This window comes from Candidatus Krumholzibacteriia bacterium (assembly GCA_029865265.1).
In the GTDB taxonomy this organism is placed as follows: domain Bacteria; phylum Krumholzibacteriota; class Krumholzibacteriia; order WVZY01; family JAKEHA01; genus JAKEHA01.
This window is the reverse complement of the sequence record JAOUHG010000001.1, coordinates 57,672-115,342: the sequence shown is the minus strand read 5'-3', so window position 1 is coordinate 115,342 and position 57,671 is coordinate 57,672. Positions and strand designations below refer to the sequence as shown.

The following is a 57,671-nucleotide window of genomic DNA, read 5'->3' as shown; positions in this document are numbered from 1 at the left end:
GGTGTCCATATTGAATGCGCTTGCGCTGCGAACCCGCATCCGCCAGGAGAACGCAGCGCTGCGCGGAGACGGGCACGCGTAGCATTCGACAACGCCCCCAGGTTTCGTGTAGGATGAAGACCGACGATTATTCACCCCATCGAAGGAGAGCATTCATGGCTGTGTACGCCTGCGAGAAGTGCGGAATGAGCATCGGGACCATGACGTGCGGAAAGTGTGGCAAGGACCTGGTGCACAAGACGCTGAGCAAACCGGATGGAACCTCCGTGCACGTTTCCGAGTGCCCGGAAGGCCACGGTAAGGTCAAGTCGCCAATGTGCTGCGGTCAGGATATGTCCTGCAAGGTCGCCTGACTCAGAGATCAACGGAGAATCCCAACGACAACCTGAAGTCATCGCGGCTGGGTACGACCCCGTCGGCGTCTCGGCGCGGGTCTTCCACCCGGTCCCAGGCGAGCGACGCCGACAACTCGAAGATATCCCCCACCAGGTCAACGGTGAAAAGCGCCTCGGCGTGCTGGGTGCTCTGCTTCGCGTCCGGCACGCCGATCTGGGCGGAGTAGCTCGCCGACAGTTCGATATCGTCGGATATCTGCGTCGAAACGGGTGTCGGGCACCACCGACCCGGTCTCCTGACTGCCAGCGGCTCCCGGTTCGACTGACTCGAAACGCGTCTTGCGGTACGACCCGCCGAGTCCCACCGACCACTCCAGGTCGCCGGTGCGGTAGAAATAGTAGCCCACGCCGGCGCCAACCGTCGTACGCAACGCGATGTTCTGGAACTTGTCCGCGTACGCTTCCAGGCCAAGCAACGTAATGTAGAACTTGCGGCTCAGGAAGATGTTGAAGTCTGTGGTGCCGCGGTGGTTGTTGGTGGTCTGTGACCGGGATATTTCGCCAAAGTTGCCGGTGTATCCCAGATTGAGCTGGGACAGGGTTGCCTCGCGCCGGATCTTCACCAACGCGTTCATGTCGCTCTGGTTCGTGTTGCCGGAACGGCCGGTGAACCCGGCGCTTGCCTTCGCCGACCAGAAGTTGATCTCGCGCGGCTCCCCTTCGATGATCGAAAGCAGCTCCTGGCGCCGGAACTCCATCTCGCCGGCGGCAGTGGTTACCCGAATCACGCCGTCCCGCATGGACACAGTGCCGGTGGCAACGCGGTTGCCGGTGAAGGCCAGCGTGAGGACGCGCGGCGAGCGGAAGGCGGCGACGTCCTCCCAATCGATGACGAGATCATCCAGGTCGTCGCTGTCGAGATACAGTCTGAGGTCGCGAAACAGGTCGATGTTTCCGCCAACCCATTCCCCGGAACCGAGTTGCACCCAGTCCTTGCCGCCCGCGACCGGCTCCGGCGGGTGCCAGTCCCCGGCCAGGGCCGGCGTCGCCAGCAGCGCGGCGACCACCCACAGCCGCAACCCGATGGCGATTATGGGGTTGGCCAGAAACACGGCCACCATTCTGCCATCCCGCAAAACAAAAATTCAAGAACTCCCCCCGGATCTCAAACTTTCTGGGGTCCCGAGCGTATTTAGAACGTGACTGCGCGCCGCAGGCGCTGTCTCACAAGCAGGAGGTAAATGAAATGATTGTCACCCGGGAATACTGGGGAGACGTTGCCGTCATCAGCATTCACGGGAAACTCGTGGGTGGTCTGGAGAACTCGGAGAAGTGCCACGATTGTTTCGGCGAAACATTGCGTGCGGGCACCAAGTGTATCGTGGTTGCGCTGGGCGATGCCCCGTGGGCCAACAGCCAGGGCATCGGCATGCTGATCGGCGCCTACACGAGCGCCCGCAACGCCGGTGCTGATCTGGTCCTGGCAGAGGTGAGCACGCGCATTCGCGACGTGCTCGACGTCACAAAGCTCTCACTCATCTTCAGAACCTTCGACTCCGTAGCTGAAGCCGTGACCAGCCTAGAACGTGAATTGCCGCCGCACAACGGACAGAGTGTTGCCCGCGCGGAACTGACACCGATCGACTCCCACGATACCCGCCCGGCTAACGACAGAGACGAAAAGCTTCCCGCGCCGCATTGAGGGTTCGCGCAATTTCCACCTCACCGTGTGCGGTGGAGAGAAACGCGGCTTCGAATTGCGAAGGTGGAAGATACACGCCACGATCGAGCATCGCCGTGTGATAGGTCGCAAAGCGGGCGGTATCCGAACGGGCCGCGCTCTCCCAGTCCGTCACCGGGTTCTTGGCGAAGAACAACCCGAGCATTGCACCCACGCGGCGGCACTGCACCGGCACGCCGGCTTCCGCCGCCGCCGCACCGAGCCCTTCCACCAGCCGGTCGCCCGCGCGGTGCAGCTTCTGCCACGCCGATGGGTCACGCAGCACGTCGAGCGCGGCGATCCCGGCCGCCATCGCCAGCGGATTGCCGGATAGCGTTCCCGCCTGGTACACCGGTCCCTGCGGCGCAACGAGTTCCATGATGTCGCGGCGCCCGCCGTATACACCGACCGGCAATCCACCACCCACCACCTTGCCCAGGACGGTGAGGTCCGGACGAATGCCGTACAGCGCCTGCGCGCCACCGGGGTGAACACGAAAACCCGTCATGACCTCGTCGAAGATCAACAGAGAACCGAACTCCTCCGTCACCGCGCGCAGTTCCGCCAGGAACCCGTCGCGGGGCGGCACCAGCCCCATGTTCCCCACCACCGGTTCGACGATCACCGCGGCCACGTCTTCCGGGAACGCCTTGAACAGGGCGCGCACGGATTCGATGTCGTTGTAGGACGCGATCAGCGTGTCCGATACCGCACCGCGCGTGACGCCCGGCGAATCGGGAAGCCCGAGCGTGGCCGCCCCGGACCCGGCCTGCACCAGCAGCATGTCCGCGTGACCGTGATAGGCGCCCTGAAACTTGACCACCTTGCCGCGGCCGGTGGCGGCCCGCGCCAGGCGGATGGCGGACATGGCCGCCTCCGTTCCGGAATTGACGAAACGCAACAGCTCGACGTTGGGCATCATGGCGGTGATGCGGCGGGCGAGATCCACTTCCAGCGGGCTCGGCGCGCCGAAACTGGTGCCGCGCCCCGCCGTTTCGCGGATGGCCTCCACCACCCGCGGGTGCGCGTGGCCCAGGATGAGCGGTCCCCAGGAGAGCACGTAGTCGATGTAGCGATTGCCGTCCACGTCCACCAGGTAGGCGCCCTCGCCGCGATCGATGAACAGCGGCTTGCCGCCCACCGCCTTGAAGGCACGCACGGGCGAACTCACCCCGCCGGGCAGCAGCGTCATGGCCTCGGCGAACAGTGTCTCGGAGCGCGCCGTGTTCCGGGCGCGGTTTCCGGTCAGCGAAGCCATTCAGCCACGTCCTTTGCATGGTAGGAAATGATGACATCCGCGCCGGCACGCTTGATGGCGGTGAGTGTCTCCATGACCGCCTTCTGCTCGTCCATCCAGCCATTCGCCGCCGCGGCCTTGATCATCGAGTACTCCCCGCTCACGTTGTAGGCCGCAATCGGGTAGCCCTCGAAGCGGTCTCGCAGCATACGGATCACATCCAGGTAGGCCAGCGCAGGTTTGACCATCAGGAAGTCGGCGCCCTCTTCGATATCGCGCTCGGCTTCGCGCAACGCCTCGCGCGCGTTGCCGGGATCCATCTGGTGCGTCTTGCGATCCCCGAACTTGGGCGCGCCCTCAGCCGCGTCGCGGAAGGGGCCATAGAACGACGATGCGTACTTGACCGAGTACGACATGATGGCCACGTTGTTGAAGTCGGCCGTGTCCAGTGCGGTGCGGATGCTGTCCACCATGCCGTCGATCATCCCGCTCGGCGCCACCACGTCCGCGCCGGCCGCCGCGTGCGACAACGCCACGCGATCCAGGATCTCCAGCGTTTCGTCATTCAACAGGAACCCTTCCGGCAACGAGGCATGCGCGCGCTGCTCGCCACCCATGTTGAGGATGCCGCAGTGGCCGTGGTCGGTGTACTCGCACATGCAGACGTCGGTCACGACCACCATCTCGGGCACCGCGTGCTTGATGGCCCGCACCGCCTGTTGCACGATGCCATCCTCGGCAAAATTCTCCTCGCCGACTGGATCCTTGTGAGCGGGAATTCCGAAGAGCAGCACCGACGGCACGCCGACTCGGGCGGCGTTCTCCGCCTCGCGCACCGCCTCGTCCACGGACAACTGGAAGACCCCGGGCATGGAACCGATGGGCTTTCTCACCTCACGCCCGTGGGTAACAAAGAGCGGATACACGAAATCGTCCGCGGTCACGCTGGTTTCGCGCACCATGCGTCGCAACGATGGTGTGGCGCGCAGGCGTCGTTCGCGGCGCGTCATCACGCGCGCACTGGCTTTTCTGGTGGTCAGCATGTCGTTGATCATCGGAGAGCACCGCCTTTCAAGAACGCTTCGGTAAGAGATTCCACAAGACCTGTGGTTGTGTAAACCGAGGCCACCGCGTCCACGCGCAGTCCAAGTTCGCGCGCGGCACGTGCCGTCACCGGACCGATGCACGCGATGCACGCGCGCTCGGTGAGCGCGGAGCCGGGCAACTGTGTCCGCACTGCTTCCAGGAAGGACCTGACGGTGGATTCACTGGTAAAGAGGATTGCGTCGACGCCCTGGCGCATTTCGTCCATCACGCCGGCACTGATCGACTCGGAAACGGTTCGATAAACCGGCAGATCCGTGACCTGCGCGCCGCGGCGCTCCAGCAGTTCCGCCGTTTCCCTGCGCGCGATCTCCGCCCGCGGCAACAGCACGCGCTGCCCGGGTTGGAGGGGAAGGTCGCGGGCAAGTGCGTCACCCACGAACTGCTCCGGCATGAAGTCGGGTTCAATGCCACGCTCCCGCAGCGCGCGGGCCGTCGCGGTCCCGATGGCCGCCACCTTCGCCGCGAACTTGCTGCAGCGTTCGCAGAATACCTCGACGGCGTTGGCGCTGGTGAACACCACCCAGTCAAAGGAATCGATTCGTCGAATCGCGTCTTCCATTGGCGCGGGATCCGCCATGTGTTCGATACGGATGGCAGGTGCGCAGATGGGCACCGCGCCCAGATCCTGCAACCGCATACACAACTCCGCGGCCTGTTCACGTGGCCGCGTCACCACCACGCGGCGTCCACGCAGGGCCGGCGTGGTATCCGCCGGATATGCCGCGCGAAAGGAATCCAGGATGGCGCGGGCGCCGTCCTCCAGCGCACGTTCCGCAAGCTTCGCCGCCAGTTGGTCTGCGTCCACCCCCTCGCCCTCCACACGCACGATGCGGGCGCCGTCCGGCGATCCCACCAGGCCGAGCATTCGCACCGCTTGTCCGCTTGCCACCGCGTATGCGGCGATGGGCGCCGAACAGCCGCCACCCAGCCGCTGTAGAAACACGCGCTCGGCGGTGACGGCGGTGCGCAGCCCGGGCTCGTCAATTGCGGCCAGAAGCTGCAGGGTTTCCCCGTCGCCCGCACGACACTGCACACCCAGCGCACCCTGACCGGGTGCGGGCAGAAAGACGGCCGCGTCCAGGAACTGGGTGATGTGGCCGCCGAGGTCCAGGCGCACGAGCCCGGTGGCGGCGAGGATGGCGGCGTCGTACTGTCCCTCGAGAACCTTGCGCACCCGTGTTTCCACCTTGCCGCGAATGGGCTTCACGGTGACGTCCGGCCGCAGCGCCAGCAGTTGTGCCTGCCGCCGGATGCTGCTGGTTCCCACCACCGCGCCGCGCGGCAGCGTATCCAGGGTCCATCCGTTGCGAGCCACGACGCAATCACGCACGTCTGAGCGGCTGGCGATGGCGCCGATGGTGAAGGCGGTCCCGGACTCCACCGGCAGATCCTTGAGCGAGTGCACGGCAAGGTCGATCTCTCGCAGTTCGAGCGCGCGTTCGAGTTGCTCGGTGAAGACGCCCTTGCCTCCGATTTCGGGCAGGGCGGACTCGAGGTTGCGGTCGCCCTCGGTCACGTAGGTCCGAATCTCAATGGAGAGATCCGGCCAGCACCGCTTCAGACAATCGACGATATGATGGGTCTGCCACATCGCGAGCGCGGATTTTCGCGATCCCACGACGAGATGATTCTTGAGGCGCGGCCGCATGAAACACCCCCGTCAGTGCCCGAAGAGGTCGTGCACCACCCCGGCGTGCTGACTCCAGTCGTCCTCCTGGACGATCTGCTTCAGGCGCACCGTCGGTTCGCGCAGCAGGTTGTCGACGATGGAGCGCGAAAGCAGGTGGAGGTGTTCGCGCGTGTTCGGATCCGGGTTGCCCATGCGCTCGATGACGTTTTCGATCTCGCGGCGCCGGATCATCTCGGCGCGCCGGCGCATGTCTTCGATGATCGGCTCCACCTCGAGTTCGCGCAGATCCTTCACCATGTAGGTGAGTTCCTGTTCGATGATGGCCTCAACCTTTGGAACCTCCTGCTGGCGCGCGGCGAGCCCCTCGTCCAGACGCCCGCCGAGATCGTCGGCATCGAACAGGAACACGCCGGGGATCTTCCTGACCTCCGGATCGACATCGCGCGGCACGGCCACATCCACGAACACGAGCGGACGGCGTTCGCGCGCCTTCATTGCCCTTGCCACCGTTTCTGCGTCCACCATCACGTGCGGACATCGCGTGGTGCTGATGACCACGTCGGCCCATTCGATGGCCGCCGGCAGATCATCCATGGAGAAGGTCCGGCACCCCCAGCGCACGGCCACTTCGTCCGCACGCTCGCGCGTTCGGTTGGCAATGGCGATTTCGCGGACCTGTCGTGAGCGCAGCGCCTTGACGGCGATCGATCCCATGTCGCCCAGACCCAGCACCATGACGCGCCGGTCGCGCAACGACCCCACCACGCTCTGCGCGAGTGACACGGCAACCGAACTCGCGCTGGCCGGATTTAGCCCGATGGCGGTTTCACTGCGTGCGCGGCGTCCCGAACGAATGGCACGCCGGAACACGCGGTGCAGCGAGGGGCCGGCGGTCTTTTGGGTGTCGGCAACCTCGAGTGCGTCGGAGACCTGGCCGAGGATCTGCGGTTCACCCAGAACCAGTGAATCGAGCCCGGCAGCGACCCTGCACAGATGACGAATCGCATCCTGTCCCCACAGCACGATGGCGTGAGACGCAAGGTCGTCGGGGTTGAAACCAGTTGCAGCGGAGAGGAACTCGAAGACGCGCCGCGCATCCTCGGGTGCACCGCCGGAGAGTTTCGCGAAGAACTCAACGCGATTGCAGGTGGAAAGAACCGCCAGTTCATCCAGCGCCGCGCCGTCGCGCGCATCCGCCTTGCGGAACTGCGGCAGCAGTTGTCCGCAGCGCTCGGGGAGGTTGCCGTCAAACTTCTCGCGGTATTCGACGGGCGCCGTACGGTGCGTGATCCCGACACAGACGATTTGTTTAACCATGTTGGAATGCCACCCTGTTTAGACGTTGGATAACAATAAGGGAGTTGTTAGTCCGTAATTCAAGTATAGCAGCAAAACTATCTAAGTCTACCCGTTTGTGAAATTCGTAGCTAAGTTCGGGAAAAATTTTTTGCGCGCCCCGGGGGCCGGGAATCCGGTCAACCTGTTTCTTTATTGACAGTTACAGATACAGGCGGCCGGCCGGCAATGCGGCGGGCCAGCGCCTCGGCCAGGGTGGGGTCCTCGTTGAGGCAGGGAAGGTGGACGGCCTCCTTCCACGCCTGCCCGCGGAGGGCAATGCGGCCCTCGAGCTCGCTTTCCGCGTTGTCCGAGTAGAACCCGAAGGGGACGTAAACCACCCGTTGGTACCCGGCCGCGGCCACCCGGGCCAGCGCGTCCTCCACCGGCGGTTCGGTCCAGCGGCCACCGAACTTGTGGTTGAGCCAGGCGTTGATGACCATTCCGAAGCGCCCCGCGAGGCGCTGGGAGATCCCCGCCGCGACGCACTCGGTGGCCGCGCGGCCGGTCTCGATTCCCGGACGCGGGTCGAGCAGCGTTCCGTGCGCGGCCAGCACCAGCGCCCAGTCCGGACCGCCGATCCCCTTCTCGTCGAGCCGGCGCTCCACAAAACCCGCAGCAATGGCGGCGAAGTCCGCTTCCTCGACCGGTGGAACCACGCGCACCGGCGCCGGGCGCGCAGCGCGGCGGCGCTCCCAGTCGCGCAACGTCATGCGCGAGATGCCGTGCGTGAAGGACGAATCCGCCACGTACATCGGAACCACGTCCACCGCTTCGCCGGCCGGGATACCATCCAGCACGTCCGTAAGCAACGGATCGCGGAACTCGTATGCCACGTGCACCCGCCAGTCGCTGCCGTCGCCCTTCTCGGCCAGGGCGCGTTCCAGTGCGCCGGCCTGCGCCCGGGTAATCTCTTCCAGCGGCGAGGCGTAGCCTTCCGTACGCCACAGGCTGCGACGCGAGCGCGCACGCGCCAGCGCGATGATCGGGAGCACGGGGCGCGGAATCGGCGCGACGGTCCGGGTGAGTCCCAGCAGGATACGCCACGAGTACTTGAGCTGCGCACCGTAGTCGGGCGACGGCGGCTCGCCGTAGGTCAGCAGAATGACGTGCCGCACCGTCATGCCACACCCGCCACCGTGTCCACACCCAGCCCCGCCAGTATCCGGTGCGCGGCTGCGGCGCCGGATGCGATGGACGCGCCGAACGCGATTCCGTCGTAGGAACTGCCGCACAACTCGAGTCCGGGGTGCCGTGCCGCGCACGCGCGCGCCTCACGCAGCCGGTCCGCGTGCCCGAAATCGTACTGGGCGATGGCGTGCGGCCAGCGCCGGACCCAACTGCGCAGGGGCGGCGCGGTGATTCCCATGACGCGCGCGAGTTCCTCGCGTGCGCGTCGTTCAAGTTCCTCTGGTTCGAGCGATGCGATTTCGGGCCGCCGCGCGCCGCCTATCATGATGCGCAGCAGTGCGTGCCCCTCGGGGGCGCGTCCCGCGAACACGGACGACTCCCACAGCACCCCGATGGACTGCAGATCCTCGAACGCAGGGATGAGATAGCCGTAACCTTCGAGTGGCCCGGTGTGCGAGGCGTGGTACGCGAGCGCCACCACCGCCAGGCTGGAATACGGGAACGCGGCCAGGGTCCGCGCGAGTTCGGCGTCCAGGGCGTCCACCAGACGCGTCGCCTCCCGGGCCGGAAGCGCGAGCACCACGCGGTCCGCCGCAATCGCCGTCCCGTCCTCCAGCGCCACGTGCCACTGCCCTCCGTCGTTTGCGATTCCCCGCACGGCGACGCCCACCCGGACACTCGCACCGCAGCGATCGCGCAGCGCGCCGATGAGCACCTCCATGCCACCGTCGAAACTCACCAGCCGCGCCGGCTTCTGGCCGCGGCGCGCCATCATGGCGCGCACCAGGCTTCCGTGGTCGCGCTCCATTTCCTTCATGATCGGAAACGCCGATGCCACCGACAGCGCCCGGCTGTCACCGGCGGAAATTCCCGACACGGCGGCGTCGACCAGCACCTCGGCTGCCTCGCGGCCGATGCGCCGTTCGGCAAACTGGAAAACGCTCTCCTCGCCGGCCGGCGCCTTGCGCGCCCACGGTTCCATCATGAGTCGCAGTTTGCCCGCGGCGGAGAGGACATCGGACTTGATGAGGGTGGCGGGGCCGTCGGGGACGAGGCGCAGCTTGCCCCCACGAAGTATGAATCGGCGCCTGGCGGCGGGATTGGCTTCGATGACGCGCGACTCGAGACCGAGCATGCGCACCAGCCGCCCGGGTTCCGGTTCGCGCTCCTTGTCCAGGTATCCGTTGGGGCCACCCTCCACCAGAAAGCCGTCTTCGTACACGGTCCAGGCGTGGCCGCCGGTGCGGGTCCGTGCTTCCAGAACGTCGAGCGTGAGATCCGTACCCGCCGCGCGCGTGCCTTCCAGCAGGTGCGCCGCACACGTGAGCCCGGTAATGCCGGCCCCGATGACGACGATGCGCATGTTCCTATACCGTCCGGCTGAAGACCGGCTTGTCGCTCGAGCGTCCGCGCAGGTAGCGGTCGAATACCATGCACACGTTGCGCACGAACAAACGCCCGCGCGGCGTCACTTCGATGGCCTGCGGCGTGACGCGCACCAGGCCGTCCGCCACCGGTGAACCCGGCCCATCGAGTTCGGACAGTTCCTGAGCGAAGGTGTCGGCGAAGGACAACCCGAATTTCTGCTCCACCTCGGCAATGTCGAGGTAGAGGTTGCACATGAGATTCATGATGACGTGACGGCGCACGATGTCGGCCTCGTCCAGCCGCACCCCGCGTTCCACCGGCAGGCGGTTCTCGTCCAGGGCGCGGTAGTAGGCAGGCAGCTTCTTGACGTTCTGGACGTACGCGCCCTGCACATCGCCGATGCCGGAAATGCCCACCGCGAGCATGTCGCGCGCGCTCTGCACGGTGTAGCCCATGAAGTTGCGGTGCAGGCGGCGACCCTCGATGGCGCGGGAGAGTTCGTCGCCGGGCAGCGCGAAGTGATCCATCCCGATGGTTCGGTAGCCCGCGGCGGTGAAGGCGTCGATGGTGAGGCCCAGCAGTTCCAGCTTGAGCGTGGCGCCGGGGAGCGCGTCCTTGCTGATGTGCTTCATGTGGCCCTTGATCCAGGGCACGAACGCAAACGAATACGCCGCCACCCGCTCGGGGCGCATTTCAATGACCTCGTCCAGCGTGTGGCGGAACGCATCCACACTCTGGTACGGGAGGCCGTAGATGAGGTCGATGTTGACCGAGGCGTAGCCCTCGGTGCGCGCGTGATCCACCAGAGCCCGCGTCATCTGGTAGCTCTGCACGCGGTTGACCGCCTCCTGCACCTTGGGATCGAAGTCCTGCACACCCAGGGAGATGCGGTTGAACCCCGCCCCGCGCAGCACGCTCACATGCTCGTGCGACGTGGCGCGTGGATCCACCTCGATGCTGATCTCGGCGTCCGGCGTGAACTCGAAGCGCTCCGCGAACGCGCGGAACACATGCTCCAGTTGCTCCGGCGAAAAATACGTGGGCGTGCCGCCGCCCCAGTGCATCTGCGAAACACGGCGCCGGTTGGGCAGGTGTTCGGCCAGCAGCGCAATCTCGCGCTCCAGGTAGTCGAGGTAGCGTGCCGCGACGTCGCGGTGCCGGGTGATGACCACGTGGCAGCCGCAGTAGTAGCAACGCTCCTCGCAGAAGGGCATGTGCGCGTAGATCGACAGCGGCTGTCCGGATTGCGTATCCGCGGCGGCCAGCCGCTCGCGGTAGTCCGCTTCGGCGAACCCGGGATGAAACTCGACCGCGGTGGGATAAGACGTGTAGCGCGGTCCCGGCCTGTCGTAGCGGGCCAGCAGTTCCGCGGTGGTGGGTGCGGGTGACGCGCTCATGCGCGGTCCTTTACGGAGTCTGCGGCGCGCGCGGCTACGGTTTCCACCAGCGCCTCCACCGACGCGATGGGTGTCTCGGGCAGAATGCCGTGTCCGAGATTCATGATGTGCCCGGGCGCCGGACCCGCGGCGTCCAGTACCGCGCCGGCCTTCTCGCGCACCACATCCGGCGACGCGAACAGCACGTGCGGGTCGAGGTTGCCCTGCAGCGCCACGCTACCGCCGGTGATCGCGCGCGCCTGATCCATCGGCGTGCGCCAGCACACGCCCAGCACATCGGCGCCGGTCGCCGCGGCGTCGGCCAGCGTATGGCCGGCGGCGGGGGCAAAGTAGATCAGCGGGGCGTCGCCGCGATCGAGACGGCCGACCAGCCGCTGTACAGCCGGGAGCGCAAACGCGCGGTAGTCCGCCTGCGAAAGGATTCCCGCCCACGAATCGAAAATCTGTAACGCCTGGGCGCCGGAGCGAATCTGGAAGTTGAGATAGTCGGCCATCCCGTCCGCGAGTTTCTCGAGCAGATGGGTCAGCGTGGCGGGCTCGCGGAACATCATCTTCTTCACTTCGCCGAAGCCCTGGCGTCCCTCGCCCTCCACCATGTAGGCGGCGAGCGTGAACGGCGCGCCGCAGAAACCGATCACCGGCACCTTTCCCGCCAGCTCGCGGCGCAGCAGCGCCAGTGCCTGCCCCACATAGGGAACGACCTCTTCCATGGGCGCCGCGGACAGGGCATCCACCTGCGCGCGGCTGCGAATGGGCGTCGCGAGCCGCGGCCCGGGATCGAAGTTGAGCGGACAGCCGATGGCCTCGACCGGAATGAGTATGTCGGAGAAGAGGATGGCGGCGTCGAAACCAAAACGGCGGATGGGCTGGAGCGTGACTTCGGCGGCGAGGTCGGGGGTCTTGCACAGGGTGAGGAAATCGACCCGTTGCCGGAGTTCGCGGTATTCCGGCAGATAGCGCCCCGCCTGGCGCATAACCCACAGGGGAGGTCGGTCGACCGGCTGTCGCCGGCAAGCTTTCAGGAAACGATCATTCACGTGCAGCCACCCGCACACAGTATATGCCCTGGCGGTCACGCATGGAAGCGGACTGTGTGAAAAACTTCACTTCTTTCGCAATCACGCGGCGCGTGCCGCCGAGCGATTCCAAATCGCATGTCATTGTCGATTTGGTCGGTCGCGCGCGACATGCGGGTTGACCGGAGGGCCCCCGGCGGGTTTTCCTCCCGGTTCCGGGGACACCCGAAGGAGGACATCTGCGCGCCATCCCCATCATTGTGCTGACCGCCCTGCTCGCCGCCGCGCCGTGTCACGCCGACTCACCCTACAGTCTCAATCCGAAGTTGGAATGGACGCTCCTTGGCACCGGTGCGTTGCTCGACGCGGTGAGCGTCATCCTGGTGGGCCAGGTTGAACCGTTCACGGTCGACGAGCTGGACCGCCTGGATGTAAACGACATCAATTCCTTCGACCGCAACGGCATGCACCCGTATCACGACGGCAGCGTGGGCGATGTTCTGGTGGCGACCACGTACTTGCTGCCCCTCACCTTTCTCGCCAACGACGACATGCGCCGGGACTGGCGGACGCTGGGACTCATGTGGGTGGAAGCGAACATGATCAACCTGGGCATCGACGGGGTGGTGAAGGCCACCGTGAAGCGCCCGCGTCCCTACGCGTATGACCCGAACGCGCCACTGGACAAGCGAACCGACAGCAGCGCACGCCTTTCGTTCTACTCCGGGCACACCACCGGGGCGGCGCTGAACTGCTTCTTCGCGGCGCGGGTCTTCTCCGATTATATCTCCAGCAAACGCGCCAGGATTGCCATCTGGACCGGCGCCGCCGCCATCCCCGCCGTGGTGGGCTATATCCGCGTTGACTCCGGCCGGCATTTCCGCACCGACGTGATCACCGGCTACGTGGTCGGCGCCGCGATCGGTTACCTGGTACCCGAGTTGCACCGGCACCCGTCCGATCGACTTTCGCTCGAGCCCGCGGCGGTGCTCGGGGACGCCGGACTCGCCCTCAACGTATCCTTCTGATCCAACCCTGCTGCTGCACTGCACTTGATCCGGTCCGGGACATTTGATGCCAATGCATCATGGCGCCGCGCGATGCCAATGACTATGGGTAGAGGTGAGATAAGCTGCAGAGCAATGACACTGGGGGCGGCTCTGGCTCCCAATCAATCAGTATCCTTACAAGGAGACATTGGAAATGTACGGACGGAAGGTTTCATTCGACTTGAAGCCGAACAGCCTGAATGACTTCAATCGTCGTCAGGAGGCCGACATTGTCCCCATTCTGCGCAGGCAGAAGGGTTTCCAGGACGTGATCACCCTGGTAACGCCGGATAAGAAGCATGTCCAGGCGATCAGCCTGTGGGACAAGGCCGAGAGCGCCGAGGCGTACGATCGCGCCGGCTTCCCGGAAGTAACCAAACTTCTGGCAAGCGTGATCGATGGCAAACCGCGCGTCGAGACCATGGAGGTAGCGACGTCGACGATCCACAAGGCGACTAACAAGTAGCCATCGGTGTTGTTCGCTTCAACCTGGGGGCGGGGCTCAAGCCCGCCCCCTTGTTTTTCTGTGGGGTAGAAGTCAGCGCATGTTGCGCCGCGACGCCGTGTACTGGCGCTGCAGGCGGTGGGTGGCCTTGCGAACATCGCGATCCGAGAACGTACGTCCCGTCGCGTCCGCTGCGCGCCGCACCTCATCTTCGGTGACACCACCCCGGCTCGCGCGCCAGTCCATCTCGTCGCCGTATTCCTTCTCAAACCTGGTTACGAAGTTGGTTGCGTTCCAGGACACGTGCGGTTCGGGGGGGCGGCGCTGCAGAACCGTCTCGATCATCTTGTCCACCGGCATGCCGGTGACGAAGAGCTTCTCGTGACCATCGCGCTGGTCCAGTTCCTGTCCGGCCGGCGCGGTGGTGATGGTGAACCCGTGCCCCGCCTCGTTCATGGAAGCAATGTCCATGAAGCTCGCCGTGAGCGGGTGCGTGTAGACCACCGCGCACAGCGAGTGGCGCGTGTGCCCGAAGGCCGTCAGGAGCACGCCCTTCATGGGATCCGCGCGATAGGTACCGATGCGGGTGAAACCGTGCGCCTCCAGCGGACGCGCGAACTTCTTCACGTCCGCGGCGTGCCGGCGACTGGCCGTCACCGGAACCAGGTGCACACGCGGGGGCGGAACCATGGCCGACATGAAACGGCGGATGGTGCGGACGATGGCCAGCACCAGGCCGGCGACTAAGACGATCAGAAATAGATTGAACGTGAGATCCAAGGGGGCCTCCACGGCACATCCGGCTCCGCGGCCCGGTCCCCGGGGCGCGGCAGCAACGGCCCGGCGGACAATGCATCCCGCGTGCCAGCGACGGCGGGCAGCCGAGACGATCTTGCGGTCCTTCATGGGAAGCCGGGGTTATTCCGGTAACAGTTGCAGCGCGGTGGCAACACCCAGCACGCCATGTCCCCTCTGTACGCCCCCCCGCCGGCGATGTATCATCCCGCGATCCTGGCCCGGTGCGGCCAGGGTCACCCCAACCAGGAGGACCCGTGCAAACGGTGGAAACCAAATCGCTGCCGGAGAATGCCTACACCACGCTCGCGCCGGGCGAGGTCTACAAGCCGGTCGTGCCCGCAACGACCGTCATCCCCGAGGTGACCTTCCGCAGCGTCCTCTGGGGCACCCTCCTGTGCATCGTCTTCACCGTCGCGTCGGTCTATTCCGGCCTCAAGGTGGGCCAGGTGATGGAGGCGGCAATTCCCATCTCCATTCTCGCCATCGGCATCGCGCGCGCCTTCCCGCGCCGCTCGACCATTCTCGAGAACGTCATCATCACCGGCATCGGCGGTGTCTCGGGTTCGGTGGTGGCGGGCGCCATTTTCACCCTGCCCGCGCTGTACATCCTGAACCTGGATCCACACCCGTTGCAGTCCACTTTCATCTGCCTCGCGGGCGGCTGCCTGGGGATGCTGTTTCTCATTCCCTTGCGCCGCTACTTCGTGCGCGACATGCATGGCCAGTACCCCTACCCGGAGGCCACCGCCATCACCGAGGTGCTCGTCACCGGTGAGAAGGGCGGTTCGCAAGCGAAGCTCCTGCTGCAGGCCACGTTCCTCTCCGGCGTGTACGACTTCCTCGTGACGACATTCAGCGTGTGGAAGGAGATCCTCACCTTCCGATTCATCCCCGTCGTGGAGAAACTCGCCACCAGTGCGCGGGTGGCGGTGAGTTTCGATGCCACGGCGTTCATTCTCGGGCTCGGCTACGTAATGGGCCTGCGCTCGTCCATGATCCTGGTGGCGGGCGGTGTACTGTCCAATTTTGTCATCGTTCCGCTGGTGTGGATGATCGGTCAACACAACCCGGCGATGCTGGTGCACCCCGGCGCCGTCCCCATCGCGGAAATGGACGCGACCCAGATATTCCGTTCCTACGCGCGCTTCGCCGGTGTCGGCGCCATCGCCACCGCCGGCATCTTCGGCATCGTCAAGTCGCTGCGCGTGGTGGCGGGATCCATCGGTGTGGCACTGAAGGCGTTTCGCGGGGGCGAGGGCTCCGCGCTGGCGCGCACCGACCGGGATATCTCCATCATGGCGCAGCTCATCGGCGTCGTGCTCAGCGCGGTCGGCGTGGCGGTTCTGTTTGCCACCCTCGGCACGTCTCCCGTCGTGGTGATCATCGGTCTCCTGCTCGCTTTGTTCTTCTCGTTCTTCTTTACCTCGGTGGCAGCGCTGTGCATCGCCACCACGGCGCGCAACCCGGTATCGGGCATGACCATGCTGACCATCATCGTCTCCTCGGTGGTGCTGTTGCAGTTCGGGTTATCCGGGACGACGGGGATGTTCTTCGTCATGATGATCGCGGGCATGGTGTGCACCGCGCTTTCGGTGTCCGGCCAGGCCATCACCGACCTCAAGACGGGGTACTGGCTGGGGTCGTCGCCCTACCAGCAGGAACGCTTCAAGTTCATCGGCATTCTGGCCTCGGCGGTTGCCGCGGCGCTCACCATCGCGGTGCTGGCCAAGGTGTTCGTGTTTGGAGAAGCGGTGCCGGGCGACGCGCGGCCCATTCTGGAATCGCCGCAGGCGGCGATCATGAAGGAACTCGTGCACAGCTTCATGAGCCGCGAGCCGGTGGCGGTGATCCTGTTCTTCGCCGGGGCCATGGTGACGGTCATCATGGAGATGCTGGGCGTGCCGGCGCTTATCTTTGCGCTGGGCATGTACCTGCCGCTGTATCTCAACTCCCCCGCCCTGGTGGGCGGCATTCTGGCGCACTACCTGAACCGGCGCGCCGGCAAGGTCGGGGGCCACCGTGGCGCCTCGATCCGCGAGCGCGGTGTCGTCATCGCCTCCGGGCTGATGGCCGGCGGAGCGCTGGGCGGCGTGCTGGGCGCGGCAATGCGGTTGATTCCGGGGTACTCCGAGACGTGGATCAAGACGCCGTTCTTCGACATCGACCCGATCTCCCAGACCGTTTCGGCCGTGGGGTTCGCCGGCTTCGTGGCCTACACGTGGTGGGCGGCGCAGCGCAACGACAAGGCCTGAGGCCCCCCACCGGAGGGCCCGGGGGTGGCACAGCTGCCCCGTGCTTTCGGGGGTGGCCTGTGTTAGAATCGCCCTGGAGACGACCCCTCTCCCGGGTCATCCAAAGCGCTCCTCGTGAATCAGTAACGTCAAGACCTCGAGGCAACTCATCCTCGACCTGGAGCGCAGTGTCAGCGTGCGGGCGGTGCCCAGGGTATTTGACCGTGCACGCGTAGACAAATCTCACATCCAGAAGAAAGTAGACGCATGTCCAACACCGCCAGTGGTGTGATCGAAATCATGGAACGCCGGGGCGGATTCCTCCGCAATCCCGATCGTTCGCTCCAACCGGACCGCACCGATCCCTTTGTTTCCCCGCAGCTGATTTCGCGCTTCGGCCTCGTCACCGGCGCCGCCATAACCGGAACCGTCCAGCCGGGCGGAAAGGGGCCAAGCCTCACCGGCATCGAGACCATCTGCGGCCAGACGCCCGAGGAGTTCCGTGCGCGCAGGCCGTTCGCGAAGCTGCTCGCGGTCAATCCCGCCGGACGTTTTCACATCGGCAAGGGGGGCAACCCGTCCATGCGCATCGTGGAGCTGTTCGCCCCCATGGGGCGCGGCACACGCGGACTCGTGGTGGCGCCACCCAAGACCGGCAAGACGCGCCTGCTGGAAGAGCTCACCATCGCCATCCACGACGACGCGCCCGAGGCTCGCATCGTGGTGCTGCTGGTGGACGAACGGCCGGAAGAAGTGACGCACTTCCGACGCCAGGTTCCGGCGGAGGTCCTGGCGAGCAGCAGCGACCAGTCCACCCAGGAACACGTGCGGCTGGTCAACATGTGCATGGCACAGGTACGCTGCGAGATCGAATGCGGTCACCATGTGGTGGTGCTGGTGGACAGCATCACGCGCATGGGCCGTGCCTTCAACGTGCACGGCTCCGGGTCGGGGCGCACCATGTCGGGCGGGCTGGATTCGCGGGCCCTGGAGATTCCACGCAAGTTCTTCGGTATGGCGCGCAACGTGGAGGACGGCGGTTCGGTGACGGTGCTGGCCACCGCGCTCATCGAAACCGGCTCGCGCATGGACGACCTGATCTTCGAGGAGTTCAAGGGCACGGGCAACAGCGAGATCGTTCTCGACCGGCAACTGGCCGACAGCCGCGTGTTCCCCGCCATCAACCTGCGCACCACCGGGACGCGCCGCGACGACCTCCTCTTCTCCCCGGAGGAACTCAACGCGGTCAACAAGCTGAGGCGCACCACCATCGACATGCCGCCCGCGCAGGCCATCGAGGGCATGCTCAAGCTACTTGAGAAGTACCCCACCAACGAGGAACTGCTGAAGAGCCTCGCGTAGCCAGGGCTCCACGACCCACCCCCCCCCGCAACCACCGGGCGGACCGCCGTCGCGGTGCGCGTCAGTGACCCTTGCGGGGGCTGGTCGGAAGCAGGGCGCTGGCCGAACCGCGCCGCGGCTCGCAGATGGCCGCCAGGGTGTCCACCACGCGGACGTCGTCCTCGTGGGCCCGGGCGGCGGCACGAACGATGTCGTTGAACGAGACCATCCCCACGGGGCGGCCCCGGTCGTCGATCACCGGTACGCGACGGATCTTGTTATCCGCCATCAGCTTCTCCACCGACTCCACGGAATCGCGCGGCCGCGCCGCCACGATCTTCGTTGTCATGGCCTGTTGCGCCCGGATCCCGTCCAGGGGGAGCCGCTCGTTGTGCGCGGCCAGGCAGACGTCGCGGTCCGTGACGATGCCGGCAATGTGCCCGTCGGCGCCAATCACCGGCAGCGCGCCACAGTCATACTCGATCATGATCGCAACAACCTTGTCCAGGGAGTCCCCGGGCCGGCAGGTTACGACCGGCTTCGACATGATTTCATCGATTCTCATCTCTATCACCTCACGTTCGCCACCCGTGACTAACATAATCGAAAAACCGGATCCTTCCACGGTTGCCATCGACACACCCCGGTGTCCACCATCCCCACCGAATCACACCAGAACATGCCGATGGCCGGGATCACAGCGATACCTTGTGTATCCTTTTATTGCGCGCGTGCACGTGCTATTTTTGGTGAGCGCCGCACGAATACCGGAGTCCACCCATGTCCGTTCGCAACCTCGGTAACATCTTCCGTCCCAAGAGCATCACCGTCATCGGTGCCAGCCGCACGCCCAACAGTCTCGGGTATACGGTCTTGCACAACCTCAAAGAGGGCGGCTTTACCGGACCAATCTACCCGGTCAATCCCAAGTACAAGCGCATCGGCAACGCCCGGTGCTTCGCGAGCATCGCCGATCTGCCCGAAGCGCCCGACCTGGCCGTCATCTGCACACCGGCGAAGACCATGCCGGCCGTGGTACGGCAGTGTGGCGAGCGCGGCATATTCGGGCTCGTAATTCTGTCTGCCGGTTTTCGCGAGATCGGCAGCGACGGAGAGGCACTCGAGCAGGCGATCCGGCAGGAGGCGCAGAAGTTCGACGGCCTGCGCATCCTGGGACCCAACTGTCTCGGCCTGATGGCGCCGCACGCTTCGCTCAACGCGTCGTTCGCCAACGCGACGCCCGCCAAGGGTCACATCGCGTTCCTCTCGCAGTCCGGCGCGCTGTGCACGGCGGTGCTCGACTGGGCGACCAAGGAGAAGATTGGTTTCTCCAACTTTGTCTCCGTGGGCAACATGCTCGACGTGGGCATGGGTGACCTGATCGACTACTTCGCCAACGACCCCCACACCAAGTCCATCATTCTGTACGTCGAGTCCATTACCGAAGCGCGCGAGTTCATGTCGGCGGCGCGCGCGTTCGCGCGCCGGAAGCCCATCATCGCCTACAAGGCGGGACGCTTTGCCGAGTCGGCGGAGGCGGCCGCATCACATACCGGCGCCATGGCCGGCGTGGACGCGGTCTACCAGGCCGCGTTTCGGCGGGCCGGCGTCGTCCGCATCCTGGAGATGGCGGACATGTTCTACTGCGCAGAGTTGCTGGCGCGGGAGAAGTTTCCACGTGGTCCGCGCCTGGCCATCGTCACCAACGCCGGCGGCCCCGGCGTGATGGCAACCGACGCCCTGTTGGAGCGAAAGGGTGTCCTCGCGAGACTCGACGAGAAGACCATCGACGCGCTCAACGGGGCGCTGCCCCCGACGTGGTCGCACCGCAATCCCGTCGACGTCATCGGGGATGCCTCCCCGGCACGACTTGCCACGGCGTTGACCGGCGTTCTCGACGACGGGGGCGTCGACGCGGCACTGGTGGTATTTGCGCCGCAGGCGGTGAGCAAGCCCACCGACAGCGCCCGTGCCGTCATCAAGGTGGCCAAGGCGTCGCCCAAGCCGGTGCTCGCCTCGTGGATGGGCGGGGTGAGCATGACACAGGGCGTGGATCTGCTCACCGAGGCGGGCATCCCCGCGTACTCGACGCCGGAACAGGCGGTGCGCGCGTTCATGTACATGGTGGAATACGCGCGCACGCGCGAGGTGCTCTACGAAACACCGCGTGACATTCCCATGGAGTTCAAACTCGACCGCGGCAAGTTGCGCGCGGTGTTCAACACCATCCTCAGCGAGGGGCACGACACCCTCACCGAGAGCACCTCCAAGGCGCTGTTGGAGGCATACGAGATACCGGTGGCCAAGCCCTTCGCGGCGCGCTCGGTGGAAGATGCCGTGCAGTTTGCGCGGCGCATCGGCTACCCGGTGGCGATGAAGGTGATGTCCTCCGACATTACCCACAAGACCGAAGTGAACGGGGTGGCGTTGAGCCTCGCCACCGACGATGCGGTGCATGCGGCCTACCATGAGATCGTGACGACCGCGCGCGAGAGGCGGCCCGACGCGCACGTGGAGGGCGTGACCATCCAACCCATGATCACGCATCCCACCGGTTACGAGCTCATCGTGGGCGCCAAACGTGATCCGGTGTTCGGAACGGTGCTGATGGTGGGAACGGGTGGAACGGCGGCTGAGGTGTTCAAGGACCGCGCTCTGGAACTGCCCCCGCTCTCCGAGCGGCTGGCGCGGCGCATGCTGGAGTCGCTGCGTTCGTGGCCGCTGTTGCAGGGTTACCGGGGACGCCCCGCCGTCAACATCGACCGCCTCATCGAAGTTCTCATGCGGCTTTCCTACCTGGTGGCCGATTATCCGGAGATCGCGGAGCTGGACGTGAACCCGCTGCTGGTGACACCGCAGGACGCCATCGCGCTCGACGCACGCATCATCCTGGATCACGAGTCGCTGTTGCACCCGGTGCGACCGTACTCGCACCTGGCCATCCGGCCCTACCCCGAGGAGTACACGCGCATCGCAAAACTCAAGGACGGCCGCCGTGTTCTGCTCCGGCCCATCAAACCGGAGGACGAACCCATGTGGCACGAGTTGCTGGCGAGCTGCTCACAGCAGTCGATCTGGTTTCGCTTCCGCTATCTCTTCAAGCAGACCACGCACGAAATGGCCACGCGCTTCTGCTTCATCGACTACGACCGCGAGATTGCCATCGTGGCGGAACTCGAGGAGAACGACCGGCGGCGGCTGATCGGTGTGGGACGCCTGGTGGCCGACGCGGACCGCACCGACGCCGAGTACGCCGTGCTGGTGGCGGACGCCTTCCAGGAAGCCGGCCTGGGCTCGCTCCTCACCGATTACTGCCTGGAGATAGCGAAGGAGCAGGGCATCCGCAAGGTGTTCGCGGAAACGACACCGGACAATCCGCGCATGATCGAGCTCATGAAACACCGCGACTTTCAGCTCGACTATTCGATATCGCCCGACGCCGTTCTGGGGACGCGCAAGATGGATACGTGGAAGCCGCCCGTTCGGCGCGCGGATGCCGCGCCCGCGCAACGGTGAGAGGGATCAGAAGCCGCGGGCGGAGAGCCAGTCTTCCAGCAGGGCAAAGTACTCGAGCGCCAGCGAGAGCGGAAGGGCGGGGTTCTGCGGTGCTTCGGGATCCATCACCAGCATCCCATGTCCGGTCCGTTCCAGCACGGCCATATGAAAATCGGCGGGGCCCCGTTGGGCAAACACGCTGCCCAGGGCGACGACACTCTCCTCCACGGGCACCGTGTAGTCCAGGCGGCCGTACACCACCAGCACCGGGCAGCGCAGGAGTCGATACGGTTCCAGCGCGTCGCGGTCCGGGTCGAGATGGAGGAACCAGGCGGGATCGCCGAAGGGTTGCTGCGCGTACAGCGAGTCGGCAATGATGTTCTCCGACGTCAACGTCGCGAAGTCCTCAAGCCCGGCACGTCCAATGGTCTTCGCAACGGCCGCGTCGAGTTGCGCCGCCGTCGCCTTTCCCCGCCCGTAGTCGTACAGCGTGTTGAGGGCGGCCACGGCGAGGTCGATGTCGTCCGGCGGCACATCCTGCATCTCCAGCACCCGTGACATCATGAAGGTGTCCTGGCGCCGCAGGCTCGTGGCCGGCCCCGAATGATTGATGACGAAGGCCACGCTCGTCCAGTGGGATGCGGCAATCGGCGCCACCCACCCACCCTGGCTGATCCCCCACATCCCCACACGCGTTGGATCCACGTCATCACGCGCGCGCAGGATAGCCACGCCCACCAGCGCGTCGCGCGCGAGTTGGAGCAGATCCGCCGTCTTCCAGTCGCCGGTGGATCCTCCGCAACCGCGCTTGTCGTAGCTCAGAGTGGCAAAGCCGATGCTCACGAAGAAGCGCGCCATCGACTCCACCGACTCGCGCCCGGCCGGTCCGGAGCCGTGCACCAGCACGATCCCGGGAAACGGCCCATCGCCGACTGGAATCTTGACGGTTCCCGACAGCGTGGCGTCGCCGCTGGTGAAGAGGAGTTCTTCTTCGTGAAAGGTGACCACGCGCGGGGCATGGCGCGGCACCTGCCCGGGCGTCTCGAGGGTGAGGGCGGCTATGGTTCCGCCAGGGCTTCTGTCAAAAGTGATGGTGGGAGTGTTGCCGTCCGCGTCCGGCGGCGACATGGTAAAGCGGTCGAGGGTGTCCGCAAGCAACGCGCCCACCCGTCCGCTCTCCCAGATGGTCGCAACCAGGCGCGTGGTCCCGGCCGTGGTGCCTTCTGTGAGAACCGAGACCAGCCCCCCCGACGCAAACCGGTACTCGCCGCAGTAGTCCGCGTCAGCGGCTGGCAGCGTGTCCGCCACCAGCAACAGCGCCACGGCAAGCGCGAGCGCCCCGAATCCGGCCCGGCTTCTACGGCTGATCGCGGCCCACACCTAACGGTTCGTCTCCCATGCGAGATACAGCCTCGCCTGCGGAACACGCTGGTTGGTGTCGACGAAATCTTCGCGCGAGAAATAGCTCTGGCGGAAGAACACCGAGCTGTCGAGTCCCACGCTCATCGCCCCGCGTACAGGGATGCGCAGCGACAGCCACAGGTCCTCCACGAAGTGATTCGCGTCGGAACCCGGATTCCCGGCCGGCACCCAGACGGAACCGTTCTTCACGTTGATCCATTCGGCGCGATACGCCGCAGCAAAGATTCGCCGGTTGGAGCGCAGCAAGGCGGCTTCCACCGAGAAACCGGCACCCGGACCGTAGTCGTACTCACGATCGCGTTCCTGGTTCGGTGTCTCGACCACATACGAGTACTCGGTGTTGACCGCCGCCATCAGCGTTCCCATCACGTCGACACGCGTCTGGATTCCCGTCCTGGCCGACGGCCGAAAGCGCGAGAACAGCGCCAGGCCAAAACTCTGACCGCCGAATTCGTAGGCGTTATTATTGACGTAGTCGAAGTGCTGAACGACGGCCCATGCGTGCTTCTCTCCGTCTTCTCCGCCGAACGCCCTCGAATACAGATCGCCGCGGATCTGGAAGCGCCCGATGGGCACCTTGTCATTGCCGTTCATCTGCACGCCCATGTCGAAATGGTCGAACGGCTTGCGGCGCTCGTTCTCCCACGGGCTCCCGTGGTTGATGTACAGGTCGATGACGGCCTGCGTCTGCGTGCTGTCGGTGATGGACTCGCCTCTTCCCGTGATGCGCGCGCCCACGCCCAGAGCGGTGAAGTAGCGAGGGGGGCGATAGTCGTATGCGCTCGAGGGATTGCCCTGCACGCGGGTTGCGCGGCCGGACACGAAGCGGTTGAAGCCGCGCACCGGGTCGATCAGGAAGCCGCCAATTTCCCGCCAGGTTCTGCCGCTGCCGGTCGCGGTGTTGTCGAGGACGGCCGACGACAGCCGGTAGGTCGTTTCACCAAAGGCGACACCGCCGATACCGGTGGCGACCATGTCGTTACCGGACATGGGGTGCGTCTCTCCCATCGCCTCCCAGATGAAGGCCCCGCTGAGCGCGTACAGAGTCGAGGGCCAGAACCCGAGCCCGTTGGCACGGCCAGCGTTGAAGTAGGTGCTGCCATTGAACGGGTGGATCATCTGGTTGGTCTTGAACTGGTTGTCGTCGTAGGTGAAACCCTCTTCGATGTTCGCCCAGAAGCTGCGCGGGCTGACCTGGTTGAAGTTGGCCTGGCGCACGTACTCGTTGAACATCGATGCACCGAAATTGATCATAATCACCTCGCCCGCGGCCCAGCCCGGGCTCCGCGTGACGCCCCAGGCGTCCTTTGCGCTGCTGGCGAGCGGAAGCGGCGAGGTGTCGGGGGAAGCGCTCTTGACGGGCTCGTCGAACGAGATGGGGCGCCAGGTGGCGCCCACGCGCGCCCCGTACTCCAGCCCGCTGCTCGGATTGGGAACGTCGCCCAGCGGACGGTTGCCTTCGTAGTCCTCGAGGTTGTATTCCCCGGCGATAAACCAGTTCACGTATGCGGAAACGTCGACGGCGAAGCCGTTGGAGATATCGAACTCGAGACCGGGGATGAACGACAGGCCCACACCGTTCTTGGCGTCGGTCGGGCTCTCGCCCGAGGCGAGGTCTTCAAACGGCGCCTTTTGAAAGAGCTCCGAGCGCGGGTGTATGCGCACGATGCCCAGGCGCCCCTGCAGATAGGGGCGCACGCTCTCGTCGTTGCGGAAGACGCGGGAGGCATAGCCGAAGGTTTCAAAGTGCGCCCATTCCTTTTCATGCTCGTAGGGCGACTGCCAGCCGAGCGAGCCGAACATCAGGCCCACGCCGTAGCGCCACTCGCCCTTCTGCTTGAACAGGCTCATATCCCACGCGGTGCCCTTCTGCAGAAAGTCACCATAGTCTCCGCTTACGCCTCCTGCACGAATGACCCAGCTCACACCCCAATCGCGGTGGGTGCCCGGCGGATCCTCGGAAGACGCGCGTCCATCCGGCGCGGAAAGAAGAACCAGCGAGAGAACAAACAGAACCAGAGCATATCTTGACGCGTTACCAGTCAGCATGGGAGCCTCCTCGATGCCCGGAGACTATCGCACAGCGGCTGTTCGATCAAGACGATCCGACCCCAGGTGAAAGGCGTGACATGAGCAGCAGGATTGCAACATTGGTGACGGCCGTCCTTGTTGTGGCGGCCGGCTGTGCGGACACAAAATCTCCGCGCGTCGAGGAATGGCGGGACGGCGCATGGAAGGCACTCACCACCAGCGATTACCAGATCAGCGGCAAGCGCGACGGCGCCCAGACCTCGGCGATGGCCGTCTTCACGCTGCAGGACGGCCGGAAGCTTCGCGTGGAGTTGAGCGTGGTTTACAATCCCACGCCGTCGCTGGCTGCGGGCCACTGGCAGATGGGAGACGCCGGCGGAGAGGTGGTGGCTGAGTCGATCAAGTTCCTCGGCGGCCAGGGGGAGGGACCCAGCCTGGGCGGCCGCCTGCGCCTGGAGTGGAAGGGATCGCCGCGTTTCCTCGCAACGCTGCCGCTACGGCCACTGGAACAAGATGGGCGGTAGCCGGGCGTCGGATCTCCGGGCGCGCGCGCCGATCCTCGCGCGTTTCCTCTTCCTGATCGTCACCGTCTGCGTCATCGTCGCAATCATTATTCAGGACCATACCCGCGTGGTCCCCTTCGGCGTGTTCAACACCGGGAGCGCGGCGCTCGGCCGCCTCACCGACGCCTGTCTAGTGGTGGCAATCGGCGCACTGGCGGTACAGAGCATCGAGCTGGCCACCGGCAGGATGTCCCGCGCGGGCGGGCTCATCCGCGGGACCTACGTTTCCCTGTTCATCCTCAACGGCCTGCTGGCGTTTGCCGACCGCTTCGTCGTCGCGCGCATCCCCGCGAGCCGGCTGGGGCAGAGCTACCAGCTGCCGGCATCCGGACGTCCACCGGTCATCCTGAGAAAAAACCTCACCCGGGCGCCGGCCGGACCCTGCCTGGGTGCGAGGAGCGGGGGCGGAGGTCCGCGGATTCTGTTCCTGGGAGATTCCTACACCGAGGGCAGCGGACATGCGCGCGCATGCAACTACCCGGATGTCGCGGAGGTCACCCTGCGCGAGTCCTGGAACGAGGCATGCCGGGTCGTGAACGCGGGGCTGTCGGGATACGGGGCGGTCGAGTCCCTCGCCCTGCTGCGCTGGTATCTGCGCAACGGGTGTCCGGTGGATGCAATCGTGTTCAACCTGTTTCTCGAGAACGACCTCGCCGACAATTTGCCCGGAACCGAACGCCGTGTGGTGGGCGGGTTCATCATGCGCTTCCCGCGCTCGTGGTTCCTGTGCACCTTTCATCCCCTGAACACGCGCACGTTTCGCTGGGCGGTGGTGGCGACCGTCCTCAAGCGAAGTTCTTCACCGGACGTCATGGACGCGGTTGGCATCGGCGCGGGGCCCTGCCAACCGGCGCCCGATCCGCTGCGCGCGGTGGTTCCGTTTCTCAAGGAGACGGTGCTGCGCGACCTGGAGATCGCCCGCCGGGTCCACACCTCGTCGTACGGCATGGACGAATGCCTGCGCGCGGTTCAGGAGATGCGAGCCCTCGCCGACGCGGCCGGGGTGCCATTCGTGGTCGTCTTGTTCCCCAACCGCGCGCTCGTCGACCCGGACCTGCAGGGGCTCATGGAAATGGACGAGCAGCGTCTTGCGCCGCTGACTGCGAACCTGGGGTTCGTGCGCGGCTCCCTCCCCGGGCAAATGGTGGTGGACATGACCCCCGTGCTCGCGGGGCGCCAGGGCATGTATCGCGTCTACGACACACACCTGTCGGACGCCGGCAACATCCTGGCGGGCCGTTTCGTGGGCGAAACACTTGCCGCCACCGGTCTGCAGGGCATTCGTTGACCGCCCGCGCGAGCGCGTCAGGCGTGAATCTTCTTGTAGCGTATCCGGTGCGGCTGGTCCGCGTCGTGGCCGAGCCGGCGGTGCCGATCCGCCTCGTAGTCCTGATAGTTGCCCTCGAACCACTTCACCTGCCCGTCGTCTTCGAACGCGAGCATGTGGGTGGCGATGCGGTCCAGGAACCAGCGATCGTGGCTGATCACCACCGCGCACCCCGCAAACTCAACCAGCGCGTCTTCCAGCGCACGTAGCGTGTTCACGTCGAGATCGTTGGTGGGCTCGTCGAGCAGCAGCACGTTGCCGCCGGTCTTGAGGAGCTTGGCCAGGTGGAGCCGGTTGCGCTCGCCGCCGGATAGTGCGCCCACCTTCTTGTTCTGCTCGGTGCCCTTGAACATGAAGCTCGCCACGTAGGCGCGCGAGTTCATCTTGCGCTTGCCCACCTCGATGAACTCCTCGCCATCCGAGATTTCCTCCCACACGGACTTGGCAGGATCGAGTGCATCACGGAACTGATCAACGTGTGCAAACTGCACCGTCTCGCCCACCTTGAGATCGCCCGCGTCGGGCGCCTCGGAACCGGTGATCATGCGAAACAGCGTCGTCTTGCCCGCGCCGTTCGCACCGATGATTCCCACGATGCCGCCACGCGGCAACGACAGATCCAGCCCGTCGATAAGAATGTTCTCGCCGTATCCCTTGCGCAACCCGCGCGCCTCCACCACTAGGTCGCCCAGGCGCGGTCCGCTGGGGATGGCGATTTCGAGGCGGTCGCGCCGTTCGCGCGCCTTCTCGCTGAGCAGTTCCTCGAACTGGTTGATGCGCGCCTTGCTGCGCTGGTGGCGCGCCTTGGGCGTCATGCGCATCCATTCCATTTCCCGCTGCAGTGTGCGGCGCCGCGCGGACTCCTGCTTTTCCTCGGTGGCAAGGCGGCGCTCCTTCTGCTCCAGCCACGACGAGTAATTGCCCTCCCACGGAATCCCCTTGCCACGATCGAGCTCGAGAATCCAGCCGGCCACATTGTCCAGGAAGTAGCGGTCGTGCGTGATCGCCACCACCGTGCCCGGGAACTCCTTGAGGTAGCGCTCCAGCCACGCCACCGACTCCGCGTCGAGGTGGTTGGTGGGCTCATCGAGCAGCAGCATGTCAGGCTTCTGCAACAACAACCGGCACAACGCCACGCGTCGCCGTTCGCCGCCGGAGATCTTGCTGACGTCGGCGTCCGGGGGCGGGCAGCGCAACGCATCCATCGCGATCTCGAGCTGGCGGTCCAAGTCCCACGCGTTGGCGGCGTCGATCTGGTCCTGCAGCCTGGCCTGTTCCTCGATGAGCGCGGTCATTTCGTCGTCGCTCATGGGCTCTGCGAACTTCGCATTGACCGCCTCGAAACGCTGCAGCAACGCGCGGGTCTCCGCCACCGCCTCCTCAATATTACCGAGCACGTCCTTGGACGGGTCGAGTTGCGGCTCCTGCGGCAGATAACCGATCTTCAGGCCGGGCAGCGTCTGGCACTCGCCCTGGATGTCGGTGTCGACGCCGGCCATGATGCGCAGCAGTGTGCTCTTGCCGGCGCCGTTGTGACCGAGCACGCCGATCTTGGCGCCGGGGAGAAAGGCGAGGGTGATGTCATCCAGGATGAGCTTATCCGGCGGGACGACTTTCTTCAGGCGATACAACGTGCAGACATACTGGTGCGACACGGACACTCTCCGGCGTGATGGGTTGGAAACCGCCGCGCGGCGCGCGGCCAGCGGGCCATCATACACGAAAACCGGGGCGTTCGGAAGCCGGGCAGGCTACTTGATGAGCATCATCTTGCGCGATACCGAGTAGGTCCCCGACACCAGGCGGTAGAAGTACATCCCCGACGACACGGGCTGGCCGTCGTCATCCTGCCCGTCCCATTCGACCGCGTACGGTCCCCTGGCCAGCTCTTCGTCGACCAGCGTGCGCACGCGCCCGCCCGACACGCCGTAGACGACCAGCGTGGTGGCCGCGCGAGCGGGCAGCGTGAAATGGATGGTGGTGCGGGGGTTGAACGGGTTGGGCCGATTCTGCGACAGGCGTCCCTCGACCGGCCCCGCGGTGGGCATCACCAGCGGTGACAGGTGTTCGCCCTCACCGTCCACCACACCGAACTGGTAGCGATACGCGTGGCCGGAGATGACGTCCCGGTCGATGAACTGGATGGCGCCGCAGCCGCACGGCGGCACCGTGCCGATCCGATCCATGGGGAAGGCGACGTCCTCCGGCCCGCGATAGACGGCCACCTCGCGCACGTGCATCCCGGCCTGGTAGGTCGCCCGCAGGGCGATGACGCCCTCGTCGGCCGTCGCCGACACGAAGCCAAAAGCAACCGTTTCCACCGTGTCCGTGGGAAGATACCAGTGCTCGTTGTGTTCGCGGCCACGGATTCCGGTGAGCGGGTCGCCGTCGATGTCGAACCAGCGGCCGTGGTACACGTCGGCGGCCCGCCGCACGTTGCTGAAGTCGTCGCGCGGGGTCACCACCAGCGCAAAACTGAAGCGGATCGTCTCCCCGGGATACAACTGCGCGAAGGGCCCCATCGCCACCAGCGTGGTGACGTCACCCCCGATGTTCTGCCCCACCTTCCCGGAGGACATGAGTTCGTAGCGCTCGAAGTCGTTGGTCGGCGGACCACCCTGCGGATACGACAGTGAGCCCAGCATGTTGACCGCGGACGTGGCGCGTACGCTGGGTGGCGCATCGATACCCAGCGGATCGGTGGGGTGGTCGAGGATGAGAATGCCGGCGTACCCCGGGGCCTGGCCGGCGTCGCCGTCGACATCGTACCAGTACGCAAAGTCGTGGCGCGTGGTGCCGGGGGCGTGGTCGACCATCACCGTGTCGAAACCCGTGGCGTCGTCGTTCCAGTAGTTGTTGCGGGCACGATGGCCAACGTCCCCGTCCGTGTAGACACCGACGTATACGCTGCGCAAGGTATCCTCACCTGTATTCGTTATCCAGAACGTGAACCCAACGAAATCGTCGTAGGCACTGTCGCGCCACTGGTAGCTCTCCTCGCGCACGGCGAGGTGCATGGGGCGGTGCTGGGGGTAAATGGCGGTCGCCTGCGGCGTGTCATCCTGGAAGCGGCGACTGAGCATCTGGTCGGATATGGCCGCGAAGTCCTCGTCGGCGAAACGGTCGAAGTCGTTGTCGTATCCCTCGTGCCAGTCCTCATCCACCGACCCGTCATGGTCGTCGTCGGCGCCGGGCATCGGAATGCGTGCCCCGCCCGCGTCCCCCTGCGCCGCGTAGTAGACCACGTCCCCCGGCTCCACCGTGGGCCGGTTCTCGAGTTGCTGGACAGACGTGGATACGGCCGGCGTACCGTCGAGCAGGGCGCCCACCCACAGACCGCCCTCATACACGTACTCCACCTGCGAACCGGCGGGCCACTCGCAGGAAGGCGCGCCGGCGTAGGGGAGACCGGTCCCCGGAGAGGAGCCGAATGCGCCCCAGTTGGAGGCGTGAACGCGCACGTTGCCCACGTCGTGAACCGGGGACCCGTCTACGACGAACGTGCGGGACGGCCCGGTATTCCGTTTGGCAGGCGTCTCGTCCCGGGCCGGGGCACCGGTGACGGCGAGAAACAGGAGTATCGCGGCGACAAAGAGGGTTGCCGGGCGGATTGGCCGGTCGACGTTCATGGCAGCCTCCCTGGGGAGAACGGGGTCTCCTGTGGCCGCGCGGCGGGGACACAACGACAACCAACGATACCCCCCTGGCAGACGACGGTCAACCGCACCCTCCGCAGCGGGTCTGGCCGCGGCCGATGGGGGAACATATGGTACGGCAGCGCGCGTTCTGGCATGGTGAGACCATGCCTGCCAGCAACCCCGACGAGCACTTCCCGGCTGGAGAAGAACTGGCCCACAGCGTCACCCACGGCGCGGGGCTTATCCTGTCAATCGCCGCACTCGTGGTCATGGTGGTCGTCTCCGTCAAAGAGGGAGGCACCATGCGTGTGGTGGCATGCAGCATTTATGGAGCGACGCTCGTTATCCTGTACGCCTCATCGACTTTCTACCACGCCCTTTCAGCCGGCCGAGGCAAGCGCGTTTTTGGCATTCTGGACCACGCGGCCATCTTTCTCCTCATCGCCGGCACCTACACCCCGTTCACCCTGGTGACGATGAACGGGAAATGGGGGTGGAGTATCTTCGGGGCCGTGTGGGGGCTGGCCATTGCCGGTGTCCTGCTCGAAGTGTTCACGCGCGGGCGGGCGCGCCGCCTGCAGTTGATCCTCTACCTGGCGATGGGCTGGGCCATTGTTTCCGCGGTGAAACCGCTGCTGAGGGGGCTGGGGACGGAAGGGCTGGTGCTGCTCGCGGCCGGCGGGCTGGCGTACACATTCGGCGTGGTTTTCTTCGTCTGGAAGAAGATGCCCTATCACCACGCGGTGTGGCACCTCTTTGTGCTCGCGGGAAGCATCTGCCACTTCTTTGCGGTCCTGCTCTACGTTATTCCCTAGGCCACACACCGATTCCGGGCGGCCGCGTCAACATTTCCTTGTCAGAACCCCTGATCCGGTGCGAGGATACGGGTTTACGGGCGGCCTCGCATGGCCCCGGACTTCCGGCTGTCGAGCCGGCACTCTTGCCCCGCGGAGGAACGATGGATCACACGACAGTTGCGGCTTTCCTCAATCAGAAGGGTGGCGTCGGCAAGACCACCACGGTGGCCAATGTCGGCGCGGGGCTGGCGATACTGGGAAGCCGCGTACTGCTCGTGGACCTCGATCCCCAGGGTCACCTGACGCGCTTCCTGGGCATTGACCGCGACGAAATCCACCACACCATCCACGACGTGCTGCGCGGCGACATCAACGCCGCGGCGGCGATCATGAGCAAGCCGTTGAACGCCCGGCTGCACATGGAAAACCGCGTGGACACCATGTCGATGTCGCTGATCCCGGCCTCACTCGATTTCGCGGACGCCGAAGTGGCCCTCGTGCGCGCCAGCGATCGCGATTACCTGCTCAAGCGTGCCATCACCAACATGGATCGGGAGTACGACTACATCCTGTTCGACTGTTCCCCGAGCCTGGGTCTCATCACGACCAATGCGCTGGTCGCCGCAAGCACGGCGTTCATTCCGGTGCAAACGGAATACCTGGCCATGGAGAGCATCGAGGACCTACTCAAGTGGATCGAATCGGTGCGCGCGCGCTTCAATCCGACGCTGGAAGTGGGGGGGATGATCGCAACGCGCTTCGATGGACGCAAGGTGCTGAGCCGCATGGTGGTGGAGACTTTGCGCGAGCGTTACGGCGCGCTGTTGCTCGACGCAATCATCCGCGACAACATCGCGCTGGCGGAGTCGCCGCGCTACGGCAAGGATATCTTCAGTTACCGTCCGCGCAGTTTCGGCGCGGATGACTACCTGGGACTGTGCAACGAAATCATGGACCGCGTGAGCGCGCCATCGGAGGACGATTCGCTCGATCTCGACGAACTGGAGAGCTACGTCAGCGAACCCTTCCGGCCCACCGGGGCGGATTACTGACGCGCGGTCGCGCGGATCAGTCCGCGCGAATGACTGCGGGCTGCTCCGCGGGCGCAGCGTGCCGCATCCTGCGCAGGAATACCACCACCAGCGCGAGCCCCATCAGGCCCAGCATCCACGGCGTCTTGAACAGCCAGCTCGCCGCCCCTCCCTCCGGGACCACAAGAATGCGCTTTCCGTATTGCTGGACCATCGCGGCCTTGATCTGCTTGTCGGACTGGCCGGCGGCCACCATGGCCTTGATATCGGCGCGCATCTGATCGGCCTTTCCGGACTCATGAATGGTGAGATTGTCGCGCCAGCAGCAGGGGCCCACGAATGACGCATAGAGCTCCTGGAGCCGCGGATCTTCAGAGCCGTAACCGGCAAGAGCGACGGATGTGAGCGTTATCAACAGGAGTGCGGCCGCAAGAGACGTGCGTTTCACGATAATCCTCCCGCCGATTCCCGCGGCCCGGGCAACCGGCTCTGCCGAATTATAATGCCCCGCACCGCCGCACGCCACCTCGGCCTCGCGGCGGGGAAGAGGCCTTTCGCGCCCTGGCTGCATGCATTACACTCCGTCCCTGCCGCCGCGGGACAGCTGGGTATTGCGACGGCCGACCGGCGTGAGCCGCGCGCCGGATCCAGTGGCGGGGGTTGGTCCCCGGACGCGGCACGTCTGGCACTCTCAGGGGCATGACCGAACCTCACGCTTCCGGACAGAAACGATTCCTCGACCGGCTGCTGACGCCGTTCGCACCGGTCCGTCCCGGCGAGGGCCTGGACGCGATCCTGCTCATGCTCGCCGTGTTCCTGCTGCTTACGGCCTACTACATCATCAAAGTCGTGCGCGAGCCGCTCATCCTGGCCGGCGGGGGCGCGGAGTTGAAGAGCTACACCTCGGCGACCCAGGCGGTACTGCTGCTGTTCCTGATCCCCGTCTACAGCGGCATTGCCAACCGTGTGAACCGCATGCGGCTCATCGGCGGCTCCACCCTGTTCTTCCTTTCCAATCTGCTCATCTTCTACTCGCTCGCCCACGCCGGCGCGCCCGGCCTGGGGGTCGCGTTCTTCATCTGGGTGGGCATCTTCAACCTGATGATCGTCGCGCAGTTCTGGTCGTTCGCCAACGACGTGTACACGCCCGAACAGGGCCGTCGCCTGTTCGCCATTCTCGGATTCGGCCAGACCACGGGTGCCATCGTGGGCGGCGCCATCTCGCGCGCGCTCATCGGGGTGCTCGGCGTGTACGAGCTCATGCTGGTCGCCGCGGGATTGCTCGCACTCTACCTGTTGCTGGTATGGGTTGTGAACCGGCGCTCGGGACTGGCGGGCGCGGCGGACGGCGCAATCGCGGAAGCGCCCATGGCCGACCGACGCGGCGGATTCGCGATGGTGGCCCGCGACCGTTACCTGCTGCTCATCGGCCTGCTGCTGCTGGTGTTGAATTTCGTGAACACCAACGGCGAATACATACTGGGCCGGGTGGTTTCCGGCGAGGCCGCGCGTCTGGCCGCGGACGGCGCCACCGCCGGCCTGCCGCCGGAGGAATTCGTCAGACAGTTCATTGGCTCGTTCTATGCGGAGTATTTCACGTGGGTCAACGCGCTCTCCGCGGTCATTCAAATTTTTCTGGTTGCACGCATCCTGCAGCGCTTCGGTGTGCGGGTGGCGCTGTACGTACTTCCCCTGGTCGCGTTCGGTGCCTACGGTATTGTTGCCTTCCTGCCGGTACTGGCGCTGATTCGCGCCGCGAAAATCAGTGAGAACTCGCTCGACTACTCGCTCAACAACACCGCGCGGCACGCCCTGTTTCTCCCCACCTCGCGCGACGCCAAGTACAAGGCGAAGGCCGCCATCGACACCATCTTCGTACGCGCGGGCGATCTTCTGTCCGCGGGACTGGTGTTTGCGGGCACGCTGCTTGCGCTTGGGACGCGGCAGTTTGCGCTCATCAATATGGGACTGATCCTCATCTGGTTCGTGATTGTCGTGGGCATCGGACGGCGGCACCGCGCACTCGTGCCACGGGAGGAACTGCGTTGAAGCACCGCCCCGGTCGCGCTCTCTTCCTGGCCGGCGCGGCAATGCTCGCCTCTCATGGCGCCGCACATCCGGCGCACGCGACACCAGCGGCCGAGCGCGACAGCACGCTGGCGCCCGCGGGGCCGACCCTGAGCGTCACCGCGGGCGAGCACTACCAGGCGGGAAGCTTTCATCGCTTCCTGCTGGGCGCCGACTACCGCCACCTGTGGACCACTCCCATACAGATTCCGGAACTCGACCTGCACCGGTTCGCGGGCGGGCTGCGTCCGGTACGGCGGGTGGGCGGCCAGCAAACCCTCGGGCTGGCGATGAAAGGCGCGGATGGCCGCGACTATACCTTCCGCGGTCTCGACAAGGATCCCACCGAGATCCTTCCCGCCGAATTCCACGGCACCTTCGTGGACAAACTGCTGCAGGACCAGATCGCGTCCAGCTTTCCGGGTGGTGCGGTGGCGGTTTCACCGCTGATGGAGGCGGCCGGTGTGCTGCACACGCAGCCGTTCCTCGTGGTCATGCCGGACGACTCGCTGCTGGGCGAATTCCGCGAGACGTTTGCCGGACTGCCCGGCACCTTCGAGGAGTATCCGCGGCCGGCTGGCAACGGTAACCCCGGCTTTCGCGGCGCCACCGAGATCATCAACGGCGAGGAAATGTGGAAGCGCATGGATGCGAGCCCGGCCACGCGCCCGGACTCGCGCGCGTTCCTGATCGCGCGCCTGGTCGACCTGCTGGTTGGTGACTGGGATCGTCACCGTGGTCAATGGCACTGGGCGATGTTTTCCGGCGAGGAAAAGTGGCAACCCATTCCCGAGGACCGCGACCAGGCCTTCGTGCGTTTCGAGGGTTTCATTCCCGCCGCCGGACGCCAGCACCTGCCCCAGTTCGTGAGTTTCTCCGACACGTACCCGTCCATTGAAGGGCTCACCTGGAACGGCCGCGACGGCGACCGCCGCATTCTCGTCGACCTGGAGAAGCCGGCGTGGGAGCAGGCCGGCGCGGAGTTGAAGGCACGCATCACCGACGACGTCATCGCCTCCGCGGTGGCGCGCCTTCCCCAGGCGTATCGCGCGAAGGAGGGGGCGGCACTGGAGAAGGATCTGCGCAGCCGCCGCGATGCGCTACTGGAAGTGACGGACGCGTTCTATCGTTTTCTCGCGCGCGACGTGGACGTGCACGCCACTGATCAACCCGAACGCGTCACCGTGTCGCGCAAGGACAACGGCGACGTCGAGGTCACCGTAGCACTGGCAGCGGCGGACGCACCCTACTACCGGCGCACCTTCCACCCGAACGAGACCGGCGAGGTCCGCATCTATCTGGGGGGCGGCGCGGACAGCGTGGTCGCATCGGGCCGCCACGGTCAGATCACCGTGCGCGTCATCGCTGGCGGCGGCGCCGACTTCATCGACGACTCCGCCGGAACCGGCCTGCGCGTATCGGCTGCGCACGGCGAGAACCAGGTGCTGCGCGGGTCCGGAGCCCGCCTCGACACCCATCCCTACACCCCGCCCAAACGTGAGAAGGCGCAGTGGATTCCACCGCGCGACTGGGGGCGGCGCAACATCTTCATCCCGTTCATCGGAGGCAACAGCGATCTGGGGGTTCTATTCCTGGCAACGCTCGAGTCCGAAGGCTACGGCTTCCGCAAGGATCCCTACGCCGACCGTCAGAAGTTCCGCATCGGTTACGCGACGCGTGCCGGCGCCTTCGGGGGCGATTACCGCGGGGAGTTCCGCCGCGAGAACTCCCAGACGCGAACCGGGCTCTACCTGCGCGCCTCCGGTCTCGACTTCCTGCACTTCTACGGCTACGGAAACCAGTCCCCGGCGGATGAGGGCGAGGACTACTACAAGGTGAAGCACACCCAGTACGTCCTGGAACCATCCCTGACCGCTCCGCTAGGAGCAAGCTGGGCGGGAACCGTGCGCGTCAATGCGCAGTACGGTAAGACCGATCTCAACGAGGACCGCTACATCGCCGCCAATCCACCGTACGGCACGGAGGATTTCTTCCAGGTGGCGGCGGGCGCCGGCATCGCCTTCGATACGCGTGATTCCGACGCGGCGCCCTCGCGCGGCTTCTACCTGAGTGTCGACGGCAACGTGTTTCCCGAGGTGGGCGCGGTGGTGAGCACCTTTGGCGAGGTTCACGGTGAGGCCGCCTTCTACCAGCCAATTCCGTTGGGACCCGCTCCCACACTGGCGCTGCGCGCCGGCGGCAAACAGGTGTGGGGCACGTACCCGTGGCAGGAGGCCGCCTACATCGGCGGCGCGCGCTCGGTGCGCGGGTTCGCCCAGCAGCGCTTCGCCGGCGATGCGTCGGTTTATGGAAGCGCGGAATTGCGAATCCCGCTGGCGGGCATCTACGTGTTCGTGCCCGGGAACATCGGCGTGTTCGGGCTTGCCGACACCGGGCGCGTGTTTCTGGAGGGTGAGGATTCGAAGCGCTGGCACGCCGCGGGCGGCGGCGGGCTGTGGCTCTCGTTTGTCAGCCCGGAGAACACCATCAGCCTGTACGCGGCCGCAAGTGACGAAGGCACGCGCTTCTACCTGCACGCCGGCTTCTCGTACTAGCCGCCCCGCGCCCACCTATTGCCCGCGCGACGGGCTCATGCTAACCTCTTTCCTCACAATGGTGACACACCCGCCGGGACGCACTCCCGGTCGCGCGGCACCAAGGAGAGTGGCGTGGCCGCCGAATTCGACGTACGACCATCCGACCAGTCCAGTAACCCGAGCGATCCGTCCAACTTCGCCGATCTGGATTCGGGGACGCAACGGACCTCCTTCCGCGGACTCTCCGCGGCAGCGTGGATCTACGCGTCAATTTTCTTCCTCGGCTACGCGGCCGACACCTTCGTGCAAAGCGCCGCGGCGGGCCACTTCCGCTTCCTGCCCCCGTTCGACACCATCACCGCCGCCATTGCCATCGGTTACTCGCTGTTCGTCGCCTGGCGTTGCAGCCGCGCCACGTGCGAGGCGTGCTTCTTCGCGTCCATGGCCACGATCTTCCTGGTGGTGACCTCGCTGGGAATCGCGGTACAGGCGTGGGGCTGGGAGCAGGATCCCCGCTTCGACATCGAAACCGTGAGCTGGGTGGGCGTGTGGCTCGTCGCCTATCCCAGCATCGTCACACTGGGACCCCGACAGGTTCTGAGGGGATCCCTGCTGGCGTGGCTCACCGTGCCCTCCGTCGCCATTCTCTCGCTCGTCGTGCACGGACTGCCGGCGGGTTTCGAGGGATCACCGTGGATCGAAATTGTCAAACTGTCGGTGCCGGTTCTGTTGTGCGTGGGCGTCGGCTACGCCATTGCCTACCGCGTCTTCTGCCTGGCGCGCGATTTCTCCAAGGCGAAGCGTCTGGGAAGCTACCAGCTGACCGAGAAGATCGGCGCCGGTGGAATGGGTGAAGTTTGGCGGGCGAAGCACAAGATGCTCGCGCGCCCCGCGGCGGTAAAACTCATCCGCCCGCAGGCGCTGGGAAACGTGGACACGGCCGCCGCGCAGACCACGCTGCGTCGCTTCGAGCGCGAAGCCCAGGTGACGGCCATGCTGACCTCGCCTCACTCGATCCTGCTGTACGACTTCGGAACCGGCGACGACGGGGTGTTCTACTATGTCATGGAGCTCCTGGAAGGCCGTGACCTGAGATCGCTGGTGCAGGATGCGGGGCCACAGCCCGCGGAACGCGTGGTGCACTTTCTGCGCGCGGCCTGCGATTCGCTCGCCGACGCGCATCACCGCGGCCTGATTCACCGCGACATCAAGCCGGCCAACCTGTTCACGTGCCGACGCGGCCGTGAGTTCGACTTCATCAAGGTTCTCGACTTCGGTCTGGTCAAGACCGTCAACAGCGGCGGAGAGACCGCTTCGCACCTCACCGGTGACGGATCCACCAGCGGCACCCCCGGATTCATGGCGCCGGAAATGGTCACGGCGGAGGGTTCCGTCGACGGGCGCGCGGATATTTACGCGCTTGGTTGCGTGGCATACTGGCTGCTCACCGGACAACTCGTGTTCGAAGGCAAGAACGCCATGGCCATTCTGGTGCAACACGTCAAGGAGGAGCCGGCGCCGGTTTCTTCGCGCACCGAGATCGAAGTACCGCGCCGCCTGGAGGAGATCATCCACGCCTGCCTCGCCAAGCGGCCCGAAGACCGGCCGGACTCGGCCGCGGCGCTGGGCGCGGCGCTGGCCGAGGTGGCCGCGACACTGCCGCCCTGGACCCAGGAACGGGCCGGCAAGTGGTGGCAGACCAACCTCCCCCACCTGCATGCCGCTCCCCAGGCACGGCGCCACGACAGCACCGCTCCAACGGTGATCAATGCCTGACCCTGCGCGGCGGACAACCACCGCCTCGTTGACAACGGCGTCGGCGTGCGCGTTCGCCATCATCGCCACGCAGGTTGCGGGCAAGGCCACCCGCGACACGCTCTTCCTCACCAATTTCGACATTTCGGCGCTTCCGGTGATGCTGATCGCGTCGGCGCTCCTGTCCATCGGCGCGGTGCTGCTGTCCTCGCGTGCCATGACCATGCTGGGACCGGTGCGGGTCATTCCGCCGCTTTTCTTTTCGAGCGGCGTGCTCATCCTGGCCGAGTGGCTCCTCGCCACCCGCGACCTGAAGCTGGCGTCCGTGATCGTGTACCTGCACGTCGCCGTGATCGGCTCCATCCTGATTTCCGGTTTCTGGTCGATGGTCAACGAGCACTTCGACCCGCACACGGCCCGCCGCAACATCGGGCGCATCGTCGGCGGTGCGACCGCCGGCGGTCTTTTTGGTGGATTCCTGGCCGATCGCGTGGGCGCGTGGGCGGGAATGCTGTGGGTGCTGCCGGTCATTGCGGCACTCCACCTGCTGTGCGCTTTTCTCCTGCCGGGGCTGAAACCGGCGGATACGGCCGCACCCGCAACGTCGCTGCGCGACCTCTTCTCCGTGCGTCCCCGGAGCAGCAGCACGGAGTCCGGTCTGCAGGTGCTGCGCCGCGTCGGCTACCTGCGCAACCTCGCACTCATCGTCCTGCTGGGTAATATCGCCGCCACCCTCATCGACTTTCTGTTCAAGGCCCGCGCCACCGAGATCTTCTCGCGTGAATCGGATCTGATGACGTTCTTTGCCATCTTCTATACCGGCGTGTCTCTGGTGACACTGGCGGTGCAGTCGGGCATGACCCGGCGGCTGCTGGAGCGGATTGGCATCGCGAACACCATGGCCATTCGTCCCGCCGTGATGACGGTGGGCGGCTTGGCGATCCTGCCGCTGATGGGACCGGTGGGACTGGGCATCCTGCGGGGCGTGGAGGCGGTGTTGCAGAGTTCTCTCTTCCGCTCCGGTTACGAACTGCTCTTCACTCCGGTCGTTCCCCGGGACAAGCGCAGCGCCAAGACCTTCATCGACGTGGGCGCCGACCGCATGGGGGACATCGTGGGGGGCGGCCTGGTGCGCGCGGTGATTCTCCTGCCCGCCACCATATCCGGGCGGGTGCTCGTGATCCTGGCGGTGATGATCTCGGTGGCGGGCTTCATTGTGGCGCGGGCGCTTCGACGCGGTTACGTGCGCGCGCTCGAGCGGAGCCTGATCGACCGCGCCGACCAACTGAACATCGAGGATACGGTGGGAACGCGGTCGATGATGGATTCGTTTGCGGGCATCAACCTGTCGATGACGATCGACGGCGGCAGTCTGGACAAGCTACGCGCCGAGGCAGCGCCACAGCCGGATGCGTCCGCGGTGGCAACCAGCGATGCACCGCGTCCGGCGCCGTTCACCCCGCATGCCCCCGTGGACCCGGAACTGGCGCTGCTTCTCGAGCTGCGCTCCGGCGACGCCGGCCGTATCCAGGCCGCGCTGCGACAGAAGCGTTCCCTGACGCCGGTGGTGGCGGCACAGGTCATCTCGCTGCTCGCGTGGGACGAAGTGACGGGGTGGGCGTCGCGGGTGCTAGCGCGAGCGGCGCCCGGCATTACCGGACAGTTGATCGACCGCATGCTCGATCCCGTCGAGGACTTTGCGATCCGCCGCCGCATCCCCCGCGTCCTCTCCACCTGCGCGACGCCACGTGCATTCGACGGCCTGATGGCCGCGTTGCAGGACAAACGCTTCGAGGTGCGGTTCCAGGCCGCGCTCGCCATGGTCCGTATTCACGAGAATGCACCATCGCTTGCGTTGGATGAATCCGCCATCTATGCATCGGTATTGCGGGAGACCAGCGTGAAGAGGCAGCTGTGGGAGGACCAGCGCGTTCTGGATGAACCGGAGGGCGGCGACACGCCCTCGTTTCACGAGGAAGCATTGCGCGTGCGCGCCAATCGCAGCATGACCCACGTGTTTTCCCTGCTCTCACTGGTGCTGCCGCGTACGCCGCTGCAGATCGCCTACAAAGGACTGCTCACCGACGATGCCATGCTGCGCGGAACCGGGCTCGAGTACCTGGAGAGCGTTCTTCCGCGGGAGGTGTGGAGCAACCTGCAACCGTTGCTGGTGGATACGCGGGAGACGACGCCGGCTTCGCGATCGCGCGAGGAGGCCCTGGAAGCCCTGCTCCGCTCCAGCGAATCCATCGAGTTGAACCTCGCCGAGTTACGCCGCCGCGTCAACGAGCCGTAGCGGTCAGCGGACGGTTTCATCCCGGGTACTCGGCCTGTCAGTGGCATTCAGAATATTCTCGAACCGCGCCACCAACTCACCCACGTTGCGCACGACGTCGAACATCGATTCCACCCGTGCCCGTCCCGCGCGGCCCAGCGCGCTTCCCCGCGCCGGATCCCGCAGCAGCGCTTCGATGGCATCGGCGAGTGCCGCCGCATCGTGTGGCGGAACCAGCAGGCCGGTCTCCCCGTCGATGACGAGTTCGGGGATTCCGGAAATCGGCGTCGACACCACCGGCACTCCCAGCGCCAGGCTCTCGATGAGGATGTTGGGAATGCCGTCCATGTATCCGCCCCGCGTCTCAATGCATGGCAGCACGATCATGGCCGACGTACGCATGCGCTCTACGAGATCCTCGTGCGGCATCGATCCCACCAGCGTCACCGCGTCACCCAGGCCGTGGCGCGCAATTTCCTGCTGGAGCCGGGTGCGCTGCTCGCCCTCGCCCACCATCTCGATCTGAAACGGCACCCCGCGGGTGCGCAGCAACGCCGCCGCCTCGACCAGCACCATCAGCCCCTTCTTCTCCACCAGGCTGCCGCCCGCGACGATGCGCAGTGCGTCGCGCCGGTTGGACGACACGTAGCGCGAGAGATCAAGGCCGTGATAGTTGCGCCAGATCTTGTGGCGGTCGGCGTCCGTCCGGCAGAAACGTGCCAGCACCGTGGTATTGAAGGCCGTACATGTGGCCACGAATTCGGCACCCGAAATCTTGCGCGAGAGCGCGGCCTGGTTGACGGGAACGAAGATGTCCCACGCGTGACCGGTGAAGCTGTACGTGATACCGAGCACCCGCGCCGCAAAGACGGCGAACGTTGTTGGAATATTGGCAAAGTGCGCGTGGACATGCACGACACGCCCGCGCTCCATCTCACGGGTGAAGAGAAACATCTTGGGCTTCGCCACGAGCATCTTGAGGACGGCCGACGGATACCTCGCCTGGTCCGCCATGTTGGCGAGGAGAAATCCGAGGCCCCTCAGCATGCCGAGCGGATGCCGCACGGCCAGCGAAAAGAACGCGCCGAAATGCGCCAGCCCGATCCACGGCGCGTAATGGGTCTTCTCCAGGAACGGCAGGGCGTCCGCGTGCAGCCTTCCCTTCGGCCGGGGGCGGACGGAGAACACCGACACCGGGATGCCGCGGCGCTCCATCTCCATCACTTCGCGCAGAACGAACGTCTCGGTGAGCTTGGGGAATCCGGCCGCCACGTACGCAACGCGGCCTCGGCGTGGCTGCGTGCTCATGACGCGGCGGCCTCCACGCGGCTTCCGCTGCGCAGCCACACTTCCAGGCACAGCAACACCCACACCGGGAGCGCAAAGCGATCCTCACCCCGGAGAAAGCGCCCCGCCAGCGCGCTCACCACGCGCGACTCCAGCCACTGCGCGGAGAGCGCGGCCGGGTCCAGCAGGTTCTCCTCCATGTAGCCACGCAGGCTGCCACGCATCCACACGCCTATCGGTGGCGTGAATCCGTGCTTGCGGCGGTTGATGATATCGGGCGGCAGGACACCCTCCGCCGCCGCCTTGAGCAGCACCTTGCTGCGCCCGCCGCGGTGCTTCCACGCCGCGGGAAAACCACTCACCTGTTCGACGATGCGGTAGTCGAGGAACGGTACCCGCGCCTCCAGTGAGGCGAGCATCGACATCTTGTCGACCTTCATGAGCAGATCGTCGGGGAGCCACTCCAGCGTGTCGGCGCGCAGCGACGCATTGAGACCGTCGGCGCCAGAGAAGTGCGCCGCCACGCGCGCCTCCAGGTGGTCGGGGGGCAGTTGCGCGGCTATCTCCGGCCGCAGCAGCGCGCCGCGCAGTTCGGGTGGCATCACCGAGCGCAGGAACACGAAGCTCGCCGCCGAATCCATGGTGGCGGCGTCGAGCGCCCTGGCGTAACGCCGTCCCGCCACCGGCTTCCCCACCGCCCGCAGCGCGCGGCGCGCGCCCGGCGGCAACCACACCACCTTGTCGCGCATGGCCTCGAAGCGGTAGCGGTTGTAGCCCGCGAAGAGTTCATCGGCTCCCTCGCCGGTAAGCGCCACCGTCACGTGCTCGCGCGCGAAGCGCGACAACAGATACGTCGGCACCGCCGCCGGGTCCGCGAGCGGCTCGTCCAGCTGCGCCGCCACCACCGGCAGCAGCGAGCGCATGTCCAGCGCCGAGACGGTGAGCGTCTTGTGGTCGGTCTTCAAGTGCTCGGCCACGCGCGCGGCATACGGAAGCTCCGAATACCAACCCTCGGTCTCGAAACCGATGGAGAAGGTCTGCACCGGCCGGTCCATCGCCTTCGCCATGGCCGCCACCACCAGGCCGGAGTCGATACCGCCGGAGAGGAACGCGCCCAGCGGCACGTCGCTCATCAATCGCACGCGCACCGCGTCGTCGAACAGCGCGCGAAACTCGTCGCGCGCGCGGTTGAAGGAACGCGGCGCGGGGGCGGGTTCGAGTGTCCAGTACGGCTCGATGGTGATTTCGCCGGATTCCGCCACCAGCGTGTGGCCGGCGGGGAGCTTGTGGATGCCGCGGTAGATGGTGCGTGGTCCGGGAACGTATTGCAGCGCCAGGTAGCCGTCGAGCGCGACCGGGTCCACCGTGGTATCCACCCCGGGACACTGCAAGAGCGCCTTCATCTCGGAGGCGAACGCCAGCGCGCCGCCAGCCAGCTCCGCGTAGTAGAGCGGCTTGATGCCCAGGCGGTCGCGCACCAATACGAGCCGCTGGCGCGGGGCGTCCCACAGCGCAATGGCGAACATCCCGTTCAGCTTGCGCGGAAAGGAGAGTCCGTCCTCCTCGTAGAGGTGGACGATGCTCTCGGTATCCGTGCGCGTGCGGTAGCGATGGCCCTTCTGCTCGAGATCGGCGCGCAGCGCGGCGTGGTTGTAGATCTCGCCGTTGAATATGGTCCAGACGGTGCCGTCCTCGTTGGCAATGGGCTGGTGGCCGGTGGAGAGGTCGACGATGGAGAGGCGGCGATGACCCAGGAAGGCTGGCGCAGCGGCGTGGAAGCCCTCGTCGTCGGGGCCGCGGTGGCGGATGGAATCTGCCATGCGCTTCACGCACGCGCCGGCCTGTTGGGGGTCGAGATCGCCCAGGAGTCCGCAGATACCGCACATGGCGGGGACTCTACCAGAGGCAACGCGCTTCAGACTACGGCGATAAGGGCAGGTTCTTGCGCTCCATGTAGGCCAGGTACATCGGGCATGGATCCCAGATGGGCGATCCGCACATGCCGTGCATGGTGCAGTCGAACTGCACCATCGACTCGCTCCCCTCGGCGGTGTGCTTGAAGCGGGCGGTGACAGTGACCATGCGGTCACACTGCGGGCAGCGGAAACGGTCCTCGTGGCTTTGCTGATCCTTGGTGTCCTTCACGCGGCTCCTCCTTGCGGGTAACCGGTGCCAGGCGCGGCCTGCCAGGCGGGTGGCTCGTGCGGCACCCTCAGTATAGCGCAAATCCACCCGCGCGGCCCACGATCGTTTCACGCGCCCCTTCCAGCGTCCGCACCACCCGGCCCGGCGGCGCCCGCGCCCGGGCCCTCCGTGTACAGGTGCACGTCGCGCTGCGGGAAGGGAATGGAGATTCCCTCCTTGTCGAAGCGCATCTTCACCGTGCGCGTCAGATCCCAGTACACCTCCCAGTAGTCCGTGGTGACCACCCACGGCCGCACCACGAAGTTGACGGAGGAATCCCCCAGCTCGTGCAGGCGCACCACCGGCTCCGGGGTTTCCAGCACGTTGGGGTGTGCCTTGACGATCTCCATGAGCACCGCCTCCGCGCGGGGAATGTCGTCGCTGTAGGAGATGCCGAACTTGAGGTCCACGCGCCGCCGGTCCTGGGTGTTGATGTTCTTGATCACGTCGCCCCAGATCTTGCTGTTGGGCACGATGATGGTCTGGTTGTCGAAGGTGAGGATGGTGGTCGACACCAGGCTCATATGACTGACGACGCCCGTTACGCCCCCCGCCTCCACCGCGTCGCCCTCATCGAAGGGCTTGTAGAAGAGAATCATCACGCCGGAGGCAAAATTGGCGAGCGTGTCCTGCAGGGCAAAACCCACAATGAAGCCCGCCACGCCCAGACCGGCCAGAAGCGGCGATAGCGAAACGCCGAACTGGGATAGCGCCACGAGTATTCCGAAGAGCAGAATCAGGTTCTTCACCACTTTGGACACCATGCTGCGCATGAGCTGCGAGGTCTGCACCGGGGACTTGTCGAGGCTTCGGACCACCGCCTTCCGCGCCAGCCTTCCGAGTATTCGAAACGCGAACACGATGATCGCGAAAATGATCAACTTGAGAACGAGGCCCGGCGCCTCGCCCATCAGCCAGTCGCGCAGGCGCACCAGCCCCCGCTCCAACAGGCTGAGCGCCACCTTGCGATCGCCCAGGCCGCGAAACAGTTCTCCGGTTGCCTCGACCAGCAGGGTTCGGTACTCGGTTACGTCAAGACCAAGCCCGCTCATCGTGGTCGAAATCCGCTCCAGGCTGGCAACGTAGTTATCGATGGCGTTCTGCGCGGCGGTCGCGGCTTCCTGCGAGCGCGTGTCCGCCGTTTTCTGCATGGCTCGCTTGGAGTACTTCTGCCGATTCTCCATGGCCAGCCGGAGTTTCCCCGAGAGGAGCTCAGCGCGCTCGCTGATGTGCCGCACCAGCTTGCTCCGTTCGGCGGCGACGTCGTCACCGACTTGTTCGTAGATGGCGATATACTTTGCCTTGGCGCCGTATATGCCATCGAGTTCAGCGTTGAGGTCCGCGATATCCGTTTCCAGCACGCGCAGTTCCGCGGCGGGTGCCCGCCGGGCCCCGTTTTCCACCACCCCCAGTTGCTTGGTGAGGTCGGTGCGCATGAAGTCCAGAGCCGCCGGGATGGGAGCCTGGATGTCGGCCAGGTACGCGCGCAGCCGCGACGCATCGCCCCCGGCCTGCTCCTGCCGTACCACGATATCGGCCATATGTTTCACGTCATCCAGCGCAGCGATCAGGATGCTCGCACGGCGCCGGAAGATGACCAGGCTGTCTTCGCCCGCCAGAGAGTTGAGCCGGCTGGTCAGGCCGCGAATCTCCGCGCGCGCGCGATCCAGCTTTGCAAGCGCCGAATCGGCTTCGGCGGTGAACGCATCGTTTGGTTGCGCTGCGGGGTTCGTGGCGAATGCACCGCCCGCTATGAGCAGCATGGCGGTCACGAGAATCTTCCAGGTCATGCAGGGCCTCCGCGTGGGATCTGAAGTGTGATGGTCATGGGTTGTGCCGCTGAACTTAACACGGTAACCGATGAATTTCCGCCGTTTCGTGCCCCGATCGGACCAGGCCGCGATTCCGCACCTATCTAGCTGTCATCTAATGGCTTACATCCCACGGCCCGGCGTGCCCGGAGCCGCCATCCCGTGCGCGACAACTTGCGGCGGTGGCGGCAGCGCGGCATACGTTGCGAAGACGCGCGATTTTTGGGATACTGTGGAAGTCCTCGAAAGCACGAGCCCTTTGAGAAAGGAACACGGTGGCACGGAAAACAAACTACAGTTTCGAAAAACGTCAGAGAGAAGCAAAGAAGAAGAAGAAGAAAGCAGAAAAGCTCGAGAAGAAGCGCATGAAGGCGGCCGGACTGGATGGTACGCCCACCGAGGGTGCCGACGTGGAAGCCGTCGATCAGGAAGCGGCGTCGGCCGAAGAATCGGAAACCTCGTCCGAGAGCCGGTAGCACGTACCGCGTCGATTGGTGGGAGTCCCCCCGCCCGACCCCGAAGAAATCATTGCGTTGAAGCGGCCCGCGCACACCGGCGGGGCGCTCCGCTTGCCTTGGTGCAGGTCTTGCATCTTATCCCTCCGGAACCAACCGTACCCGGACAATTCTGCCCAGTTTCCAGCGGCCGCGAGGCGTCGAGGTGAATCGTGGAAACCCTTATCAAGGATGATATTAAGTCGTCGGCCGAGCCGGCCGCCAAGCCCGTCCGCCAGATCCCCGAGCGGGGCGAGGAGATCGACGAACTTCTGCGCATCAAGCGCGCCCACCGGTTCGATGCTGGCCAGGTTCCCTGTCCCAGTTGCACGGTGGTGGTCGACATGACCATCAACCGCTGCCCGTTCTGCGAATCCGACATCGCCGCGGAGACCGCTCTGGCTCGCGAGACGACGCGGCGACTGCGCGAACTCTCCGGCGAGCTCGACCTGGAGCACGCCGCACGGACCCACGAAGATGAACCCGCGCAGCGCGGCTTCTTCGCACGCCTGAAGTACCTCTTCGAGGGCGACCCCGAACCCGATCCCGCCGACGCCATGAAGGTGGATCCGCACGCCAGGCGCCTGCTGGGTGTCGTTTCTCCGGGGGACTCGCTCAAGGTGCTCGAAGAAGAGGGGCCGTGGCTCAAGATCAAGACGGCCGGCGGCGCCATCGGCTGGGTGTACTCCACGGTGCGCAAGGACGCCTGATCCCCTGCTGTAGCCCGCTGGTACAGGCTGTGCAGGTACCCTCCTGAGACACGCCATGGAGGCCCATGGCGGTCGTTGCTGTCCGATTGCTTCCCGGGAACAGCATGCACCATGGTCGGCGAAGTGCCGTTTTGCGTCTCCTTCCCCCGGGTATCGCAGATTTTACGGCGATGCGATGCCCCATCGCCCGGCATCCGACGAAAGGACCAGCCATGAAGCGACAGCTTTCCGCGCGCGCCACCCTGGCCCTCATGGCGATCACGCTGGCCGTCAACCTCCCGGGACACGACACCCCGCTCAATAGTATGGAAGCGACGGCGGGCATCGCGCAGATGCCCCCGGGTACCGCGGCGTTGCGCGCCTATCTCAACCCCGAAACCGGCGGGATCGATGTGGGTGTGGCACCCGCCTCCGAACCCGGCCTCGACGCGGAGACCCAGAACGCGCTGCGGCGCGACACCATCGGACTGGTCGAGGTTCACCACCCCGATGGCTCGGTCTCGATCGATCTGCAGGGTCGCTTTCAGTGCGCGTCGGTGGCGCGTGTCGACGAATCCGGAAAGATCATCGTGTGCACGGACCACGTCGACGGCGCAACCCATGCGCTCCACGGCGACGCCTCCAGCAGCCCAAAGCCGGAGGTGAAGTGATGCGGCGCATCCTCACGCTCACGGCGGCATTCGTGATCGCAATGGCGCACGCGGCGAGTGCGGCGACCATCGTGGTCGTCAACCTCGACGGCGCCGGCGAGGGCTTCAACGACCCGACACCTGCGGCACCGGTGGGTGGCAATCCCGGCACCACCGTGGGTCAGCAGCGCCTCAACGTCTTCCAGGAAGCGGCAAACATCTGGGGCGGGCTCCTGCCCAGCGACGTCACCATCTACGTCGACGCCCAGTTCAACCCGCAAACCTGTACGTCGACCAGTGCGGTGCTTGGGTCGGCGGGACCGCGCAGCGTGTTTCGCGATTTCTCGGGCGCGGAGTACACCAACACCTGGTACCACGTGGCGCTGGCCAACAAGCTCGCCGGTGTCGACCTCACCGCAATCAGCGACATCAACGCCACCTTCAACAGCAACCTCAACGGCAACCCGGGGTGTCTGGGTGGGGCGAGCTGGTACTACGGCTTCGATGGCAACGAAGGCGCGGACGTCGAGTTGTTGCCGGTGGTGCTGCACGAACTCGGGCACGGCCTGGGATTCAGCACGCTGGTGGGACCGAACGGTGCGGAATCCACCAACGTCCCGGACCTGTACGAGCGCTTCATCCGCGACAACACCCAGGGCACCACCTGGGACAACCTGACGCAACAGCAGCGGGCCGCGTCCGCCATCAACACCGGCAACGTGGTGTGGAACGGTTCTTTTGTTGCCGCGCATGCGGGGCAGTACCTGGGCGGAACGCCCAAGATGTTCGTGAACAGCCCGGGTTCGCTCCCCGCCACCATTGCACTGGGGCTGGCGTCATTCGGACCCGGACCGAGCGAGCCGGGCGTTACCGGCAATGTGGTGCTGGCTGACGACGGCACCGGCACGATCAGCGACGGGTGCGAACCGCTCGTCAATGTGGGGCAGATCAGCGGCAACATCGCGCTGATCGATCGTGGCACGTGCACCTTCGTGAGCAAGGCACTCGCCGCGCAGGCGGCCGGCGCAATCGCGGTGGTCGTCGTCAACAACGTTTCCGGCGCGCCCCCGGCCATGGGCGGCACAGACCCGACGGTGGTGATTCCGGTGGTGAGCGTGTCGCTGGCGGACGGCAACGCCATCAAGGCCGAACTGGGCACGGGCGTCAACGTGACCATCGGGCTCGATCCCGGCGAACTGGCCGGCGCGGACACAAGCGGGCGTGTGAAACTCTATGCGCCCAACCCGTACGAGGGTGGTTCGTCGATCTCGCACTTTGACGTGTCGGCGTTTCCAAACCTGCTCATGGAGCCCGCCATCAACGACAACCTGTCGAGCAGCGTGGACCTGACCCTGGCGCTCTTTACCGACCTCGGCTGGCTGGACGAGCTCCCGACCGGTGCGCGGCCGGTGGCACCGCGGGTTACGCTCTCCAACTATCCGAATCCCTTCAACCCCTCCACCACGATTCGCTACGAGGTGGCTCCCTCGCAGGAGGTCGCGCTCGCCATCTTCGACGTAAGCGGACGCCTGGTGCGGACGCTCGACGCGGGTGCAAAGTCGCAGGGCATGCACCAGACGACGTGGGACGGCCGTGACCATCGCGGTCGCCCGGTCGCCTCGGGCGTGTACTACGCGCGTCTGTCGAGCCCAACGCAAACACTCACGCGCAAGGTCGTTCTTCTGAAGTAGCAACGGGATTCGTCGGGACGATTGCAGGCCCAGTCACCGTGCGGAGGCTCGCCGGTGGCCGGGTCTCTTCTTGCGAAGCACGCTGATCCTGAACGGAAAATGTACTATGATGAGAGGCAATGACCGCCCACCTCCCCATCCTGATAGTTGCCATCGCGCTTCGCGTGGCGACGGTTGCCGATGCGGGCGCCACCACGCCGCTGCGCCTTCCGCCTGCGCCACGCATCGTGGCCATCGGCGATCTGCACGGCGACCTCGACGCCACCCGCCGCGCGCTCAGGCTGGCCGGCGCCGTCGACACAAATGATCGCTGGACCGGCGGCAACCTGGTGGTGGTTCAAACCGGCGATCAGGTGGATCGTGGCGACGACGAGCAGGCGATCCTCGATCTCTTCTCACGGCTGGCACAGGAAGCCGCCCGGGCGGGTGGCGCCGTGCACGCGCTCAACGGTAACCACGAGTTGATGAATACCGCCCTCGACTTCCGTTATGTGACGCCCGGCGGGTACGCGGACTTCGTGGACGCGGTAACCTACGACAACGCGGATGCAAGTATGGCGAGCTTTCCGGACTCGATGCGGGCGCGGGTCGCGGCCTTTCGTCCGGGGGGAGACTATGCGCGCGATCTCGCGCGACGGAACGTCGTAATCATCATCGGTGACAATGTCTTCGTCCACGGTGGCGTCCTCCCCGAGCACGTTACATACGGACTCGACCGGATCAATACCGAGGTGCGGGCCTGGCTGCTCGGCGAAGGGCCGATGCCCGAAATCATCCTCGCGCGTGGAAGCCCGGTGTGGGCCCGCGATTACTCGGACGAACCCGACGCCACCGATTGCGCCGCGCTGCAGCGGGTGCTGGACTCCCTGGCCGCAAAGCGTATGATCGTGGGGCACACGGTGCAGGAGCAAGGCGTGCGCTCGTACTGCGACGGGCGCGTGTGGTGCATCGACACCGGCATGGCCGCCTGCTACGAGGGCAACGTCGAAGTCCTTGAGATCATCGGAGACTCGTTGCGGGTCCTCGCACCGGAGGTGGAACCCGCGCACTAGAAACATGGCCGCGCCTTCATGCCAACCGGCAGGATCGAGAGATATCAGCCATGAGAAGGGGCGCGCTCGCCGTCATTTTTCTGATGACGGTTTCGTTGACCGGTCTGGAGTTCGTCTGGACGCGGTTGTTTTCCGCCGAGTTCTTCTACACCTTCGCGTTTCTCACGTTGTCGCTCGCCGTCATGGGGCTGGGGTTCGGTGCCCTGGCCCTTCGACTTTTCAAGTTTCTCGGGGATGACCGCTGGTTCGGACTGTCGATGTCCGCCGGGGCCGCCGCGGCCCTCGCGGGGCCTCCATTGGTGTTCAAACTGGGCCTGGACTTCAGTCTGCTCTTCAGCAGTTGGGTGATGATCGGGAAGCTTGCCGTTACCACCGCCCTGTTGAGCGCGTCCTTTTTTTTCGGCGGCATCGTGCTGGCCAAGTATTTTCGTAACGACCACGATAGTCTCCCGTCGTTGTACATGGCGGATCTGGTTGGCGCCGGTGCGGGCGTGGTACTGGCCGTGGTGCTGATGAACGGCATCGGTGCACAGGTGGCAACTTTCTGGGTCAGCTTTCCGTTGATCGTGGCTGCGTTCATCGCCAGCCGGCGCTGGATGAAGCTGTTGCCGGTGGCGCTCGGCGTGGGACTCCTGGTTGTCAACGGTTCCGCCGGATCGCTGCTGGAAGTGCCACGCGAGGAGCGCGCGCCCGTCATCTACAAGCACTGGGACGCCATGGCCAAGATCAAGATCTACGACTTTGATGGACAGTATCGCGGCATCAACATCGACAACGTGGCCAACACGCCGTTGATACCGTTCGACGGAGACTGGGACGCCTGGTACGCGGACTCGACCAACTCGCAGTGGGACATCGACATCGGTTATCTGGTGGGTCTGTTCGATCGCTGCACGTTCCTGTCGCTGGGCTCCGGAGGCGGTATGGACGTCCTGCAGGCGCTCGACCAGGGCGCCGCCGAGGTGCACGCGACCGAGGTGATACCGCAGATCAACCGGCTGCTGCTGGAGGGTGACCCCGCGGGGTACGTTGTCCGGGATTCTTCCGTCACCGACTCGACCGGGCGCCTCATTCTTACCCCGGAGTACACCGGGTACCTGTACCGGGACCCGCGGGTGACGGTGGTGACCGAGGATGCGCGCACCTATGTGCGCCGGCACCGGCAGAAGTTCGACGTGATCTACTCGCTCAGTTCCAACACCTGGGCCGCGCTGGGATCCGGCTCCTTCGCGCTGGCCGAGAACTACATATTCACCACGGAGGCGTTTCAGGACTACTGGAACGCGCTGACGCCCGGCGGGTTTCTGTCCATGGAACACCAGGTATACGTGCCGCGGCTGGTGTCGGAGGTGATCGACGCCCTGGATGACCTGGGGATCGACGAACCCCGCGATCACTTCGCGGTCTATGATCTTCCCAAGATGCGGCGCAAACTCATCCTGCTGTCAAAGCGGCCCCTCACCGACGAACTTCGCAACAACGCCTATGGGCCGCTTACCCCGGATCGCTACGAGGACATCCATCTCCTGTACCCGGCGCCGGATTCACTCAGGGGCAATCTCATCAACCAGATCGTGCTGAACGGATGGCAGGCGGAGGCGGACTCGTCGGCGATCGACCTGTCTCCGGCCACGGATGACCGGCCGTTCATCGCGCACATGGGGCTGTGGAAGAACCTCACCCGGGATAGCGCCGCAAAGGTCAGTCAGTACGCGGAGTTCACCGGCTTCCCCATGTCGAGCCTGATCCTCGTCATCGTGCTCGCGGTTGTCATGGTGGTGGCTCTTCCCCTTTGTCTTCTTCCCTACGCGCTCAAGGGCGAAAAACTGCGGCTGGTACCGTGGTTGTACTTCTGCGTGATCGGGGTGGCGTTCATGATGGTGGAGGTGGTGCTGATCCAGCGCTACACGCTGTTCATCGGGGCGTCCACGTACAGCATCGCGGTTGTCCTGTTCACGTTGCTGCTCGCCTCCGGCATCGGGAGCCGTTTTTCGGGGCGCGTGGGCGCGGTCACCGCCTTCGCCGGGATCGCCGCGTGGCTGTTGCTGGAAATCGTGGTGTTCCGGCAGCTCACCAACGGGCTGGTGCACCTGTCGCTGCTGCCGCGCGTTCTGGCAAGCTGCATGATCGTGTTTCCGCTGGGCTTCTTCATGGGCATGCCGTTTCCCAGGGCCGGCGTGCGCGTGAAGGAGCTTGTCGACTGGGGTTTCGCCGTGAACGGCGTGGCATCGGTGCTGGGCGCAACCGTCGCCGTGGCGCTCGCGTTCACGCTGGGGCTGAGCGCCACGCTGGCGATCGCCGCTTTGCTGTACCTGGCCGCATTCGCGCTGCTGGGGATGGAGTCGCGATGGTAGCGCGGATAGCGCGGCGCGGCTGCTACTTCAGGAGCGCCATCTTCCGATTTACAACCGTCGCCCCGGCTTCAAAGCGCGCAAAATAGATGCCGCTGGCCACCGGTGATCCGGCGTCGTTGCGGCCATTCCACACGAAGGCATGAACACCAGGCGTGATCCCTCCGCTGAACATCCGCCGCACCAATCGCCCCCCCACGTCGTACACGTTCAGAGTGGCCCGAAGGGGCGCGCCGGCCGGCACGCTTATCTTCAGCGTCGTAACCGGGTTGAACGGATTGGGATAGTTGGGTGACATGTCCAGCGCCCGCGGCAGGGCCACGGCCGCTGACGAGGCCGGGGTGCCCTCGATGAATTTCAACCCATCGTTCACCAGTTCCGCCCGCTGTGGCGCGCTGGCCAGATTGGCGATATTTACGGGATAAAGCGCCTGCGCACGCCCGACATCGGTCCGCTTTGCGAATTCAACCTTGTCTCCGGGCGCCAGCATCACGTCTCGTGGGTCAAAATCCTTCCCGGTGTCATCCAACATGGCACGAGCCGCCACGAAGGCACTGGCAAGCTGCGGAACGGCCTCGGGCTGATAGCCGAAGAACACCACATTGTTCGAATCGATGACGCGCTGCACATCCCCGGATGTCGGGCCATACCAGTCCACGATAACCGCGCGGTAGGCGCCGAGAACATCAGCCGAAGGCAAACCCGTATCGTCCGCGCGCCAGAGATCGACCTCCCGGCCGGTGTCGCTGAATGCCTCGCGATAGTCCTTCCGCGACAGTGGTGTCTCCCCACCCACAATGAGCAGGTAATCCCCACCGGGAACAACGGTGAACATCTCCGCGGACGTTCTTTCATGCTGCGTCCTGTTGGCGGCACCATCCGTGGCCTGAACCACGTACTGAATACGCGCACCGGGCAGCTGTCCGGGAATCCGGCCCGCAAACCTGCCCGTGGCTTCTGCCTTCATCGGGACAACCTGCCAGTTCTCGCCTTCGTCCACGGTGTATTCAAGCTGCGCAGACCCGACACCGCTGTGGGCATCGGCGATCGTGGCCTCAACGAGATAGCCGGCAGCGTCGCCCGTCACACCGTAGGGCGCCTTCACACTCACGATTGCCGGGGCCTGGATGTCGTTGGTCCCCTCCACGCGCACGTCATCGATGTACCATCCCGCCTTCTGTACGCTGGGGTCGCTGCCAAAATGCCAGCGGATGACAACCGTCTGCCCGCGATATGGCGTGAGATCGAAGACCACCCGCTGCCACAGGGCCGCGTTGTAGCCGGTGAAGCATGGCTCGTTGGGAATACCCCTGTTGCCCGCGCGCGCCGTACCCGGGTAACCGCCAACCGGCGTAAGGATTGACCACGTCGCACCGCCGTTGTTCGAAATCTTGACGTTACCGCCGTCATAGTTGGGCTCGATGGAGTACCACTGCCAGTAGGAGAGCTGGGCGTAGGTGGCGCCATCCGGAACGCGCAGGGACGGCGCATCGAGCGTGATACTGGCCGCCCCCGGGTAGTTGTCGGCAAGGCGCGTCGCCCACACGTTCGCACCGGAATGGGCGTCACCCGGTCCGGTACTCGGCGCGCCGTGCTCCCAACCTGCTCCGGTCGCCCGGTATCCGCCGTTGTCCATTTCGAAGTCCCAGGCGAAGAAGTCCATGATCTCAAAGGAGTAGGTTCCAGCCACGGGCGCGCGTGCCACGTTGGGCGTCTCCGCTCGGTCGCGGGCGGTGATGAAGTAGTCGAAGCGATCCCCCGCCGAAGCCGGTCCCGGGATATCGCCCTCGTACTGATCACCGCCGGTATTCGTCATCGGCAACGGCGATTCAGCCCCGCCGTTGCGCCGATAGGTCAACGTGACGCTCCCGGTCTCCACGGCAATGTTGTCGGTGATCGTCGCCGATACATGATAGGGGCCCACCACATCGGCGCTCGATTCGATGGGCACATGCACGATGCGGGGCGCTTCCGTGTCTCTCTCTACGCGGAAGGTGTGCCGCACGTCCGGCGCATTCGGTGGGTCGTAGGCGGTATTGCCATCGCTTTTCTGCGCGCTGATGAAATAGCTGACCACGGTGCCGAGCGGCTGGGCGGGTATGGATGCTGCAAATTCGCTCTCGTTTCCGGTGGGGGTCATGTTCACCGTCACCGGCACGCCACCGGTGTCATACGTGAGCTGTACCTGGACCGCACCGGGGTCGTCCGAGTAGACCCGGGCGATAACCTCGTACCCCGACACCGCATTCTCCGTGTCGCGCAGTGGCGTGTGCACGATCCTCGGAGCCTCGAACCACGCCATCACCCGTCCCATCAGGCCGTCCCGCTGTGATGCATCAACGATGTAGTCGTAGTTGAAGGTCAGGAAGACGCTCCGGTAGGTGCCGGCGTCGTAGCGGATACCGGCGGCCGCGTCGGGGCTCTTCGGCACCTCGGGAGCATCGTTCCCGCCGATGGCTGCGTCCGTCAGGTATGGCCGGTTCGGCGTGACGCCATCCGTGAGGGTGACTTCACCCGTGAACTGATAGACGATCTGGCCGCCGGGATACTGCAACGACCGGCTCACTTCGTCGGGAAACGCCCCCGAAATCACGAGCACTTCGCCGATGCCAATGGGATCGTCAGCCACACCGGTGAGGCGACGGTAGCCGGGATCGTCCTGGACGAAGTCCGCGCGCAGGTACTGCGCCGCGAGGTTGCGCGACGACGCACTCAGGGCAACGTCACGACCCAGCACCAGCAGTCCCCTGGGCTGCGTTTCCGTGCCCGCGTCGAGGTATCCCTGGTAGGCCGTCACTTCCGCCGCCGTCATTGAACCGCGCTCGTCCACAATCAGTTGCGAGTAGGCGTCCAGGTGGTCGAGCACCGCGGGCCCTTGCTGCAGCAGATTCCAGTAGTCGGCGGCCCGGCCCGTTTTGTCGAGCCCCTCGCGGAACATCTCCTCCGTGGCGCCCTCCGTGTCACTGAGCAGCACCAGGACGGGCGCGCTCGGCATGACATTGAAACGATGGTACTGGCCGGATGCATTGGAGTCGGTCTGGTTGCCATCCGCGTCCTGCGCGCGAACGTGGACAAGCACGCGACTGCCACGCGGCAGTCCGGGAATGTACCCGCGGTACCCGGTGCCGCCGGTGCCGGCCATCGGTTCTTCGCTCCAGGTAACGCCGTCGTCGGTGCTGTAATGCAGCGCCACCACGGCCACGCCTGACAACGCGTCGATCACTTCTGCGCTGACCGGATAGGGACCGGCCGTATCAAACGTTCCCGGTGGGCCGCTCAGGCTCAGGATCTCCGGCGCAATGTCGTCCATGTCGATCGATCGCACATTGACATCGTCAATGTACCAGCCGTCTCGCGTGACAAAATCGTTGGCTCCGGCATGCAGGCGCACCCAAACGGTCTCGCCGGCGTAAGCGGACAGGTCGAAGATCTCCTGCTGCCAGAGGCGATTGTCGTACCCGGTAAAAACGGGCTCTCCGGCAACGCCGCGCGCGCTCTCCTGCGCAATGCCGTCATAACCGCGCAACGGTTCAACGACGCTCCAGGTGGCGCCGTCATCTGTCGACACCTTGACGTTGCCCCCATCGATGAGCGTTTCGAATTCATACCAGTGCCAGAACGAGAGAACAGAATACTTCTTGTCCGCTTCAAGAGTGATGGCGGGAAAATCGAGCACCGCGTTCATTCCGTTTGGGTAATCGCCAGCGAGTGCTGTTCCCCAGACACGGTTGCCCGAGTGTGCGCCGCCGGGACCGCTGGAAGGCGTCCCCCACTGCCATACGACCCCCGGCGTGAAGAAGCCGCCGTCATTCGTTTCAAAGTTCCATGCAAAACTTTCGATGACACCGTAGCTCAGCTCGCCGGCGGCCGGATAGCGCGTGGCATTCCCGAGCACCGAAGCATCGGCCGCGAGGATGAAATACTGGACCGAGTCACCGAACGCAAACGGGCCGGGGATCGAGCCCTCCCACCGCCCTGCATCCACCTGCATCCTGACGCGGTGCAATGCGCCGCCATTTCGGCGGTACACCAGAAAGACCTGGCTGACACCCACGTTGTCGGTGACTGAAGCCGTAACCACATGCGGGCCAACCCGGTCGTTCGTATCGAGAATCGGTTTATGGGCAATGGCGGGCGCCTCGTGGTCTTCACCCACCTTGAAGCTGTGCTGGACGCGGGGGGCGCCGGACGGTTCGGTGGCAATGTGCCGTTTCACGTCGCCCGCGGCCAGGTAGTAATGCACCACCGACTCCCGGGGTTGCGCGGGGATCCAACCCTGAAAGACATCGCCGGCACCGGCCGGATTCATGGCCACCGTCACGGGTCCGTTGCCGGTGTCATACACGAGTGTCACGGTACCGGCATCGATCGTGGAATTCTCGGA

The 57,671-nt window shown here is 65.3% G+C and carries 43 protein-coding genes (2 of these 43 cut by a window edge); 22 read left to right on the top strand and 21 right to left on the bottom strand.

What is annotated here, in order from left to right; translation table 11 throughout:
- Window positions 1-82: the end of a hypothetical protein gene (locus tag OEX18_00430; GenBank protein ID MDH4335728.1), read on the top strand. It extends 443 nt beyond the left edge of the window; the window shows 82 of its 525 coding nt (coding positions 444-525); the start codon falls outside the window, past its left edge; it ends in the stop codon at window positions 80-82.
- A 73-nt stretch (window positions 83-155) separates the two neighbouring features.
- On the top strand, window positions 156-353 hold the full coding sequence (locus tag OEX18_00425; GenBank protein ID MDH4335727.1) for a hypothetical protein: 198 nt from the start codon (window positions 156-158) through the stop codon (window positions 351-353).
- Window positions 354-490: 137 nt separating this feature from the next.
- Here OEX18_00425 and OEX18_00420 read toward each other — a convergent pair whose 3' ends face one another.
- A complete protein-coding gene (locus tag OEX18_00420; GenBank protein MDH4335726.1) occupies window positions 491-1,456 on the bottom strand; it encodes a DUF481 domain-containing protein in 966 nt (321 codons plus the stop codon).
- A 125-nt stretch (window positions 1,457-1,581) separates the two neighbouring features.
- Between OEX18_00420 and OEX18_00415 the strand changes: the two genes are divergently transcribed.
- Window positions 1,582-2,037, top strand: a complete 456-nt coding sequence (locus OEX18_00415; protein MDH4335725.1) for an STAS domain-containing protein — start codon at window positions 1,582-1,584, stop codon at window positions 2,035-2,037.
- Here OEX18_00415 and hemL read toward each other — a convergent pair.
- The 8 genes from hemL to hemE form a co-directional block, all read right to left on the bottom strand.
- Complete coding sequence (gene hemL / locus OEX18_00410; GenBank protein MDH4335724.1) at window positions 2,000-3,313, bottom strand: glutamate-1-semialdehyde 2,1-aminomutase; 1,314 nt, start codon at window positions 3,311-3,313, stop codon at window positions 2,000-2,002. The two genes, OEX18_00415 and hemL, sit on opposite strands and share 38 nt — an antisense overlap.
- The gene (gene hemB, locus OEX18_00405; GenBank protein ID MDH4335723.1) at window positions 3,301-4,335 is read right to left on the bottom strand and encodes a porphobilinogen synthase; all 1,035 of its coding nucleotides are present in this window, start codon (window positions 4,333-4,335) and stop codon (window positions 3,301-3,303) included. Before hemB ends, hemL begins: the two co-directional genes overlap by 13 nt.
- An 8-nt stretch (window positions 4,336-4,343) precedes the next feature.
- Window positions 4,344-6,017 (bottom strand): hydroxymethylbilane synthase, encoded by a 1,674-nt coding sequence (hemC, locus tag OEX18_00400; GenBank protein ID MDH4335722.1) that lies wholly within the window; start codon window positions 6,015-6,017, stop codon window positions 4,344-4,346.
- Window positions 6,018-6,059: 42 nt separating this feature from the next.
- Window positions 6,060-7,346, bottom strand: a complete 1,287-nt coding sequence (gene hemA / locus OEX18_00395) for a glutamyl-tRNA reductase (protein MDH4335721.1) — start codon at window positions 7,344-7,346, stop codon at window positions 6,060-6,062.
- A 158-nt stretch (window positions 7,347-7,504) separates the two neighbouring features.
- Complete coding sequence (locus OEX18_00390; protein MDH4335720.1) at window positions 7,505-8,488, bottom strand: ferrochelatase; 984 nt, start codon at window positions 8,486-8,488, stop codon at window positions 7,505-7,507.
- Window positions 8,485-9,858, bottom strand: coding sequence for a protoporphyrinogen oxidase (gene hemG, locus OEX18_00385; GenBank protein ID MDH4335719.1), 1,374 nt, complete (start codon window positions 9,856-9,858; stop codon window positions 8,485-8,487). Before hemG ends, OEX18_00390 begins: the two co-directional genes overlap by 4 nt.
- A 4-nt stretch (window positions 9,859-9,862) precedes the next feature.
- Window positions 9,863-11,260, bottom strand: a complete 1,398-nt coding sequence (gene hemN, locus OEX18_00380; GenBank protein MDH4335718.1) for an oxygen-independent coproporphyrinogen III oxidase — start codon at window positions 11,258-11,260, stop codon at window positions 9,863-9,865.
- On the bottom strand, window positions 11,257-12,297 hold the full coding sequence (gene hemE / locus OEX18_00375; protein ID MDH4335717.1) for a uroporphyrinogen decarboxylase: 1,041 nt from the start codon (window positions 12,295-12,297) through the stop codon (window positions 11,257-11,259). The genes hemN and hemE overlap by 4 nt, the downstream gene beginning before the upstream one ends.
- Before the next feature lie 239 nt (window positions 12,298-12,536).
- Between hemE and OEX18_00370 the strand changes: the two genes are divergently transcribed.
- Together OEX18_00370 and OEX18_00365 are read left to right on the top strand one after the other, a co-directional pair.
- Window positions 12,537-13,304 (top strand): phosphatase PAP2 family protein, encoded by a 768-nt coding sequence (locus OEX18_00370; protein MDH4335716.1) that lies wholly within the window; start codon window positions 12,537-12,539, stop codon window positions 13,302-13,304.
- A 175-nt stretch (window positions 13,305-13,479) separates the two neighbouring features.
- A complete protein-coding gene (locus tag OEX18_00365) occupies window positions 13,480-13,791 on the top strand; it encodes a hypothetical protein (GenBank protein ID MDH4335715.1) in 312 nt (103 codons plus the stop codon).
- Window positions 13,792-13,863: 72 nt separating this feature from the next.
- On the opposite strand, the gene OEX18_00360 is transcribed toward OEX18_00365, so the two are convergent.
- Window positions 13,864-14,550, bottom strand: a complete 687-nt coding sequence (locus tag OEX18_00360; GenBank protein MDH4335714.1) for a hypothetical protein — start codon at window positions 14,548-14,550, stop codon at window positions 13,864-13,866.
- A gap of 272 nt (window positions 14,551-14,822) precedes the next feature.
- On the opposite strand from OEX18_00360, the gene OEX18_00355 reads away from it, so the two are divergent.
- Both OEX18_00355 and rho read left to right on the top strand, forming a co-directional pair.
- Window positions 14,823-16,820 carry an oligopeptide transporter, OPT family gene (locus tag OEX18_00355; protein MDH4335713.1) on the top strand — a complete coding sequence of 666 codons (1,998 nt, stop codon included), beginning with the start codon at window positions 14,823-14,825 and terminating at the stop codon, window positions 16,818-16,820.
- Window positions 16,821-17,039: 219 nt separating this feature from the next.
- Window positions 17,040-18,161: a transcription termination factor Rho gene (gene rho, locus OEX18_00350; protein ID MDH4335712.1), complete on the top strand. Its 1,122-nt coding sequence runs from the start codon at window positions 17,040-17,042 to the stop codon at window positions 18,159-18,161.
- Window positions 18,162-18,222: 61 nt separating this feature from the next.
- Here the strand turns inward: rho and OEX18_00345 are convergent, their stop codons facing one another.
- The gene (locus tag OEX18_00345) at window positions 18,223-18,705 is read right to left on the bottom strand and encodes a CBS domain-containing protein (protein ID MDH4335711.1); all 483 of its coding nucleotides are present in this window, start codon (window positions 18,703-18,705) and stop codon (window positions 18,223-18,225) included.
- 215 nt (window positions 18,706-18,920) lie between these two features.
- Between OEX18_00345 and OEX18_00340 the strand changes: the two genes are divergently transcribed.
- On the top strand, window positions 18,921-21,656 hold the full coding sequence (locus OEX18_00340; protein ID MDH4335710.1) for a bifunctional acetate--CoA ligase family protein/GNAT family N-acetyltransferase: 2,736 nt from the start codon (window positions 18,921-18,923) through the stop codon (window positions 21,654-21,656).
- A gap of 6 nt (window positions 21,657-21,662) precedes the next feature.
- Here the strand turns inward: OEX18_00340 and OEX18_00335 are convergent, their stop codons facing one another.
- On the bottom strand, window positions 21,663-23,015 hold the full coding sequence (locus OEX18_00335) for an alpha/beta fold hydrolase (GenBank protein MDH4335709.1): 1,353 nt from the start codon (window positions 23,013-23,015) through the stop codon (window positions 21,663-21,665).
- Complete coding sequence (locus OEX18_00330; GenBank protein MDH4335708.1) at window positions 23,016-25,106, bottom strand: DUF3943 domain-containing protein; 2,091 nt, start codon at window positions 25,104-25,106, stop codon at window positions 23,016-23,018.
- A gap of 80 nt (window positions 25,107-25,186) precedes the next feature.
- On the opposite strand from OEX18_00330, the gene OEX18_00325 reads away from it, so the two are divergent.
- Both OEX18_00325 and OEX18_00320 read left to right on the top strand, forming a co-directional pair.
- A complete protein-coding gene (locus OEX18_00325) occupies window positions 25,187-25,612 on the top strand; it encodes a hypothetical protein (GenBank protein ID MDH4335707.1) in 426 nt (141 codons plus the stop codon).
- Entirely contained in the window at window positions 25,602-26,939 is a 1,338-nt protein-coding gene (locus OEX18_00320) for a hypothetical protein (GenBank protein MDH4335706.1), read from the top strand. Before OEX18_00325 ends, OEX18_00320 begins: the two co-directional genes overlap by 11 nt.
- 17 nt (window positions 26,940-26,956) lie before the next feature.
- Here OEX18_00320 and ettA read toward each other — a convergent pair whose 3' ends face one another.
- Complete coding sequence (gene ettA, locus OEX18_00315; GenBank protein MDH4335705.1) at window positions 26,957-28,633, bottom strand: energy-dependent translational throttle protein EttA; 1,677 nt, start codon at window positions 28,631-28,633, stop codon at window positions 26,957-26,959.
- 96 nt (window positions 28,634-28,729) lie between these two features.
- Complete coding sequence (locus OEX18_00310; protein MDH4335704.1) at window positions 28,730-30,607, bottom strand: hypothetical protein; 1,878 nt, start codon at window positions 30,605-30,607, stop codon at window positions 28,730-28,732.
- A 173-nt stretch (window positions 30,608-30,780) separates the two neighbouring features.
- Here OEX18_00310 and OEX18_00305 point away from each other — a divergent pair, with 173 nt between their 5' ends.
- Window positions 30,781-31,431: a hemolysin III family protein gene (locus OEX18_00305; GenBank protein MDH4335703.1), complete on the top strand. Its 651-nt coding sequence runs from the start codon at window positions 30,781-30,783 to the stop codon at window positions 31,429-31,431.
- Window positions 31,432-31,574: 143 nt separating this feature from the next.
- The gene (locus tag OEX18_00300) at window positions 31,575-32,465 is read left to right on the top strand and encodes a ParA family protein (GenBank protein ID MDH4335702.1); all 891 of its coding nucleotides are present in this window, start codon (window positions 31,575-31,577) and stop codon (window positions 32,463-32,465) included.
- A gap of 16 nt (window positions 32,466-32,481) precedes the next feature.
- On the opposite strand, the gene OEX18_00295 is transcribed toward OEX18_00300, so the two are convergent.
- The gene (locus OEX18_00295) at window positions 32,482-32,892 is read right to left on the bottom strand and encodes a cytochrome c-type biogenesis protein CcmH (GenBank protein MDH4335701.1); all 411 of its coding nucleotides are present in this window, start codon (window positions 32,890-32,892) and stop codon (window positions 32,482-32,484) included.
- 251 nt (window positions 32,893-33,143) lie between these two features.
- Here OEX18_00295 and OEX18_00290 point away from each other — a divergent pair, with 251 nt between their 5' ends.
- The 4 genes from OEX18_00290 (at window position 33,144) to OEX18_00275 (ending at window position 41,099) form a co-directional block, all read left to right on the top strand.
- Window positions 33,144-34,493, top strand: coding sequence for a translocase (locus tag OEX18_00290; protein MDH4335700.1), 1,350 nt, complete (start codon window positions 33,144-33,146; stop codon window positions 34,491-34,493).
- Window positions 34,490-37,066, top strand: coding sequence for an outer membrane protein assembly factor (locus OEX18_00285; protein ID MDH4335699.1), 2,577 nt, complete (start codon window positions 34,490-34,492; stop codon window positions 37,064-37,066). Before OEX18_00290 ends, OEX18_00285 begins: the two co-directional genes overlap by 4 nt.
- A gap of 114 nt (window positions 37,067-37,180) precedes the next feature.
- Complete coding sequence (locus OEX18_00280) at window positions 37,181-38,824, top strand: serine/threonine protein kinase (GenBank protein MDH4335698.1); 1,644 nt, start codon at window positions 37,181-37,183, stop codon at window positions 38,822-38,824.
- A gap of 28 nt (window positions 38,825-38,852) precedes the next feature.
- A complete protein-coding gene (locus OEX18_00275) occupies window positions 38,853-41,099 on the top strand; it encodes a hypothetical protein (GenBank protein ID MDH4335697.1) in 2,247 nt (748 codons plus the stop codon).
- A gap of 3 nt (window positions 41,100-41,102) precedes the next feature.
- Here the strand turns inward: OEX18_00275 and OEX18_00270 are convergent, their stop codons facing one another.
- The 4 genes from OEX18_00270 to OEX18_00255 all read right to left on the bottom strand — a co-directional run bounded on the left by OEX18_00270 (window position 41,103) and on the right by OEX18_00255 (window position 46,339).
- Complete coding sequence (locus OEX18_00270) at window positions 41,103-42,386, bottom strand: glycosyltransferase (protein MDH4335696.1); 1,284 nt, start codon at window positions 42,384-42,386, stop codon at window positions 41,103-41,105.
- Window positions 42,383-44,251: an asparagine synthase (glutamine-hydrolyzing) gene (gene asnB, locus OEX18_00265; GenBank protein ID MDH4335695.1), complete on the bottom strand. Its 1,869-nt coding sequence runs from the start codon at window positions 44,249-44,251 to the stop codon at window positions 42,383-42,385. The genes OEX18_00270 and asnB overlap by 4 nt, the downstream gene beginning before the upstream one ends.
- A 34-nt stretch (window positions 44,252-44,285) precedes the next feature.
- A complete protein-coding gene (locus OEX18_00260; GenBank protein ID MDH4335694.1) occupies window positions 44,286-44,510 on the bottom strand; it encodes a hypothetical protein in 225 nt (74 codons plus the stop codon).
- Between the two features lie 107 nt (window positions 44,511-44,617).
- A complete protein-coding gene (locus tag OEX18_00255) occupies window positions 44,618-46,339 on the bottom strand; it encodes a mechanosensitive ion channel family protein (GenBank protein MDH4335693.1) in 1,722 nt (573 codons plus the stop codon).
- A gap of 296 nt (window positions 46,340-46,635) precedes the next feature.
- Here OEX18_00255 and OEX18_00250 point away from each other — a divergent pair, with 296 nt between their 5' ends.
- From OEX18_00250 to OEX18_00225, 6 genes are all read left to right on the top strand, one after another.
- Window positions 46,636-46,836 carry a hypothetical protein gene (locus tag OEX18_00250; protein MDH4335692.1) on the top strand — a complete coding sequence of 67 codons (201 nt, stop codon included), beginning with the start codon at window positions 46,636-46,638 and terminating at the stop codon, window positions 46,834-46,836.
- A 191-nt stretch (window positions 46,837-47,027) separates the two neighbouring features.
- Complete coding sequence (locus OEX18_00245) at window positions 47,028-47,564, top strand: SH3 domain-containing protein (protein MDH4335691.1); 537 nt, start codon at window positions 47,028-47,030, stop codon at window positions 47,562-47,564.
- Between the two features lie 212 nt (window positions 47,565-47,776).
- Window positions 47,777-48,214: a hypothetical protein gene (locus OEX18_00240; protein ID MDH4335690.1), complete on the top strand. Its 438-nt coding sequence runs from the start codon at window positions 47,777-47,779 to the stop codon at window positions 48,212-48,214.
- The gene (locus tag OEX18_00235; GenBank protein MDH4335689.1) at window positions 48,214-49,884 is read left to right on the top strand and encodes a T9SS type A sorting domain-containing protein; all 1,671 of its coding nucleotides are present in this window, start codon (window positions 48,214-48,216) and stop codon (window positions 49,882-49,884) included. Before OEX18_00240 ends, OEX18_00235 begins: the two co-directional genes overlap by 1 nt.
- Before the next feature lie 119 nt (window positions 49,885-50,003).
- A complete protein-coding gene (locus OEX18_00230) occupies window positions 50,004-50,936 on the top strand; it encodes a metallophosphoesterase (GenBank protein MDH4335688.1) in 933 nt (310 codons plus the stop codon).
- Between the two features lie 50 nt (window positions 50,937-50,986).
- Complete coding sequence (locus OEX18_00225; protein MDH4335687.1) at window positions 50,987-53,290, top strand: hypothetical protein; 2,304 nt, start codon at window positions 50,987-50,989, stop codon at window positions 53,288-53,290.
- A 22-nt stretch (window positions 53,291-53,312) separates the two neighbouring features.
- Here OEX18_00225 and OEX18_00220 read toward each other — a convergent pair whose 3' ends face one another.
- Window positions 53,313-57,671 carry the 3' portion of a S8 family serine peptidase gene (locus OEX18_00220; protein MDH4335686.1) on the bottom strand. The gene runs 2,658 nt beyond the window's last position, so the window shows 4,359 of its 7,017 coding nt (coding positions 2,659-7,017); its start codon lies beyond the right edge, outside the window; it ends in the stop codon at window positions 53,313-53,315.

What these genes read in the sequence shown, in the direction of transcription:
- OEX18_00425 (MDH4335727.1), top strand. Translation starts at nt 156, where the DNA reads ATGGCTGTGTACGCCTGCGAGAAGTGCGGAATGAGCATCGGGACCATG.
- OEX18_00420 (MDH4335726.1), bottom strand. Translation starts at nt 1,456, where the DNA reads ATGGTGGCCGTGTTTCTGGCCAACCCCATAATCGCCATCGGGTTGCGG.
- OEX18_00415 (MDH4335725.1), top strand. Translation starts at nt 1,582, where the DNA reads ATGATTGTCACCCGGGAATACTGGGGAGACGTTGCCGTCATCAGCATT.
- hemL (MDH4335724.1), bottom strand. Translation starts at nt 3,313, where the DNA reads ATGGCTTCGCTGACCGGAAACCGCGCCCGGAACACGGCGCGCTCCGAG.
- hemB (MDH4335723.1), bottom strand. Translation starts at nt 4,335, where the DNA reads ATGCTGACCACCAGAAAAGCCAGTGCGCGCGTGATGACGCGCCGCGAA.
- hemA (MDH4335721.1), bottom strand. Translation starts at nt 7,346, where the DNA reads ATGGTTAAACAAATCGTCTGTGTCGGGATCACGCACCGTACGGCGCCC.
- OEX18_00390 (MDH4335720.1), bottom strand. Translation starts at nt 8,488, where the DNA reads ATGACGGTGCGGCACGTCATTCTGCTGACCTACGGCGAGCCGCCGTCG.
- hemG (MDH4335719.1), bottom strand. Translation starts at nt 9,858, where the DNA reads ATGCGCATCGTCGTCATCGGGGCCGGCATTACCGGGCTCACGTGTGCG.
- hemN (MDH4335718.1), bottom strand. Translation starts at nt 11,260, where the DNA reads ATGAGCGCGTCACCCGCACCCACCACCGCGGAACTGCTGGCCCGCTAC.
- OEX18_00365 (MDH4335715.1), top strand. Translation starts at nt 13,480, where the DNA reads ATGTACGGACGGAAGGTTTCATTCGACTTGAAGCCGAACAGCCTGAAT.
- OEX18_00345 (MDH4335711.1), bottom strand. Translation starts at nt 18,705, where the DNA reads ATGAGAATCGATGAAATCATGTCGAAGCCGGTCGTAACCTGCCGGCCC.
- OEX18_00340 (MDH4335710.1), top strand. Translation starts at nt 18,921, where the DNA reads ATGTCCGTTCGCAACCTCGGTAACATCTTCCGTCCCAAGAGCATCACC.
- OEX18_00330 (MDH4335708.1), bottom strand. Translation starts at nt 25,106, where the DNA reads ATGCTGACTGGTAACGCGTCAAGATATGCTCTGGTTCTGTTTGTTCTC.
- OEX18_00325 (MDH4335707.1), top strand. Translation starts at nt 25,187, where the DNA reads ATGAGCAGCAGGATTGCAACATTGGTGACGGCCGTCCTTGTTGTGGCG.
- OEX18_00320 (MDH4335706.1), top strand. Translation starts at nt 25,602, where the DNA reads ATGGGCGGTAGCCGGGCGTCGGATCTCCGGGCGCGCGCGCCGATCCTC.
- OEX18_00310 (MDH4335704.1), bottom strand. Translation starts at nt 30,607, where the DNA reads ATGAACGTCGACCGGCCAATCCGCCCGGCAACCCTCTTTGTCGCCGCG.
- OEX18_00305 (MDH4335703.1), top strand. Translation starts at nt 30,781, where the DNA reads ATGCCTGCCAGCAACCCCGACGAGCACTTCCCGGCTGGAGAAGAACTG.
- OEX18_00300 (MDH4335702.1), top strand. Translation starts at nt 31,575, where the DNA reads ATGGATCACACGACAGTTGCGGCTTTCCTCAATCAGAAGGGTGGCGTC.
- OEX18_00290 (MDH4335700.1), top strand. Translation starts at nt 33,144, where the DNA reads ATGACCGAACCTCACGCTTCCGGACAGAAACGATTCCTCGACCGGCTG.
- OEX18_00270 (MDH4335696.1), bottom strand. Translation starts at nt 42,386, where the DNA reads ATGAGCACGCAGCCACGCCGAGGCCGCGTTGCGTACGTGGCGGCCGGA.
- asnB (MDH4335695.1), bottom strand. Translation starts at nt 44,251, where the DNA reads ATGTGCGGTATCTGCGGACTCCTGGGCGATCTCGACCCCCAACAGGCC.
- OEX18_00255 (MDH4335693.1), bottom strand. Translation starts at nt 46,339, where the DNA reads ATGACCTGGAAGATTCTCGTGACCGCCATGCTGCTCATAGCGGGCGGT.
- OEX18_00240 (MDH4335690.1), top strand. Translation starts at nt 47,777, where the DNA reads ATGAAGCGACAGCTTTCCGCGCGCGCCACCCTGGCCCTCATGGCGATC.
- OEX18_00235 (MDH4335689.1), top strand. Translation starts at nt 48,214, where the DNA reads ATGCGGCGCATCCTCACGCTCACGGCGGCATTCGTGATCGCAATGGCG.
- OEX18_00230 (MDH4335688.1), top strand. Translation starts at nt 50,004, where the DNA reads ATGACCGCCCACCTCCCCATCCTGATAGTTGCCATCGCGCTTCGCGTG.
- OEX18_00225 (MDH4335687.1), top strand. Translation starts at nt 50,987, where the DNA reads ATGAGAAGGGGCGCGCTCGCCGTCATTTTTCTGATGACGGTTTCGTTG.